The sequence below is a fragment of the Nonomuraea sp. NPDC000554 genome, from assembly GCF_040300065.1.
GTDB lineage: Bacteria > Actinomycetota > Actinomycetes > Streptosporangiales > Streptosporangiaceae > Nonomuraea.
Map to the genome: position 1 here is coordinate 168284 of NZ_JBEPDC010000011.1, position 57671 is coordinate 225954.

Below are 57671 nucleotides of genomic sequence, written 5' to 3' on the forward strand. Positions count from 1 at the left end.
GAGGCTCCGGTCGAGGTCGTCGCCGTAGGTACGCAGGGCCACCTCAAGGTGAGCGGCCATGGCGTCGCTCGCGGCCTCCGGGTCGCGGGCCTTGATCGCGTCGAGGATCTCCTGGTGGTACGGCACGCCCTCGCGGGAGACCGAAGGATCGCCCAGGCTGCGGAGCATGAGCTCGAAGGTGAGCGTGGCGATCGAGCCGAACATGGCCTCGATCACCGGGTTGCGCGACGCCGCCGCGACCGCGGCGTGGAAGGCGACGTCGGCTCTGGCTCGGGAGACCAGGTCGCGAGCCTCATCGAAGCGCAGCAGCATCTCCTCGATGACACGCAGGTCCTCGGGGGTCGCGTGCCGGGCGGCGAGTGCGGCGGTCTCGCGCTCAAGCATCATCCGGGCGCTGATCACGTCGCGTGAGGTCGGCTTGCGCTGCCGGTACAGCGTGTCGAGCGGGCGGACCGCGTCGGTGATCCGCACGTCGCGGACGAAGCTGCCCCGGCCCGGGACGACCTCGATGATGCCCTGATGCTCCAGCCCCCGGAGCACCTCCCTGATCATCGGGCGGCTCACGCCGAACCGCTGGGAGAGCACCCGTTCCGACTCCAGCTTCGATCCGGCCGGGTGCTGCCCGGACAGGAGTTCCAGCTCGAGCCGCCTGGCCACGGCCTCCTTGGACGGGGGGCGCCTGTCGCGCGCGGAGGCGTCTTCGCTTGCCATCATCCCTGCCACGCTACCTTCAAGATCGAGGACCGACGCCCTCCCGTGAAATCCGATCATCCCTGGTTGAACAATGAACAGCCACCGTCGGCCAGCAGCGTTGTGCCGGTGATGTAGTCGGAGTCCGGCGAACACAGGAACGCCGCCGCCTTGGCCACCTGCTGCGCGGTCTGCGGCACCCCGAGGGGGATCGCCGTGCTCGCCCGCGCGGCGTAGGCCGGCTCGTTCTCGAACTGCCACTTGGCCAGGCCCGCAGCTACGATCCCGGGTGCGAGGGCGTTGACCAGGATGCCGTGCGGCGCCAGCTCCTTGGCCATCGAACGGGCCAGCATCGCCACCCCCGCCTTGGACGCGCTGTAGGCCGCGATCTCCGGCCATGGGACCGTGCCCACCCAGGACCCGGTCAGGACGATGCGGCCCCCGCCGCCCTGGGTGACCATGCGCCGGGCGGCGGCCTGGGCGGTGTGGAAGGTGCCGGTGAGGTTGATGCCCAGGTGGCGCTCCCACTGCTCGGCAGTGATCTCCAGGAAGGGGGCGGATTCCACGATCCCCGCGTTGGCGATCGCGATGTCCAGCTTGCCGAGTCGCTCCAGCGCCGCCTCCAGAGCCGGCCGGTCCCGTACGTCGGCTCGCACGTAGCCCACCTCGCCGTACGCGGAGGCCGTGGTGATCCACTCCTGCGCCTCGTCCGGGGACTTGACGTCGAGCATGGTGACATGGGCGCCCCGGCGGGTCAGCTCGGCGGCCATGGCGGCGCCGATGTCGCCGGCACCGCCTGTGACCAGTGCGTTCTGTCCCTCCAGGTCCGGCATGGAGACCCCCTCAGGCATGGTTAGGCCGGTAAGACCAGTCTCACCATACTGTGCGGGCTTCGCCACTGCGACCCGAGTGGCCGTTGCCGATTCGAGACACGAGAAAGGGTTGACGAATCCCCCTTCGAGAAACAAACCTCGCTTGGCATAACCGGTCTTACCAGTCAAGCCAACCCACGGGTTCGGAAAGGAGAGAGCATGCCACTGTTCGAGGCCGTTGGCGTACGCAAACGCTTCGGCGGGGTCGAGGCCCTGCGCGGCGCCGACTTCAGCGTCGAACCCGGCGAGGTGGTCGGCCTCATGGGCGACAACGGCGCCGGCAAGTCGACGCTGATGAAGGTGATCTGCGGTGCGTACCGGCCCGACGAGGGAGAGATCCGGATGGCCGGCCGTCCGCAGGTCTTCCGCAGCCCCCGTGACGCCGCGGCCTGCGGCATCGCGGTCGTCTACCAGAACCTTGGTCTGGTCGACCAGCGTAGCGTCGCCGCCAACGTGTTCCTCGGGCAGGAGCCGCGCAGGTTCGGCCTGGTCGACACCCGCAGGATGCGGGCCGAGGCGCGAGAGGTGCTCACCACCCTGCGCATCCGCATCCCGTCCGTACGGATGCCCGTGGCCGGGCTGTCCGGAGGGCAGCGCCAGTGCATCGCCATCGCCAGAGCCGTGCACCAGGGCGGTGAGCTCGTCCTGCTGGACGAGCCGACCGCGGCGCTCGGACCCGAGCAGCAGCAGAACGTGCTCTCGCTGATCCGTGACCTGCGGGAACAGGGCAAGGCCGTCGTCGTCGTCTCGCACAACGTCGACCACGTCTTGGAGGTCGCCGACCGGGTCGTGGTGATGCGCGGCGGCCTGGTGTCGGGCGAGCGCGAGGTCGCGGCCACCACGGCGGCCGAGGTCGTCGGACTCATCCTCGGCAACGCGCCGGCGGCTGCTCACGACGGCGCCCCTCACACCTCCGGAGAACTCGCATGACCATAGAGCAGCAGATCGCGATCGCCTACCGGGTGGACGACTCCGGCGGAAGCCTGGTACGCAGGCTGCTCGGCGCCAGGGAGTTCGGCGTGCTGGCCGCCACCGTGGTGGTCTTCCTGGTCTGCGTCGTGGGAGCCGACGGCTTCCTCGCCGCCGACAACCTGCTGTCCGTCGCCCAGCAGATCGCCATCCTCGGCATCGTCGCCACCGGCATGACCTTCCTGATCGTCGTCGGCGAGATCGACCTGTCGGTGGGGTCGCTGCACGGATTCCTCGCGGTGGAGCTGGCCTGGCTGGTGACGAAGGTGGGCGTGCCCGTCGGGGCCGCGGCCCCGCTGGCCATCCTCACCGGCGTGACGATCGGTGTGATCAACGGTCTGATCACCACCCGGTTCAAGATTCCCTCGTTCGTGGTCACGCTGGCCGCGCTGGCGGCACTGCGCGGCGCCGCGTTGCTGCTGTCCGACGGCGTGCCGATCCGTGGCTCGCGCAACGAGGCGTTCACTCATCTGTTCGCGGGCAGCCCGCTGCCCAACCTCACCATGCAGACGCTGTGGATGGCCGCCGTGGTGGCCATCGGAGCCTTCGTCATGGCCAGGACCAAGTTCGGCTACGACGTCTACAGCGTGGGCGGCAACCCGTCCGCCGCCGCCGGGGCAGGCATCGCCAGCGACCGCGTCAAGGTCATGTGCTTCGCCCTCACCGGAGGGCTGACCGGCCTGGCCTCGGTCATCCTGGTCGGCTGGCTGGGCAGCGCCAACCCCCTCACCGGCAACGGCTTCGAGCTCGGCGTCATCGCCGCGGTCGTCGTGGGCGGCGCCGCTCTGGCCGGCGGTACGGGCAGCGTCCTCGGCACCTTCCTCGGTGCGGTGATCACAGGTGTGATCACCAACGCGCTCGTCCTCTTCGGCGTGGACGGCAATTGGCAGCAGGTCGCCACCGGCCTGCTGATCCTGGGGGCCGTCATGCTCAACCACCTCGTCGTCAGGCGTTCGGCGCCCGGTCTGAACGCCTGACCCCCCACCCGAACAGGAGAGAACATGGCAACGAACAGCCCGATGTCGCGCAGGGGCCTGCTGCTCAGCGGCTCCCTGGCCACCGCCGGCGTCCTGGCCGCCGGGTGCAGCAGCGAGAAGGAGCCGTCCGCCGCCGCCTCGTCCGGTGGCCGCGCCGGCGACGGCCCGCAGAAGGGCAAGAAGGTGATCTTCGTCGTGCACGACAAGAACCCCTTCTTCGCCCCGGTGCAGCGCGGCTTCGAGAACTTCGGCGCGATCATGGGATGGCAGACCCAGTTCATCGGCCCGCCCGCGCAGGACGCCCAGAAGACCGTCGAGCTCCAGGCGAGCGCGCTGAGCGCCAAGCCCGACGGTGTGATCTTCACCCGGATCGACGAGACCTCCTTCGACGCCAACATCAAGCGGGCGACCTCCTCCGGGGTGAAGGTGATCCTGTCCAACGTGGCCAGCGAGGGCTACGAGAAGCTCGGCGTCGGCTTCGTCGGCCAGAACTTCGTCAACGCGGGCGACGCGTGCGGCCGTGAGATCGCCAGGTACGCCAAGGAGCGCACCGGCAAGTCCGGTGGCGTCATCGTGTGTGGCAACTTCGGGCCCGGTAACGCCGCCCTCGAGCAGCGTATCCAGGGGATCAAGCAGGGGATCCAGGCGTACAACAAGGAGAACGGCACCTCCTTCACCGCCGAGGTCCTCATCACCAGCACCGATGAGTCCAAGGCCGTCGCCGCCATCGACGCCAAGTACGCCTCGAAGAAGGACGAGATCGTCGGCTGGGCGATGGCGGCCTTCGATCACCAGTACGTGTCCACCTGGGCGAAGAGCAAGAACCTCGTCGGCAAGTTCGCCGTCGGAGGCTTCGACCTGATCCAGCCGGTCTTGGACGGCATCAAGGACAAGTCGATCGACTTCTCCCTGGGTCAGAACCCGTACGCGCAGGGCTGGATCGCCGCGGCCCTGCTCGCCGAGGAGTTCGACCCCGGCTACCCGGCCAGGACGTACGACACCGGCGCGGAGGTCGTCAACGCCGCCAACATCGACGCGGTCGCCGCGCGTGAGGCCCGTTTCGCCTGACCCGTACGTCCGCGCGTCCCGTGTCCCCCGCAGTTCAGCGACTTTCGGAAGATCTGGATGAAGATCACTGCTCTTGAGACAATCCGTCCGGCCATTCAGCCCAACCTGCTGTTCGTCCGCCTGCACACCGATGCGGGACTGGTCGGCCTGGGCGAGGCGTTCTTCGGCGCCCGTACGGTGGAGGCCTACCTGCACGAAAGCGCCGCTCCCGTCCTGCTCGGGATGGCCGATCCCACGCCGGAGCGGGCCGCGCGAGCGCTGGCCACCTACGTCGGATTCCAGGGAGCAGGGGCCGAGACGCGCGGCAACGGCGCGATCGACATCGCCCTGTGGGATCTCCTGGGGCACGCCTCGGGGCTGCCGCTGGTCAACCTGCTCGGCGGAGCCGTACGTGACGCGATCGACATCTACAACACGTGCGCCGGACCCGGTTACGTCGGCACGTCCACCCGGCAGGAGTCCAGCAACTGGGGGGTGAGCGCCGCCGAGCGCTACGAGGACCTGCACGCCTTCCTCAACGAGCCCGCGCGGCTGGCCCGCGAGTTGTGGGACGAGGGCATCCGAGGCATGAAGATCTGGCCCTTCGACACCGCCGCCGAGCGGACCGGCGGCACCGACATCTCCCGGGCCGAACTGGACCGGGCTCTCTCGACGGTCGCCGCGGTCCGCGACGAGGTCGGCCTGGACATGAAACTGATGATCGAGCTGCACGGCCTGTGGAACAGGCCCGCCGCGGAAAAGATCATCTTGGCGCTCGCGCCGTATCAGCCGTACTGGGTGGAGGACCCGCTGCGCTCGGACGCGGCCGACGCGTTCGGCAACCTGGCCAAGGTCGACGGCGTGCTGATCGCCACGGGAGAGACCTGCGTGGGACGGCGCGGCTTCAAGCCGCTGCTCGACTCCGGCGGCGTCGACATCCTGACCCTGGACGTCCAGTGGACCGGCGGGCTGACCGAGGCGCGCAAGGTCGCCTCGCTGGCCGACGCCTACGGCGTGCCCGTCGCCCCGCACGACTGCACAGGCCCGGCCACCCTGGCGAGCTGCGTGCACTTCGCGTGCAGCCAGCCGAACGGGCTCATCCAGGAGACGGTCAGGGCGTTCCTGCGTACCTGGTACGACGAGCTGGTCACCGGCCTGCCGGAGATCCAGGACGGGCAGGTGCGGCCGGGCAGGGCTCCCGGGCACGGAGTCAGCCTGCGCGACGGGGTCGCCGAGGGGGACGACGTGGAACGGCGGGTGTCCCGGCTGTGAGAGCGGCCCGCTGGCACGCACGCCGGGACGTGCGCGTGGAGGAGGTGCCCGACCCCGTTCCCGCAGCCGGGGAGGTGCTGGTCCGCGTCGAGCTGTGCGGAATCTGCGGCACCGACGTGGAGGAGTACCGGGAGGGGCCGCTCGCCATCGACGTGGCGAGGCCCCACCCGCTGACCGGCACCCGGGCGCCGTTGGCACTCGGACACGAGGTGGTCGGCGTCATCGCCGGACACGGTCCGGGAACCGACGCGAGCCGGCTGCCCGTCGGCACCCGGGTCATCCCCGACGTCGTGCTCGGCTGCGGCACGTGTTGGTGGTGCCGCAGGCACCAGGAGGGGGTGTGCGCGCGGCAGGCGGTACGCGGCCTCAACCTCGACGGAGGACTGGCCGAGTACATGGTCGCCGACGCGGCCACCTGCGTCCCCGTCCCCGACCACGTCCCGCCGCGGATGGCGGTGCTCGCCGAGCCCGCCGCCGTCGCGGTACGCGCGCTGCGCAAGGCCGGTGACGTGACCGGCGGCACCGCGCTGGTGCTCGGCGCGGGCGCCATCGGACTGCTGCTGACCCGGGTGGCGGTGGCCGCCGGGATCCAGGTCGTGACGAGCGAGACCGCCGATTTCCGCCGGGCGGCGGCTCGCCACGCCGGAGCGGTGGCGGTCCGGCCGGAGGAGACGGCCGGCGCGATCGACCGTCTGACCGAGGGCAGGGGGGCGGATGTGGTGTTCGAGTGCACCGGCCTGCCCGCCCTGCTGCCGGAAGCGATCCGGCACTGCCGCGCCCGCGGCACCGTGGTGATCGTCGGGTTCTCCGGCCAGGACGCCGCGGTGCCGCTCGCCGACGTGGTGCTCAAGGAGAAGCGTCTGGTCGGTACGGCGGCGCACCTTTGGGACGAGGATGTCACCGCCGGAGTACGGCTGCTCGCGTCCGGGGTGATCGACCCGGCCCTCGTACCGGTGCGCGTGGCGTCGCTGGACGAGGTGCCCGCGCTGCTCGCCGTACCCGATCAGGATGTCGTGAAGGTCGCGATCGATCCGCGCGGCCAGGAGGAGGTCTGATGGTCAGCGAACTCGACGGCGAACTCGTGTTGCGGAGCAATGCGGACGTGGGGGAGGGGCCGGCCTGGGACGCGGCTCGACGGCGGCTCGTCTGGGTGGACGTCACCGGATGCGCGGTCCACACGTTCGACCCCGTCGGCGGCGTGGACCAGGTCGTGGACGTGGGCATGCACGTCGGCGCGGCGGTTCCCGCGGGCGACGACGGCCTGATTCTCGCGGTACGCGACGGGCTGGCGATGCTGTCACCCGCCGGCGACGTCCGCATGGTCGCCGAGGTGGAGGCCGACCGTCCGGGCAACCGGATGAACGACGCCAAATGCGACCCCTCCGGGCGGCTCTGGGCGGGCACCATGCCGTACGAGGCCGAACCTGGCGCCGCCGCCCTCTACCGGTACGACGGCCGGAGCGTCGTGCGCGTCCTGACCGGGGTCACGCTGTCCAACGGTCTGGGGTGGAGCCCCGACGGGACCGTGATGTACCACATCGACAGCGGAACCCAGCGGGTCGACGCCTACGACTTCGACCCCGCGACGGGCGAGTTGGGTTCGCGCCGCGTGGTCGTGACCGTCGACCCCGCCGAGGGGATGCCGGACGGCATGACGGTCGACGACGACGGCTGCCTGTGGGTGGCGCTGTGGGGCGGCGGAACGGTCCGCCGCTACACCCCCGGCGGCGTCCTGGACCGGATCGTCCGCCTCCCCGTCACTCAGGTGACCAGCTGCGCGTTCGGCGGCCCCGGCGGTGACGTGCTGTACGTGACCTCCGCCGCCTACCGGCTCACCCCCGGTGAGCTGGCCGCCCAGCCGCTGGCCGGGTCGATCTTCGCAGTCGACCCCGGAACCACCGGCCGTCCCGCCACACCCTTCCATGGAGCTGACCGATGACCCATATCGTGCGCTACGCAAGAGACGGCGAGATCCGGGCGGGGGTGCGGGCGGACGACGGCCTGGTCCATCCGCTGCCGCTGCCGCTGGCCGAGCTGTTGCGCCTGAGCCTGTCCGGCCTGCGTGAACTCGTCGAGCGGGCCATGAACGAACCCCCGGACGGCCCGGCCGAGCCGCTCGCGCCGGTCGAGGGCCGGATGGAGGTGTGGGCCGCCGGCGTCACCTACCGTCGCTCCCGCCAGGCGCGGATGGCCGAGAGCACCGCCGCCGCGGACGTCTACGAGCGGGTGTACGACGCGCCACGGCCCGAGCTGTTCTTCAAGTCCGCCGCCTGGCGGGTCGTCGGCGACGGCGGCACGGTCGCGGTGCGGTCCGACTCCACGATCGACGTGCCCGAGCCCGAGCTGGCCCTGGTGCTCAACACGCACGGCGAGATCGTCGGGTACACGGTGTGCGACGACATGAGCTCACGCACCATCGAGGGCGAGAACCCGCTGTACCTTCCCCAGGCCAAGATCTATCTCGGCGGCTGCGCGGTCGGCCCGGCCATCCGCCCGGTGTGGGAGGTCGCCGACCCCTACGCGCTGCCGATCCGCATGACGATCCGTCGCGATGGCGCCGTCGCCTGGTCCGGTGAGGCCGAGACCTCGCAGCTGCACCGGCGGCTCGATGACCTGGCCGGATATCTGTTCGCCGCCGACGTCTTCCCGGACGGCGCCGTGCTGGCGACCGGCACCTGCCTGGTGCCGAACCTTCCCTTCACGCTCGCCGGAGGAGACGTCGTGGAGATCGAGATCGGTGAGATCGGAACCCTGACCAACAGCGTGGTCCGCGGCCTGGCGCCCATGCTGGAGTCGCTCGAAGGAACGCTGCGATGAACCACGCCGCCCCAGAGGTCGTCTCCGTCGACCCACGCACCGGTGAGGCCGTCGAGGTGGTCGGCGCCGAGTCCACGCCGGCCGAGGTGGCGGCGTGCTGCGCGGCCGCCGACTCAGCCGTACCGGCGCTGGCCGCTCTGGGCGTCGCGGGCCGGGCGGCGCTGTTGCGCGACATGGCCGCCGAGTTGGAGAAGGACGGCGAGACGATCCTGGCGCTCGCCGACCGGGAGAGCGCGCTGGGCCTGCCACGGCTCACCGGGGAGCTCGCCCGCACCTGCGCCCAGCTCAGGTTCCTCGCCGACGTCGTCACCGAAGGAAGCCACCTCGGGGTCGTGATCGACCATCCCGACCCGGCTGCCGTACCGCCGCGCCCGGACCTGCGGCGGATGACGGTCCCGCGCGGCCCGATCGCCGTTTTCGGCGCCGGCAACTTCCCGCTCGCCTTCAGCGTTCCGGGCGGCGACACCGCCTCCGCGCTGGCGGCCGGCTGCCCCGTCGTGGTGAAGGCCCACCCGGCCCACCCGGCGACCTCGCTGGCGACCTACGGCGCGCTGCACAGGGCCGCCGCCCGCGCCGGGGTTCCCGACGCGGTGAGCCTGGTGCACGGGCAGGCCGCCGGAGTGGCGCTGGTCACCGACCAGCACATCGCGGCCGTCGCCTTCACCGGCTCGGTGCGCGGCGGGCGGGCCCTGTTCGACCTGGCCGCCGCCCGCCCGGAGCCCATCCCGTTCTTCGGAGAGCTCGGCAGCGTCAATCCGCTGGTCGTCACCCCGGCCGCGGCCGCGGAACGCGGTGCGTCGATCGCCGAAGGGCTGCTGGGCTCCTTCACACTCGGGATGGGCCAGTTCTGCACCAAACCGGGACTCGCGTTCGTTCCCGCCGGCGAGCACGGGACGGCACTGCAGGAGGCGCTCGCCGCACGCTGCGCCGACGCGCCGACCGGCACGCTGCTCACCAGGAACATCCTGGCGGCGTACGCCGAAGGCGTGCGGGAGCTCGCCGCGCAGCCGGGCGTACGGGTCCTGGCCGGAGCCGAGCCACGAGACCTCGCCGGCAGGGCGACGCCCACCGTCCTGAGGGTGCCTGGCGCGATGTTCAGCGAGGCGCTGACCGAGGAGTGCTTCGGCCCGGTGACCGTGCTGGTGGAGTACGCCACGGAAGAGGAACTCCTCGCCCTGCTCGACCGTCTCCCCGGAAGCCTCACCGCGACGCTGCACATGGGAGAGGGGGAGGAGGATCTCCCGCGTCGTGTGATCGACGTCGTCACCCGGCGCACCGGGCGGGTGGTGTGCGACGGTTATCCGACCGGGGTCGCGGTGAGCTGGGCGATGAACCATTCGGGACCGTACCCGGCGGCGACCGACTCCGCGCACACCTCGGTCGGCGCCGCCGCCGTACAGCGGTTCCTGCGCCCGATCGCCTACCAGGACACCCCGCAGCGTCTGCTCCCACCCGAGTTGCGCGACGACAACCCCCTCGGCGTTCCCCGCCGCGTGGACGGAGTCCTCGCCGGGACGGCGATCTCGCCTACCGGCTGAGCCGCGTAAGGCTCCGGTGCGGACGCCGTCCGCACCGGAGGCGCGGCCACCTGCCCGTGCACCGAGCGGGTCTGCCTGCGGGTGCGCCGGTGTCACGAGCTTCGCCGTCTCTCCGCGTGTGGCGCCTGATTCTGACTAGCATGAGCGGCTATGCCCCCGGAGATCAGGCCGCTGCCCGACCCGCGTCCTGCCGGGGCCGAAGGGATCGACGCCTTCCGCCATTGGAGTGCCTGAGCCGGTGAGCGAGTACCAGTACTACGAGTTCCTCGCGGTCGACCGGCCGCTGGACCAGGACGAGCAGGCCCAGGTGCGGGCCCTGTCCACCCGGGCCCAGATCACCGCCACCAGCTTTACCAACGAGTACGAGTGGGGTGACTTCCGCGGCGACCCCGTCCAGTTGATGGAGCGTTACTACGACGCCCACCTGTACCTGGCCAACTGGGGCACGCACCGGGTCATGCTCCGCCTGCCGCACAGCCTCCTCAGCCTGGACGTCGCCGAGCACTACTGCGTCGGCGAGCAGGTCACCGCCTGGACGTCCGGCGGGCACCTCGTCCTCGACCTGACCAGCGAGGCCGAGGACGAGGACGAGGACTTGGAGCACTCCCTGTCGCCGATCATCGGGGTGCGCGCCGAACTCGCCGCCGGCGATCTGCGGCCCCTCTACCTGGCCTGGCTGTCGCTTACGGAGCATGGGAACGCGACGAGGACGCCTTCGACTACGAGGACGAAGAGGAGCTCGAACCGCCCGTCCCGCACGGGCTCGGCTCTCTCACGGCGTCGCAGCGGGCGCTCGCCGACTTCCTGCGCCTGGACGCCGATCTGCTGGCGGTGGCGGCGGAGGCCAGCTCGCCGGCGCCCGCCGCACAGGACGACCCTGCCGCGCTCGCGGCCTGGATCGCCGCCCTTCCGGAGTCCGAGAAGGACGCGCTGCTCCTGCGCGTGGCCCAGAACCAGGCGGCCCAGGTGCGGACGGGCTTGTTACGCCGCTTCCGCCGGTCGCCGACGCTCGTGGAAGCGCCCCGCCGGACGGTCGCCGCCCTGCTGGACGCCGCCGCCGTACGCCGTCAGGAACGCTAGCGCCCGGTCGGCAACCGGCGGCCAGGGGAAGAAGCGGAAACGCTGACCACCCGGCCGTCAGCCGGCGAGTTCGTCCCCTTTGAGCAGGCCCCCCGGCGCCTGCCTGGGGAGGAGCGTGATCGTGCCCAGCAACCAGTCGGCCAGGCGATCACGTTCGACGACGAGTAACGGCTGGCGCGCGCTGAGCGCCTCCTCGCGAGCCTGACGGGTGAGACGGCCCGAGGTGACGAGGACCCCGGTGTGCCCGGCGAAGGTGTTGGCCAGCGCCCCGAGGAAGTTGCGGACTTCGGGCGCGCCGACGGACTTGCTGTATCGCTTGCACCGGACGGCGTACCGCACGCCGCCGGGCGCGACGGCGGTGATGTCGACGCCACCGTCGCCGCTGCGCCCTCTCTCCCGAACCTGGCGGAACCCGTCGCTGATCATCCGTACGGCGATCAGGTGCTCGAACTGCGTGCCGGTCATACGGTCGACCTTCTCCAGTTCGACGTTGGCCGCGAGGAACCGTAACCGGCGCGCCTGGACGACCCGGTACCGCAGGACGAGCCCGCCCGCGAAGGTCGCCAGCGCGAGGACGAGGATGGCCAGCGCCCATCCGGGGTACGCGCGGACGAACTCGGCCACCAGGGCGACCGCGATGGCGACGCCCACGAGACCGACGAGCCACAACTCGAAGCCACCGCCTGACTTCCGCCGACCCTTGCCGCGCCTGGATCGCCTCGCCATTCGCTCCTCCTGAAAGGCCGCTGTCAATGGTGAGTGTGAACCCGAGGTCCGACAGAATCCGCTGGGGAAGCGCTCCGACGCCGGCGCCGTCCGGCACCACGTCGTGACGAAAGGCTGATCAACATGATCGTTACGCCGGAGCACCAGTAAGATGCCACGGTCGAACACACATCCGGAGAGGGTTGCACGTGGCGCAGAAGGTAATACTGGTTGACGACCTCGACCACTCCGAGGGCGATGATGTGGCGCGACGGGAGTTCCCGCTGCTGAACCGGACCTTCGCCATCGACCTGTCCGACGCCAACGAGAAGCGGCTGAGCGACGCTCTCGCGTTCATCGAAGAGGTCCTGGAGAACTCCCGCGAGGTGAAGCAGGCGTCGCGGTCGAAGAAGGCCGCGGACACCTCCCCTCGGTTGCGCGGCTACACCCTCACCGACGTCCGCGAATGGGCGCGCGAGCAAGGGTTGGAGGCCCCTCGGGGGAAGGTCGCCGACGAGGTCATCGAGCAGTTCATCGCGGCCCATCCCGACGCCGACGCGACGGAGCCCGCCGCGGCGACGGAGCCCGCCGCGGACGCGTCGGCTCCCGCGGCGCCGGCCGCCGCGGAGGCGGACGCCGGCGCCTGAGCCGGACACGGGAAGCCGTCAGTCACGGGCCCGGCCTGACCGGGCCCGACGCGCCGGCCGCAACTCGGTATCGCGAGGCGTTCCCGGCCCGCCTCGGCAGATGTCACCGGTCCCTGGAATGGCACGCGTCCGGCGCACGATGACACAGGACGGGGAGTCTGTCCATCGCGTCCAGCACCACACGGTCGCCCAGCGGCTCGGTAAGCCTGATGACGTCCTGGCCGAGCTGGCCGGTGCCCGCGCACACGCCGGTGCTCCGATCGGGGACGTCGAGCGCCAAGACCACCACGTCCGGCTCCTCACGGACTCGTAGGCTGACGTCGAGCGCCTCGCCGCTGCAGGAGCCGTATCCGTAGCTCACCAGCAGCGTGCGATCGTGGAGCACGGTGAAGTCCGTGATCCCCTGGTCGCCCGAGGTGTGTTCGCCGACGGCGTCTTTGACGGTGCGGACCGCGTCCCGATCGACCGCGACGCGGTCAATCGGGCCCGGCAGGTTCGAGAAGGTCAGCCGCCACGCGGGCACGGTCGCCATGCCGCGTACGGTCATCAGCCGCATCGTCGTGAAGGTGGCGCCGGTCAGCTTGTACGCCTCGCCGTCGGGGAAGGTGTACTCCTCCGGCCAGGGCGACAGAGCCAGCAGTGCCTTTCGTGGCGGGATCACGGGGACGCGCATGGTGGACCCGTCGTCCCAGCGGACCTGCGCCTCGGCCGGCGGAGGGGGGAGCGGGCCGGCCACGACCCAGCCGTACTCTTCGTCGTGCTGGATCTGTTTGAGCACCTTTGGGGACATCGCGCTCAGGTCCCCGACCGGGACGAACCCGTTGCGCCAGATCTCCGCGGCACCGCTGGTCCGCCAGGTTCCGATGGCTTGTGCGGCGTGCTCTTCGAACGTGCGCGGTCCGATCGGGAGACGGTCGCCGCTGAGGAGCGGGACCACCACCACCAGAAGTGTCACGACTAATCGCAGCATCTGATGATCTTGACAGAGTGCACACCGGCCCGTCCCGCCGTGCGACCGCCCGCGAGGATGTGGTTGCGTGGGGAGAAAGATGTCAGGAGGCCGTGTCCATCTGGCCGGTGCCCGTTCGTGGTGATGGCGTACGGCGGGCCTGCCGTACGCCGACTCCATCGAAAAAGGGGAACACCGTGAAGTACATGATGCTGATCAACGCCGGCGCCGCCGACCAGGACGACCCGTGCACCGTCGAAGACTGGATGGCCTACGACAAGGCCGTGCGGGAGGCGGGCATCTGGGTGTCCGGCGAGTCGCTGGCCGATCTGGTGACCGCCACGACCGTGCGCGTCGGGAAGGACGGCGCGCGGACCGTGACCGACGGCCCGTACGCCGAGACCCGGGAGGTTCTGGGCGGTTTCTACGTGATCGACGTGCCGGACCTGGACGTGGCGCTCGACTGGGCCGCCCGCTGCCCGGGCGCGCGCGGCGGCGGATCGGTGGTGGTGCGTCCGGTCGCCGACTTCGATGCGTGACGTCGAAGCGGTCTTCCGTGAGGAGCGCGGCAGGCTGCTGGCCGCGCTGGTGCGCCGCTTCGGCGATCTCGACCTCGCCGAGGAGGTGACCTCGGACGCCATCGAGGCGGCGTTGAAGCACTGGCCGATCGAGGGCGTGCCGCCCAAGCCGGGCGCGTGGCTGATGACGACGGCGCGGCGCAAGGCGGTCGATCGGCTCAGGCGCGACCGGGCGTTGGCAGCGCGGTTGGCCGTCCTACAGGTGGAGGCGGAGCGGGCGGCGCACGCCCCGCCGGCCGACGCGGACGGCGATCTGCCGGACGAGCGGCTGCAGTTGTTCTTCACCTGCGCACACCCCGCGCTACCCGCCGAGGACCGCGGGGCACTGACGTTGCGCTGCCTGGCGGGGCTGACCACGCCGGAGGTGGCGCGCGCCTACCTGGTGCCGGTCCAGACGATGGCCAAGCGGATCGTCCGGGCGAAGAAGAAGATCCGCGAGGCCCGCATCCCGTTCCGCGTGCCCGGCGCGGACGAACTGCCGGAGCGGCTGCCCGGCGTCCTCCAGGTGGTCTACTCGATCTTCACCGAGGGGTACGCGGCCAGCTCCGGCCCCGACCTGCAGCGGCTGGACCTGACCGAGGAGGCGATCCGGCTGGCGAGGATCCTGCGCCGGCTGCTGCCCGCCGAGCGGGAGGTCGCCGGGCTGCTCGCGCTGTTGCTGCTGATCCACGCGCGCCGCGACGCCCGTACCGGTCCCGACGGCGAGCCGGTGCTGCTGGACGAGCAGGACCGCGGCCGCTGGGACCGGGCCATGATCGAGGAGGGCTCGGCGTTGGTGGTGGCCGCGCTGAGCGGCGGACCGCCCGGCGTGTACGGCGTGCAGGCCGCGATCGCCGCGCTCCACGACGAGGCGGCGGACCTGGCCACGACCGACTGGCCGCAGATCGTGGCCCTGTACGACGTGCTGCGCGCGCTCGACCCGTCCCCGGTGGTCGCGCTGAACCGGGCGGCGGCCGTGGCCATGCGCGACGGACCCGAGGCGGGCCTGGCGCTGCTGGACGAGCTGGGCGGCGAGCCGCTGCTGCGCGGCTACCATCCCTACCTGGTGGCGCGTGCCGACCTGCTGCACCGGCTCGGCCGCCTTCCCGAGGCGGCCACGGCCTATCGCGCGGCTCTCGAGGCGGCCGGGAGCGAGCCCGAGCGCGCCCACCTCCGCCGCCGCCTGGCCGCCGTCGAGGGGTCCTGAGGAATGTCGCGGGTGGCTCTGGGAACGCCGCAGGTCAGGGCCTTATGGGACGATCTCCATCTGCGCCATCATGCCGAGCGAGGAGTGCTCGAGGTAGTGGCAGTGGTAGACGTACTTGCCGAGGTAGTCGGGGAAGCTCGCCTGCACGCGCACCCTCGAGCGCGGCGGGACGCGCACGGTGTCCTTCAGCCCGGCGTCCTGCGGCAGGGGCGGCTTGCCGCCGTCGCGGTCCAGTACCCGGAAGTGCGTCATGTGCATGTGGAAGGTGTGGTCGATGTCGACGCCCTCCACGTTGTCGGCGTTGATGACGTTCCAGATCTCCGTGGTGCCGCGCTTGATCTGGAAGTCGACCCTGTTCGGGTCGTACGGCTTGCCGTTGACCAGACCGACCGGGCTGGAGCTCGACAGGTCGAAGCTCATCGCCACCTCCCGCTCGGCCGTGGCGGTGGGCAACGGGGGCAGCGGGCGCAGTGTGGCGGGCAGGCGGCTGAGGTCCAGGGCCTTGCGCACCACGTCGAACCGCAGGACGGGCTCGCTCCCATTGGAGAGCACCACCTTGGTGCCGACGGCGAATCGGGAGAAGTCGATCACGATCTCGGCCCGTTGCGCCGAGGCGAGCACCAGCTCCGTCAGGGGCACCGGCGCGGGCAGCAGGCCGATGTCGGAGGCGATCTGCACCATCTCCTGGCCGCCGAGGTTCAGCTGGAAAACGTGCTCGTTGGAGGCGTTGAGCAGGCGGATCCGGTACTTGCGCGCGGCCACGGGGAAGAACGGCTGGATCTTGCCGTTGGCCAGGATGGTGGTGCGGTTCGCCGGGTCGTCGAAGAAGATCAGGCCGCCGTCCTTGTCGAACTCCGCGTCGCGCAGCATGATCGGCACGTCGTACTGCCCGCTCGGCAGTCCGAGCCCCTGCTCGGCCTCGTCCTCGATGAGGTAGAAACCGTGCAGGCCGCGGTAGACGTGCTCGGCCTCGGTGTGGTGGCTGTGGTCGTGGTACCACAGGGTCGCGCCCTGCTGGAGGTTCGGGTAGTCGTACACCCGTGTCTGGCCGGGCTGGATGACGTCCATGGGGTGGCCGTCGCTGGCCGCGGGCACGTGGCCGCCGTGCAGGTGCACGTTCGCGGGCTGGTCCAGCTGGTTGGCGTACACCACCTTCACGGGACGGCCGGTCTTGGCGCGGATGGTCGGCCCTACGAACGATCCGGCGTAGGTCAGCACAGGCGTCTGCTTGCCGGGAATGAACTCGGCGGTCGAGGCCCGGATAGGGATCATGTAGATGTCCATGCCGCCGGCCGACTGCGCCGCCTGGACCGTCGGCGGCACGGGCATCTGCTCGGTGAACGCCGTCACGGCCGGCCGCACCCCGGTGCCGCTGGTCCTCTTGCCGAGGTGGTAGCCCTTGTGGATCGGCTCCGCTTCGTTGGCGTCCGCAGGGATCAGCTGTGAGAAGGGCAGCGCCGCCGCGCCGCCCACCGTGACGCCGAGCGCCAGGAACTGCCGTCGGTTCAACATGATTTCCCCAATCGATGACCGGCGGCGGCGGCCCCCTGAGATCCGCCGCGAGACCCTCCGTAAGCAAGACGTTCGTCACCAAGAACGTCGCACAGTGATCTTGTGATGTCTTCCTCAAAAATGCTCACCGATCGCGACCTTCGGCCTTCTTCGGCGCGCGGGCCTTCGTGCGACGGCAGGACGGACGCCCGTCGCGAGGGGTGGTGTGGTCACCGTGGGGATCGGCGTCGGCTGACAGCCTGGAGCACTCCCGCTCCGAGGCTGATGAGGGCCTTCAGGGCGTGTGGCGGGGAAGGACGTGGGCGAGCGCGCGACGGAGCACGGTTGCGAACGAGTCGGTGTTGCCGGGGGTGAGCCAGTATCGGCCCGCCGCCGCCGAGTAACGGGGTCAGGAGCAGCGGCGGGTCGTGACCTTGCCCGTCCTGACCGTCGTGCAGGTCCTGGCCGTCGGAACCGGGACCGTCGTTCGGGTGGACGGGCGCGTGGAGGGCCGTGTGGACGGCCGCGTGGACGGGCGTGCGGACGGACGATTGGAGGGCCGTGTGGAGGGCCGTGCGGTTGGGTGTGCGGTCGGGCGCCTGGAGGGCGTCTCGTCTGGATTTGTGGCGTCGTCCCGTGGGCGCAACGCGATGGTGCTGCCCTTGCCGCCGTCCGGCCGTCCCCTGAACGACTTGGACAAACGGGGCAGGCGGAAGGAGCCGCCCACGGCTTTCCCGTCCACGGCGGGGACGTGGCGGGAGAGCTGGAGGTAGTACCAGACGTGGTCGCCGCCGTCGTCGCAGCGGTCGTCCTGGACCCGGACGCGCGTGCGTTTCCGCACGCAGATCTCGATGCGGTCCTGGTCGTCGCGGAACGTGCCGCCGTCGCCGCGGGCCCGCAAGGGAGTGATGGCGGGCTCGACGAACGTGCCGTTCGCCACCCTCTTCCCGATGGCGGGCAGCTCCGAACTCAGCGGGACGTAGTACCACGTATAACCCGGCTCCGCGTCGTCGCACGGCTGGTATTGGGCCCTGACCAGGGTCGACTTCTTGACGCAGAACTCGACGTGGTCGCGGTCCTCCCGGTCGTCCGCCCGCGGCCGATACGAGGTGGGCTCGGCCTGGACGGGCTTGGGCACCGGGGGCGTGCCGGCGCATCCCGTGGCCGCGAGGAGTGCGGCCAGGCCGATCGAGACGACACGTAAGGCGGTTGCCGACAAAGGGCCTCGCTTTCCGGTATTTCGCCGTATTGCTGGACGAAATAACGACGAGGGCGGAAAGCGAGTTCCCAGGAACCAGCCCACCGGCGTCCGGATGCTACGGACATGGGGCGGTGGGCGCAGTCCTGCCGTCACGAGCTCCTGAGCGCTGGACGCGCGTCATGACAACTGGCAGGTCACCTCGAGCGCCCACGCGTTCGGAGGCTGCTCGGCGACCGCGTTGCGCCCCTGGTACTTCCACTGGCACACCGCAGTCGAGGTGATGGTCGTGGTCCCGTTGCTGCCAAAGCACGACATGGCGTTCCAGCTACCGTTGGCCATGTTGTAGCCCTGCGCCTTGCAGTATGCGTGGGCGTCATTCATGGTGATCGTGCCCTGGGAGGCCGCGGGCGGGTCGTCGCTCGGAGGTGGCGTGGTCTTGGTCGGCTTGCTCGCGAGCTTGTGGGTCGGCTTCGTGGTGGGCGCGTGGGTGGTGGGCTCAACTGGGGCTTTGGTGCGCGGCGGCTTGCGGGTCTGGCTCGGTGTGCTCAGCTTGATGGCGCTCGTGCTGGGCACGGCCTCGGCCGACAGTGACTGCTTGGTGGCTCCCGACGTGGGCGTGCGATGCGCGGTCGGCGTCCTAGGTGCGCTGGAGGAGGGCGAAGCGACCGGTAGCGACACCGGTAGTGACACCGCCGGCGTCGCCCCCGCCGCGTGGTTGCCGGAAGCGCGGGACGGGAAGGCGACGTAGCCGGTCACTACGGCGACGAGCAGGGCCGCCGCGCTCGCCGTCCCCATGATCAGGCCGCGCCGCCGACCGCCCGCCTTCTGAGTAGGTACGGGAGGGGCGCCCGGGCCGGCCGAAACTCCGGGCACATTCGGGAAGGCGGGGCCTCCCGAGCGGGCGACCGGACCGGTGCGCCAGGCGGGGCCGGGAAGAGCGCGCAGACGTTCGATCACCTGGGCGGCGGTGGGTCGCCGGGCTGGGTCCTTGGCCAGGCACTCCTCCAGCAGCGCCCGCAGTGCCCCCTCCAGTCCGCCGAGGTCCGGCTCGCCGTGCAGGATGATGTGCAAGGTGCCTGGGATCGAGTCGCCGGCGAAGGCCAGCCGCCCGGTGGCCGCGTAGACCATGGTCGCGCCCCAGGCGAACACGTCGGCCGCGGGCCCGATGTCGCCGCCGGCGATCTGCTCGGGCGCCATGTAGGCGGGGCTGCCGATGGCCTGGCTGCTGACGATCGACTGGCTGAGGTCGATCGCCCGGGCGATGCCGAAGTCAATGACGACCGGTCCGTCGGGGCCGAGCAGCACGTTGCCGGGCTTGAAGTCGCGGTGCACCACCCCTGCTTCGTGGATGGCCGCAAGGGCGGTCGCGGTGTTGACCGCCAGCCGCTGCAGGGCGGCCGCCGCGCGCGGCCCGCTGTCCCGCACGGCGTCCTGCAGCGACGGCCCGTCAACGAACTCGCTGACGTAGTACGGCCTGCCCCCGACGAACCCGAGGTCGAGCACCTGGGCGGTGCAGAAGGGCGCCACCTGCTTGGCGGTCTTCACCTCGCGCAGGAAGCGTTGCTGCTCCCGAGGGTCGGCTATCAGGTGCGGATGCAGCAGCTTGACCGCCACGAGCCCGCCGTCGCCGCCCCGCCCCATGTAGACGGTGCCTTGCCCGCCCACCCCGAGCCGCCCCTCCAGACGGTAGGGGCCGACCGTCCTGGGGTCCTCAGCTAACAGGGCCAGCACCTCGGCCACCAAGCCTCCAGCCAGTCAAGGGAGCCAAGATCGTATCAGAGCGGCGCCGCGGGCAGTTAAGAGATGAGTCAGAACGCTGAAGTGGCCTTAGTTGAGAGTCAACTCTATGGTCAGCGGCGGTAGTGGTAATGGGAGGCCGCTTTCACCGTGGCGTACGTCGCGAAGGCGGCTTCGCCGTCTTCGTAATCATGCCACGCGTCTTCCAGTCGCGGATCGACGACGTTGCATGTGCTGCTGCGAGAATGGCCACGCTTGATGGGGCCGACATAGATCGCGCCCTTTCCCACGTAGCGTCCGTTGACCGTGAGGCGGCACGTCCCGCCCACCCAGTCGATGTTGTACCGGCTGTTGTTCGTTACTCTGATGCGGATCTCGCAGGCCGTTTTGCACCACCCGAAGCCGAGCTTGAGTCGTACACCGCCCACCGCGGCGGCGGCAGGGGGTGCGACAAGCGAGCCGGCGAGCAGAGAACAACATAAAAAGGTGAAGAATCGCTTCACGTATACCTCTGAGTAATCTCGGCCTCACGGGGGCGACGGCAGGGCGGATGGGGATTCTCGGTGAAGCCCGGCTCGAACGGGTTGAACACGGGCCTCCTTCAACGGGTCGCGAGAGGCGCAGGGCTCAGCACGACCCCGGTCGCGGCGTGGAGCAGACGCCGATGCTGATCGTCCGCCTCGACGAGCGCAGGGTGATCGGCATTCGCGTCCAGCATGAGCCTGGCCGCGGGCATCGTGAGCGCGAGGTCCCGCCAAAGCCGGACCAGCGCGTCGCGGAGGTCCTGCGGCGGCTGCTCCAGCAGCGCGTCCAGCCGGGCGTTGAACGCCCGGTACCAGCGGCCCTGTACTTCCTGGAGAAACCCGCCAAAGTCGCCGAATTCGGCGTCGACCTCCGCGGCACGTTCGAACGGAACGGTGGTCAGCCCGGAGGCCAGCACGGCGTGGACCAGTCGATGGCGGCGATGAACCCGATCCCACGACATCCTGGATACCTACTCTGCGCCGGAAACATACACAGCGTATGTCTTATGCTTCGCGTATGCCACCTGTCAAGAGCCGCCGTGAGCAGTACTCGCAGGCGACCAAGGCCGCGCTGCTCGAAGCGGCGACGCATCGCTTCGCCGAGCACGGCTTCGCCGGCACGGCGCTCGAGGACGTCGCTGCCGACATCCAGGCCAGCCGGGGCGCGGTCTATCACCACTTCGCGAACAAGACCGCGCTGTTCGAAGCGGTGGTCGAAGTGCTGGAGACCAGGATGATCCAACAGGTGATCGAGTCGGCTGCGACCGCGACCGACACCTGGCAGGCGGCCATGACGGCCACGGAGACCTTCCTCGATCACTGCTGCGACCCGGTCTACGGGCGCGTGGTCTGGCAGGAGGGGCCCCTCGCGCTGGGCTGGCAGCGCTGGAAGGAGTGCGAGGAGAAGTACGCCTACGGCCTCATCGAGCAGCTCATCCGGACGCTCATGGACAGCGGGGAGTTGGCGCCGGTGCCGCTGGAGCCGATGGCCCGCATCACCTTCCACATTCTCGGTGCCGCAGGGATGGCGCTTGCCGAGGCGTCGGCGCAGGACAAGCTCCGGGTCAGGGATGAGTACTCCCTGGCGATCCGGCACCTGCTCAATGGGGCGCGCAGGCAAGCGGGCGGCCCGGCGTGACGGTGGCGCTTCGGACGGCGCCACTTTCCTGCTGGAGTCATCGGTAAGAGTTCGAACGCCGGAACATGCCCGGCGGACTGATCGGCGATCGACGCCGAGCCGCGTAGGCGCTCCAGATAAAGTGCAGCTCAAGGCTCATGTGACGAGTTTTGTGGGCAGCATGGATCTATGATCAGTGCTCTGCGTGGTGGATTTTTTTCGGAAAGGTCCACATTCTTCCTTTTCGGCTTACACTTATTTACAATCTTGCGTGACCGTAAATGTCATGAAACTTCTCGGTAGGCTGCCGCGTTCTCGCGGTTAGGAAATGCAGCCCTTGTGAGGTCTTGTGCGCATCACAACCTTCCTGGCATTCACCGCAGCGATATCCGTCGCCCTGGCGCCACAGCCGGCGGTCGCACGGACCGCGCCTCCCGCCTCCGAAGTCAAACCCGTCCGCGTCGTCATCCTGGTCGACGAGTCGGGCAGCCTCACCGAGGCCGACGTCGTGCGCGAACGCTCGGCCACACAGCTCATCGCGCTGAGCGAGCTCTCACCGCTGTCGCAGGTCGCCGCCGTGGGCTTCGGCAGCTCGAACAGGCGAGGCCAGTCCGCGGTCGACAACATCTGCCCACTCACCGGCGTGCAGACGGCCCAGGACCGCGAGTCCTTGGGCAGGTGCGTGGCCAAGCTGCAACGCCGTACCAAGGACAACGGCGACGACACCGACCACGCCGCCGCGCTGGAGCAGGCGCTGACCATCATGAACGAGCCCGATGACCAGCAGCGCGCGAAGATCGTGTTCCTCCTCACCGACGGCGTGCTCGACGTGCGCAACAGCCCGCAGTACGGCGCCGACCCTGCCTCGCGCAACAGGAACGCCCAACTGCAAATCGACGGAAGCTTAAAGGACGCGCAGGGAGCCAAGGTCCAGATCTGGCCGCTCGGGTTCGGCCGGGCGGACAAGGCCAGCCTCGACACCTTCGCCGCAGGCGGATATCGGCAGCCCTGCGGCGACCAGGAGTCGGCCACTCCCAAGGCCCGCGTCGTCAGCGGCTCGGCGGACGTAGAGCGCTCCCTGCTCGAAGCGTTCGCCTATGCCAGGTGCGCGGGCATCGACCCGCCCGTCACCGACTCGATCGACGGGGGCGCCACAGTCGACCTGTACGTCAACATTCCGATCATCGCGACCGACGGCTCGATCGTGGTCATCAAGCGGGACAAGCGGATCCAGGTGACGTACTTCGACCCCGAGGGCACCCAGGTCCTCAAGCAGGGCGAACAGAACCAGTCGACGTTCCAGGTGGCGGGAGAAGCGGGCCCCGTGGAGTCGCTGCGCATCCGCAACCCCCTGCCCGGCAAGTGGCGGGTGCAGCTCAAGTCACCGGCCGGAGCCGGGCGCCAGGACGTGAGCGCCACCGTGGTCTGGCAGGGCGCGGTACGCGCCTCGATCGGCCTGAGCAATCCGCGCCCCCGCCCGGGTGAGCAGGTCACGGTGCGGCTGCGCCTGCAGACCAGGACGGGGACGATCACCGACCCGGAGGCGTTGGCGGGACTGCGCTTCACCGCCCAGTTGTCCGGCGACGGCTTCCAGGCCCAGCCGATCGACCTGCGGGACACCGGCGACCGTCCGGACCGCGGCAAGGACGACGGCGAGTACTCCGGCCTCGTCACCATCCCGCAGACGGCGACCGGCCTGCTGTCCTTCCTCGGCCGGGTGACGGGTCCCGGCGTGGCCAGCGACGAGCGGCCGTACGAGACCCGCGTGGCCGGCCCGGCGGACCAGGTACGCGTCCAGGTGCAGCTCGACCCGGCGACACTCGAACCAGGTGACGAGGCCCAGGGCACGGTGCGCGTCACCAACGGCACGTCCGGCCCGGTACGGCTGGCGCTGCGCCTGGTCGATGTCAGGGACACCACGCTCAGCCCGCAGCAGCTCGACGTCCCCGGCGGCGTCCAGGAGCGGCGATTCACCCTGCGCGTGGCACCGGACGCCGCCAAGGGCCAGGTCGGCGGCCAGATCCAGGTCCTCGATCAGGCGGGCCAGGTGGTTGCGGAGGAGTTCACCGACCTGACCGTGGACCCCCCTATGCCGTTCTGGCTCAGGCTGCTGCTGGCCGCCCTGATCGTCGCATTGGTCCTGGTGCTGGGGAGCGCGTTCTTCCTCGCCCGGTGGCGTGCCCGTCTCAGGAGGGGCGACCCGAGCGAGCTCACCCTGTACCTGTACCGTGCGCCCGGCGAGCCGCCTATCAGCAGGCTGCAGGCGCCCATCGGCGAAGGTCCCGAGTTCGCCTTCACGATCGTGGACGAGCGTTCGCCCACCCCGAGGCTGGAGCGGCTCTACGGAGACGGGGGCTACACAGTGCGCAGAGGGCATGGCCAGACGGTGACCATCCGCCCGCCGTGGGGCGACGACCTCGATCCTCTGCGCCCCGGTCAGCCGATCAGGCTGCCCAACGGCCTGCTCCTCGGAGTGGATGACGCCCGCACCGGGCGCAAGGCGCCCGATCCCAACGAGCACGAGAGGTACCGGAGAGAGACCCTCCGCCCCATGCCCGGCGACGACCTGTTGTGAGGAACGAATGAGGATCTTCCAGCCAATGATGTTCGTGGGGCTCGGCGGAACCGGCTGCCGGGTCGGCGTGGAACTGGAGCGCCGGTTGCGCGACGAACTGTGCGGCCCCGACGGCATGGACCTCACCAAGCGGTTCCAAGGACAGAACTACCTGCCCTACCAGCTCCCCGCCTGCACGCAGTTCGTCTACGTCGACCTCAACGGGGCCGAGCTGACGCGAACCCGCCGGAGGGTCGTGCCGACGGAGAGGGAGTTTCCCGCGGCGGCCCGCACGGCCCATCTCGTCCATGACGTGGTGCCGAAGTTCGACTCCTATCCCGAGGTCGCCAGGAGCCTGCGCGCCGCCGCGGGAGACAGCGTCAAGGACTGGCTGCCGCCGCGCGAGCAGGAACCCCAGATCACCCCGCTGATGCGGGGAGCCGGCCAGTTGCCGACCGTGGCGAGGGCCGCGCTGTTCGAGCGGGTGCGCCACGAGCACGGCGTGCGGCCCGTCATCCAGGGCGTGGTGAACGCGATCAACGCGATCAGCAATTCGGGAGGCGAGCTGGCGGCACTCGGGGGCAGGCTGCGGCGTAGCTGTGACGTGTTCGTGGCCTTCTCGGTGGCGGGCGGCACGGGCAGCGGCATCTTCTACGACTACCTGCACCTGATCGGCGACGCCTGCGCCAGAAAGGGCTTCAGGGCCAGGATCTACCCGCTGGTCGTCATGCCGTCGGCGTTCAACGAGGGCCAGGGCGGCGGCCGGCGGGCCAGGCTGAACGCGGGATCGAGCCTGCTCGACCTGTTCAGGCTGATCGACGACCAGAACGCGCCGGCCGCGCGCACCCAGCTCGACGAGACGGGCGTCGTCGGCGAGCTCGGCGTGCGCTACCCGGTCGACGGCGAGGTACGGCTGCGCACGGGTTCCGTGCAGACCGGCTTCCTGTTCAGCATGCCGCCCGGCATCGAGCGTGACGACCTGCACCGTTCGATCGCCTCGCTCATCATCTCGCTGGCCGGCACCGAGCCCCGCGCGGGCGCCGACGCCGACGGCACCGGCGAGCGCGGGGACTCCTCCTTCGCCGACGACTTCATCAACCGCGCGGTGGAGCGGGAGGTGCCCGCCCCCTCCGGCATCGGCAACCGGGGTGTGTCGACCGCGTTCGTGTCCTCCATGACGGTCCCGGTCGAGGAGCTCGCCGACCTGATCAGTTCACGGCTGCTGGCCAGGGCGGTCACCCAGATGGAGGACGTGCCGCCGGGCTCGGCGGAGAGCAACGTGGACCAGATCAGGCGGCTGTTCACCACCACGAACCTGGAGCCGCTGTACACCCGCGAGCCGCTGCCGCCGCCCGAGGCGCGCCCGGCCACCGGGGCGTCGGCGATCCTGAGGTCCTTGGCCAACCGGCTGCGGGCGATGGAGGACAATCTCGCCTCGCTGGAGCAGCGGCTCACCAAGATCGTGCCCGCCCTGGCCCAGGAGATGGATGTGCGCAGGGGCGTGCACGAAGGGCTCAGCGATGTCGACCCGTTCCGCCTGCGGCGCGCCGTGGTCGGCCTGCCCGGCGAGGTGCCTCTGGCGGACAAGCTCGGCTTCGCGGGCATCCTGGACGACCGGCGGGCTCAGCCTCGCAAGCCGTTCGAGGCCATGAACGAGGCGCCGCCGCAGCCGAGACCCGTCCGCGACCGGCTGCTGAGAAAGGCGCAGTGGTCCGACCCCGCGGTCCAGGCGTCCATCCGCGACCAGGACGAGTGGTACCTCTGGCGCAGCCAGGGGCTGTGGCACAACGCCTGGGCGGATCAGATGCCTCGCTGGGAGCCGCGGCGCACCCAGCTCGTCCGCGAGCTGAGGGAGTTCTGCCAGATCTTCGTCAAGCACGCCGAGGACGACGAGGAGCGTTTCGCCCGCCGGGCGAGCGAGCTGTACGAGCGGCGGCAGGGCGTCTTCCACGTGCTGCCTCCCCAGGGCGCCGAGGCGTTCTACGACATGGTGGTACGACGGTTCGTCGACGACCTCGTCGCGCGGCGGCTCCTGCGGCCGACCGACACGGAGGCCGGGGTCGTCCGCCGGCTCATCGGCCCCGAGGGCTGGCAGCACGCCTACGCGTTGAGCTGGAAGGCGGGCAGGCACCAGGAGGCGCTGGCCTGGGTGCGCGACGAGCTGAAGCGCAAAGTCAAGGAGATGTTCCGCGACAGGGACGCGGCCGGCCGGCTCGGCGAGCAGCCGCTGCTGCCCTCGCTCAAGGAGATCCTGGCGCAGGCGGTGAACCGGCCTGACGGGCTGGACGGGCGCGACTCGCACGTGCGGCAGTTCAGGCACATGCTGGCCGACCTCGTTCCGGGCGGATTCTCCCCGCAGGGGTCGGGGCCGCTGAAGGTGCTGGTCTCCTACCCGGCCGACGCCAAGGATCCGATGCTGGAGGCGTTCCTCGAGGAGGAGATCAACCTGCCGCCCGAGGAGACCGTCGAGCCGGACTACCGCAACATCGACGCGGACTCGGTGGCCGTCGTGCAGATCCGCACCTCCATGAGCATCAGCGAGGTGCGCGAGCTGCGCGAGGTCCTGCACACCTGGTCGGACGCGTTGCGCGCGGAGCAGCCGCAGGACAACCTCAAATGGCGCCAGCGGCTGGGCTACGACTTCGGCTACCTGGCCACGACCGAGGAGCACCGGGTCCACATCCTGCACCGCATGCTGTCGCTCATGTGGAACGGCCGCATCCACGTGCTGGAGGGCGACCCCGCCTCCCCGCGCAAGATCCGCATCCAGCTCGACGGTGGCACGATGACGCTCCCGCTGGCCGGATACGGCCGGGCCTCGTCCTGGCCGACCCTGCTGGGCGCCTACGAGCAGTGGGTGCTCGGCGGGGACGAGCAGTTCCGCGGACAGCTCGCCGAGCAGGCCATGAAGGCGCAGCCGGACGATCTCGCGAACTCCCCGAGGTCGCCGCACGAGCTGTACAACCTGGTCGTCGACATGGCGGACGACCAGCTCGGCCTACTGGAGATCATGACGCCGCGGCTCCCTGAGGGCAGCCGCAACCGGGCCGACCAGCTCGTCGCGTTCTGGGCCCGGACCCTGCCCGCCGCCCTCGACCGGCGCTTCGTGGGCCTGGCGGCGCCGGTGGCGATCAACCTGCGCGACCTTCGCGACCTGCTGGACGGGCAGCCGTGAGCCGCGCGCCCGTAGTCCTGCTCGACCTTCGGCGGGACGAGCCCGGCAGTGTCGGCACCCGTGTCCTGGTCGTCGTGGACGCCGACGACCTGGCGCGCCGCCAGCCGGTCTTCGCCGAGCTGCTCAGCTCGCACCTGGTCAGGTCCGTGCTCTGCGTGGTGGTCGGCCAGGGAATGCGCCTGCCCCCCGCTCTGTACGGCGAGAGCCGCCGGGTCATCTGGGTGGGCGACCCGCACGGGATCGGCTGGGAGCTCGACACGGGAGAGGCGTTTCCCGGCCCCGAGTCGAGCGCCGAGGGCACGCTGGTCGACCTGCTCGGCCAGCCCGAGGTCTTCGACGAGGTGGTCGAGAGGCTCGGCGAGATCCCGTACGGCGTCGCCTCACCGGGCCTGCGGGTGGTGGCGGGCAGGATCGACCCCGAGGTGCTCGCCCAGGCCTACCGGGAGGTGGCGGACCGGTTCGACGAGCCCGTCACCCAGGAGGCCGGCGCGTTCACCGCGCCGCTGGCGACGGCGATTCCCGTCCTCGGCGGCCAGGTGGAGCTGCCCACGAGCCTGTCCGATCCGTTCGTGCCCGGCGGGCGGCTCGACGGCATGTTCCGCCGGGTCACCGATCACCTGTACCAGGCCGCCGACGGCGTTTCGAGCCTGCGCTACCTCCACCGGGAGAGCGCACGGCAGAGCGTCATGGCCGACGTCGTGGCAGCCGGACGCGCGCTCGCCGAGCTGCGTGACACCGTCTGCCGGCTGTTCGACGAGCTCGACCAGGGTGGCGAGTTCGACGAGGACGCGGCGGAGCGGATGGTCCGCTACGGCGTCAAGTTCGCGACCCCGCCCGGCATGGGGTCGGAGGAGATCGTCGCGGAGCTCCGGGCCGGCGTGGAGTCCGCGCTGGCCGAGGGCAGGAGCCTGGTAAGGCTGGCGGCCCGGCTGCGGGCGCTGGCCGACCGGAGCGCGCCGATCGGCAGCGCCGCCTTCGTCGGCGACGTCACCCGTGTCTGCCCCGACGCGTTGCTCCACGGCCTGCACGCCCCTCCGGAGTTCCCCCGCGGCCTGCGGCGCTTTCTCCTCTGGCACCACTCCCTCGGCCTCTGGCGCAACCAGCTCGCGCTGCCGGAGGCCGTCCGGGCGGTGGGCGAGCTGCGCACTCTGGTGGCGCGCGTGGCCGTCAGCGAATGGATGCTGGCTGAGCCGCGCAGGCACACCTCCAACGCGGCGCGCACGCTGGCCTCGGCGATCGGGGAGATCTGCGATCGCCTCGCCGCCACGCTGACCGACTGGAGCAAGGCCGAGGTCCAGGGCAAGGCCACGGGCACCGGCCTGGACGAGGAGGTCACGGTCCGGCTGCGCGACCGCGGCGGTCAGCTCCGCGAGGTGATCGCCGGCGACCTCTTCGACGCGGTCGACGGATGGCTACGACCCGCCTGGCCCCTGCTGGAGCAGGGCGCCTACCAGGACGTGCGCGTGGGCCTGGACGAACGGGTGAACGGCACGATGCGCCAGTACCGCTACCACCTGACCCACCTGGGCGTGCAGGAGAAGCCGGACTTCGCCACGAGGGACTCGGGCCGGCAGGGCCTGGTCGACGCCGTCTGGCGGCAGTCGCCCCAGGTCGAGGGGGCGCTGCGGGTCGGTCCCGGCGAACGGATGCTGCAACTGTGCGGTGACCGAGACCTGGCAGCGCTCGAACGGCGCGCCCATGTCGTACGGTTCGCGCCCCGGGCCGTGCGCTCGCCCGCGCATCCGGCGGGAGTCATCTGGACCGGCGCGGGCCAGTACGCCGGGACCCTGCGCCTGGTGCCGCTGCGATCGGGCGCCGTAGAGGAGGACTGGTGACGATGGAGCCGGAACCACTGGAGTTCACCAGCCCCGGCGGAGACCGGGTGACATGGGAGGTGGAGGTCAAGCCCGACACCGACCCCTGCGAACGGCACCTGACACTCGCCGCCCAGGGTGCCAGGATCCTGCAGCGGCTGGTGCCGAGGGCGGAGGGGCAGCGTCACCCGTACCTGTACGACCTGCTGGAGAACGAGGCCCGCACGGCCAGGAGGCTGCTCGACCGGCTGCCCGGCCCCTACCCGCCCGAGCTGCCCCGGCTGATCGGCTACAGCCTGGACATCGAGGAGCCGTTCATCCTGCTCTGGGCCTATCGCGGGGAACCGGCGAGCGCGTTCGCCGGCCACCTGCTGATCGACGAGCAGCGAGCCTTCGCCGCGAGCCTGTTCAGGGCGGTGCGGATGCTGTCGGCCTGTGACGTCGTGCACCGGCACATCACTCCGGACACGGTCCGCTGGGACGGCACCGGCGTCCAGCTCACCGACCTCAGCCTGGCCACGCCGCCCGGCGTCCCCCGGCGGCCCGTGGGCGAGGCGCCGTGGGCCGCGCCCGGCCAGCGCACGGGCAGCGGCACGGTGACCCACGGCGACGACATGTGGAGCGCCGGCATGGTCGTCTACCACACGGCCGTCGTCGGGGAGGCGGCCGACCCACCCGACCTGGCGAAGGTGCCCGCCCTCCAGGCCATGGCCGGCGTCTTCTCGAGCTCCCCGCCGTCGGCCGCCGACCTCCTGGCGCGGCTGCGCGCGGACGACCCGATGCGGCTCGCGCCCGTCCAGCACGACACCGCGCTCGAGGAGGGGCGGGCGGCCTTCGACCGGGCGCGGGCGGCCAAGCACAAGCTGGCGCCGGTCTCCGACCCGACCCCCGAGCCCCCGCCTCCGCCCCGCCCGCCCGTGACGCCGGTCCCCGGCCGCGGCATGTGGTGGGCCGCCGCCGCCGTTCTCGCGCTCCTCGTCCTGATCGTGGTGGTGATTTCGTGGTGAACACGGTCCTGTGCCCGATCTGCCTGCACGAGTTCGAGTGGAGCGAGGACGAGCTGTTCGAACGGACGTCCGCAGGGGAGTACCGTGCGCTCGACCTCGCCGACGAGACAGGCCCGCGTCGCGCCGATCTCCTGCGCGCCGCGCACGTGCGCTGCCCGGCCTCCGCCGGCCAGGCGACCGAGCACCACCTGCCCCACGCGTACGTACGACACGGCCAGCCGCTGGTGATCGGCCTCGTCGGCGGGCCGCAGACCGGCAAGACGCACCTGCTCGCCGCGATGATCTGGGCCATCGAGCGCAACGGGCTCAGCTCGTACGGACTGACCGCGAGCGCCGTCGACATCGAGCGGCACCAGAACTACCTCGACACCTACGTGCACCCCCTCATGATCGACAGAAAAGCGCTGTCGAGAACGCCGCAACAGGATCTGGCCGAGTTCGCCGACGCGCTGCTCATCAGCGACGGCGAGCACACCACCGCGGTGGCCTTCTTCGACATCGCGGGCGAGAGCCTGCGCAGCACCACCGCGGAGGCGACGCGCTTCCTGCCGGCGGTCGGCGGCCTGCTGTTCGTGGTCGACCCGTCGGAGGACCCCAACACGGTGGGCGACAGGTCCTTCGGCGCGGTCCTCGACCGGCTGCCCAGGTCGGGCGGGCGGCTTGAGGTACCCGCGGCCGTCGTCGTCACCAAATGTGACATGCTGCGCCTCCAGTCGCCCGTCGACGAGTGGCTGTACGCGTCCGGCGATGGGCTCGACCCGGCCGCCATCCTGGCCGAGAGCAGGGACGTCTACGCGTTCCTGCACAAGCGCAAGGCGCAGCCGTGGCTCAGCCCCTACGACAAGTGCCGCCGATGTACCCTGCACTTCGCCTCGGCCACCGGCGGCGCGGCGGCCTCTGACGGCAGGTTTCTCAGGGAGGTGCGGCCACGGCGTGTCCTGGAACCGCTGGCCGCGCTCCTGGCGATGACGAACGTGATGAGCGGCGGTCAGGAGGTGGGGATCTGATGGGCAGGTACTCCGAGATCGACTGGATCGTGTTCGAGTGGGACGACCGGCGGACCGGCGTCGGCCCCGTCCGCTCCTCGCTCGACGACGGCGCGACCATGGGCTGGTACGAAGGCCTCGGGCCCTGGCTCGATCCTGGGATGGAATCGGGGATCAGCCTCTGCCGGATCATGCTCAACGGGCGGGTCGCGGTGCTGAGCAGGGATCGGGCTCCGGGCGCCGACAGCAGGCGCACGCTGCGGGTCCACGCCTATCTCGGCGGCGCCGTGCACAATCCGTCTGCGATGCCGAACGTACGGCAGGCCCTTGCCCTCGCGCCCGGCTGGAGCCGGATGATCCCGGCCCACCGCGAGCCGCTCGACCTCGCTCACCTGCTGGAGAGCTACAGCGAGGCGAGCGCGGAGTTCGACCGCCGGGCGCGGTCGTGCGCCGGTGAGCTGGCACCGGTGCTGTCGGAGGCGATGCGCTACCCCGGCGAACCGCTGTCGGTCCTGTCGGAGGGCACCACCGCCTTCCAACTGTGGGGTTTGGCGGACGTCCTCGACCAGGTGCTCGGGACGCTGCCGCAGACGTTCTCGACGTACGAGAGCGACGATCTGCGGCCCGGCACCGACGTGGTCTTCCTGCGCCAGTGGCCGGGCGCGTCCTCCCGTGCCGCGAAGCGGCGGCGGATCGACCCACGGGTGCTCGAACCGGAGGACGACTACCATCGCATGGCCGAACTGGTCCTGGCCGCCTACGCGGACGACACGCTCGGCTCGCTGCTCACCTCGCTGAGGATCAAGGGAGACCTCGGGCTGGACGAACGCATCAGGCTTCTCCACGCGGGCCTCGATGCCTACACCTCGCCACCGCGCTTCACCGGACAAGCCTCCACCTCGCAACCCCCTTCGCAGGCTGCCGTCCCCGCGCAGGAGCCGCAGTCGGCCGCCATGCCGGCGTCAGCCGGAGCGTCCGCGTCAGCCGCTGTGCCGCGGCAGGCACCCGCGAGGCGGGCGCCCATGGAGGAGACCCTGCCACAGCCTGTTCCCGCTCGGCGATCCGTGCCGCCCTACATGTTCGACACGTGCGTGGACGACCTGCGCGCGGCCCAGTCGGAGGACGAGGTGTGGGCGATCCTGCGCGACCTCCACGAGTGGGCGACGACCCGTCCCCAGGGGGAACTCCGCGCACCCCTGCTGGCCCACCACCTGCTCGTGCCCGAGCTCCAACGCCATCTCGGACCAGGCCATGTGCATGCCGCGCTGATCGGATTGATGGACCTGGCGGCGTCCCCGCAGGATCCGCAGCCGCCCCGCGTGAGGAGGCCGGAGCGGCTTCACCTGCTGCTCGTCGCGCTCTCGATCGTCCAGGTGGCGCTCCTGCTGGCGATCCTGGTGCTCGTCCTGACGTAGACAGCGTCAGGAGAGCTGGGCGAGCAGCCAGGCGACGAGGGCACGAACCGCGCCGCTCACTGTCGCCACCAGTGCAGCCGTGACAAGAGTGAGGCGTTCGCGGCGGGTCAGGCGCTTGCGGGGCATCTCGATCTCCATTCGTGAGATGGGCTTACGGGAGAGAGAGTGCGATGGGACGGCCCCAAGAAGGGGAATCTGGGAAGATCTGGGAGAACGTCCCGGCATGAACTGCTCAGACGTGTCGGGGTGCGCGACCATCTGGGATTCGCGGACTTGACGGGATGCGGCATGGACGAGGACGACGAACTGCGCACGCAGCTCGCGAACGAACTACGCACGCGGTTCGCAGCCGAGCTCGAGGAAGTACGGCGCGCAGCGGGCGGGCCCAGCCCCGAAATGCTGGAGCGGCAGGACAAGCGGCGGAAGAGCAAGCTGTCCGCGAAGCGTGTGGTGCTCTCGAAGAGCCGGATCGACCGGGTGCTCAGAGCACAGCACAAGGAGGCTCCCGACCTGGACTTCGTCAGGGACTTTCTGGCCACCTGCGAGAGCTACGCGAAGGAGCGGAACCTCCCGCTGGATCAGCGGCTGCTCACCTGGGATCTGTGGCAGGCACGGCACAAGGCCCTGGTCGAAGCGCTGGAGACGCTCAGGACGAGCAGGCCGCGGAAGGCACCGGCCGCCTACCGGATCGAGCCCTATCCGTCCAAGGGGGCGCCGCCTGCCGAGGCGTGGCGGCACCAGCCCAGCCAGTTGCTGCTGGCGCGGCACCAGGTGGTGCCGTTCACCGGGCGCGCGGATGACCTGGCGCGGCTGGAACGCTGGCGGGACACGGATGAGCCGGTCGTGGCGGTGGGCATGCTCCACGGCCCCGGCGGACAGGGCAAAACCCGCCTGGTCGCCCAACTGGCCCAGGCCACAGGGCCGGAGTGGAAGGTGTGGCAGGCCGTACGGACCGGGGAGGCCGCGCCCGCGCCCGCGGCGCCGTCGCTGGGGACGCGGGCGCTCGTGGTCGTGGACTACGCCGACCGCTGGCCCGCGATGGACCTGCGGACTCTCCTGCAGAGGGTGGCGAGGCGGTCGGGGCAGAAGCTGCGAGTCCTGCTGGTCGCCCGTTCGGCGGGGGCGTGGTGGGCGAGCTGGCAGGAGGACCTGCGGCAGTGGGGCTACCTGCCCAGCACCTTCGAGCTGGGGCCTGCGCGGGACATCACCGAGCGGCGGCAGGCGTTTCTGGCGGCCCGCGACCGGTTCGCAGCAGCGCTGGGGCTGGGCGAGGTCGAGGACGTTCCCGTGCCCGTCAACCTCGCGGAGCCTGCCTTCGGGCTGTCGCTGAACATCCATATGGCGGCGTTGGTGGCCGTGGACGCCCGCCTACGCGGCGCCGAGCCGCCCCGCGACCCCCAGAACCTGTCGGCCTACCTGCTGGACCGCGAGCGTGCCCACTGGGCCCGACGTCATTCGCTCGCCCCGGACACGCTTTCGCCCGACACCATGGCCCAGGTGGTCTACACGGCCACGCTCACCCGCCCCCTCGTCTACGACACCGCCAGGGACGCCCTGGCCCGCGTCGAGGTCGAGTCCTCCGCACCCGTCGGCCAGCTTCTGAGGGAGCACCGCGCGTGCTACCCGCCTTCCGATCCGACCACCTGCCTGGAGCCCCTCTATCCTGACCGGCTCGGCGAGGACTTCATCGCCCTGACCACTCCCGGCCACCCGGCTGGCGCGCACCAGTCCACGCCGTGGGCGGACGGCGCCGTGGCCCGGCTGCTCAGCCCCGCCGCCCAGCAGCCGGGCCCGTGGACTCGTGACGTGCTGACCATCCTGATCAGCGCGGCAGAGCGCTGGCCCCATCTCACCCGTGGCCAGCTCACCCGGCTGCTCACCGAGCAGCCCGAGCTTGCTCCCCAGGCAGGCAGCGCCGCCCTTACGACGCTCGCGGGGATGCAGGACCTGGACATCTCCGTGTTGCGGGCCATCGAGCCGCACCTCGCCAAGCCTCACGCGCAGCCCGATCTCGATCCTGGGATCGCCGCGGTATGCGAGCGGGTCGCGGCCCACCGGCTCGCCGAAACGGACGACGCGGTCGAGCATGCTCGTGTGTATGACGTCCTCGCCAGACGTCAGTCGTGGGCTGGGCTGCACCAACGGGCGCTCACCTCGGCGAGGTACGCGGTGGCCATCCGTGAACAACTGGCGGAAATGGACCAGGAATCCCACGAGGATGATCTCGCCCAGTCATTGAGAGAGCTGGCAGCGAATCTGTCGGCTGTGGGGAGGTACGAGGAGGCGCTCGCTGCCACGAGCCGAGCGTTGGAGATCAATCAGCGACGGGCACCAGGGGAAGTGTCTCACGCGATCTCCCTGACCAACCTGGGCGTCTACCTCCTGGAGCTGGGTAGACGGGAGGAGACGTTGGAGGCGTCTCAGCAGGCCGTGGAGATGTGGCGGCTGCTGGCTCCAGGCGAGCCGGAGAACGCGTCGCACTACGCCGGAGCGCTGGGCAATCTCGGCGTCTGCCTGGCCGAGCTGGGGCGGACGAAGGAAGCGCTGGCCGTTCAGCAGGAGGCCCTGGACATCCAGGCTCGACTGGCCGTGGACGATCCAGCGGCCCATGAGCCTGCCCTGGTGCTGTCGTTGACCAATATCACCGCTCACCTGTCCAGGCTCGGCATGGGAGAACAAGCGTTGGGCTCGGCCGAGCAGGCCGTGGAGGTCTCACGGCGGCTGTCGGCCCTGAATCCGGCCCTGTTCGATGACAAGCTGGCCAAAGCACTCAACCACCTGAGCCACTGCCTCGCCGCAGGGGGCCGATCCGAAAGGGCGTTGGCGGCGGCGGAGGAGGCCGTGACCATCACGCAACGTCTGGCAGCGATCAATCCCGCCGCCCACGAGCCCGGCTACGCCCTGGCTCTCGACACCCTGGGCAATCGATGGGCGGGAGTGGGCGAGTTGGCGAAAGCCGTGCCGGTCACAGAGCTGGCCGTACTGATCATGCGACGCCTGGCGGAGGAGAACCGGGCAGCTCACGAACACCAGCTCGCCGAGTCGCTCCACAATCTCGGCGCGCGCCTGATCAGGAGAGGTCTCAAGGAAGAGGCTGTGGAGCCGTGCCGGGAGGCGGCGACGATTTTCAGGCGTCTGACCGAATCCAACCTCGCCGCCCACGGTCCACGGCTCGCGGCCACCCTGTCCAACCTCACCCATTGCGTGCCGTACACGGAAGGGCTGGCTCTGCTGGAGGAGAAGATAGCGCTGCGACGACGCCTGACCGAGACGGACTCGGCCGAGCACGAGCCTGAACTCGCCCGGCTGCTGGCGGAAACCGCGATCAAGTACTGCGCGGCGGGACACCGGGAAGGCACCAGGGACCAGGCGTGCACCGCGTTGCCCCTGGTGGAGGAGGCAGTGGAACGGCAACGGCGGCTGGCGAGCGTGGACTTCCCCGCTCACGCGCCTGACCTCGTCCACTCGCTCATCACCCTGACAGCAATCCGGAGCAGTGAGCTGAGTGACCACCACGGGGCACTGCCGGCCGCCAACGAAGCCGCCCAGCACGCCCAACTCCTCGTGGACAACGGACTGACGGAATTCCAGCAGTTCCTCGACAACGCCCGGGCGATACAGGCCACTGTCGCGGCCCGGGCAAAGGAAGCAGAGGTCTGAGTATCTGTGACCGTACGGGGTGCGGGAACGATGCTCGGTGGAGGCTCGGCCTTCTCATCGGGTCGTCGGGCTGGAAGGATGAGTACCGTGTCCGCCCTGGAACGGGTCTCGCGCCTGGCACGCGCCGCTGTCTTCGCGGCCGTGTGCGTTGTCATGTCCGCGGGCGGCCATGCTCTCGCGGGTGGCGCTCCGGTCACGGCGCCGACGTTGTTCGCCGGTGTGGTGGCGGCGTTCGTCCTGGCGTTCGTGCTCAGCGGGCGCGAGCGCGGGCCTGAGGTCATCATCGGGGTGACCGCGGGGGCTCAGATCCTGCTGCACGAGCTGTTCAGCAGGACCGCTCCCATCTCCGTCGCGTCCGCCGAGCACACGCACGGGGGTACGCCCGGCGTCGGCATGACGGTCGCGCACCTCGTGGTCGCGGTGCTGAGCGGATGGTGGCTGCATCGCGGCGAGAGCGCGTTCTGGCTGATGGTGCGGCTGTGGGGGATGGCTCCGCTGCCGAAGCTGCGCCGGCTGCTCGTTGGAGCGGTCGAGTCCTCGACGCCCCCTGTCCAGGTCGTGCTCGTAACCGAGGCGAAGGCGTACCGGGGCCCTGAGCTGGTCCGGGCGATCCGGCGGCGCGGACCGCCCATGCTGCTGAACGTTCGCTGACGACCGCCCCAAGCAGTTCTACCGGGGCGAACCCTCTTCTTGTCCGTCGTGTTCGTGGATGGAGCACGCCGGAATCCGCCGCCCTTCGCGACTCATCGCAGTGGCGCACGTCGGCATGACTCGTCTCCCTGGAATGACAGCCGGAGCTATGCCTGCTGGAGTGACGTTCCGCCTGCTTCGCACCACGGCCTTCGCCGTGGTGTGCTGTGGGCTGGGCGCGTTGGCCCACCTGCTCGGGGGCGGCAGCGTGTCCGCGCCGATGGCGGTGACGGCTCTGGCCGTCTCCTTCGCCGCCGCCGTTCCGGTGACCGGCCGGGAACGGGGGACGGAGACGATTCTTCCCCTGCTCGTCGGTGGGCAGGTGGCGTTGCACCTGCTGTTCTCCGCGGGGCCGTCGCTGCTTCTGCCGGGCGCGCCTGGCGGGCACGTGCATTCCGGCCTTGTCCCGTGCGCGGGGATGCTGGTCGCCCACGGTGCGGCGACCGTGGTGACGGCGTTGTGGTTGTCGCGGGGTGAGGTCGTTCTCTGGGCGCTGCTGCGTCGCCTCGGGGTGCGTCCGCGCTTGAGGCTGTGCGTGCCGCACCGGACGGCGTACTGGGCTGTGGCCGTGCGCTCCGTCGAGCCCGCACCTGTCCTGTCTGCCCTGCTGGAGCACTCGCTGAGCGGGCGTGCCCCGCCGGCCGGCTGACCTTCCTCGCCTGTTTCCTCTCTGCACCGGACGGATCCGCTCCGTCCGGTAGTCGTCGTGCGCCCGAAACGGAGTCGTTCATGCCCGAACCTGATGTCGCCGTGCCCGCGTCCTTACGCCTGTCCGAGGTGAGCTGCCGACACGGCAGGCTGCTCGCGGTCGATCGCGTGAGCCTCGAGCTCGGACCGGGCGAGCACCTCGCCATCACCGGCACCAACGGCTCCGGCAAGAGCACACTCCTGCGCGCCGTCCTCGGCCTGCACCGCGACACGACGGGGACGATCGACATCGATGGGCATCAGGCGCGCGGCGAGCGCGAGTGGGCGCGGCGCCGGTCCCAGGTCGCCTGGATTCCGCAGCGGCAGGCGAGCGGCCGGTTTCCGTTGCTCGTCCGCGAGTTGCTGGCCAGTGGTCACCACCCTGCCGAGGCGGAGCGGGCCGCCGCCGATCTCGGCATCAGCGTGCTGTTGGAGCGGCCGCTGTCCACCTTGTCCGGCGGCCAGCTCCAGCGGGCCTACTTGGCGCGCGCCCTCGGGCAGGTCGCGGCGGGAGCGGGCCTGCTGCTGGCCGACGAGCCCACGGCGGCGCTCGACTTCGCCGGTCAGGAACAGGTCGCCGCCGTGCTGAAAGGGCTGGCGGTGAGCATGGTCGTGGTGACGCACGACCGGGTGGTCGCCGAGGCCTGCGGACGGGTCGCCGAGATGGCCGCCGGCAGGTTGCGGGAGGTGCAGTGAACTCCCTCGACGTGCTGCTGGCCCTGCCGTCCGTCCGGCTGGCCGCGCTGGCGCTGCTGCTCGGCTCGATCGCGCTGCCGATCGTCGGCGTGTTCATCGTCGGGCTGGACATCATGCCGGTCCGCTTCGCGATGATGCACGTGGCGCTGCTCGGCATCGCGGTCGGCCTGCTGACCGGGATCGACCCGCTGCTGTGCGCGCTGGTGGCCTGCGCGCTCACCGGCGGCGCGCTCACCCCGCTGGCCCGCAGCCCGGCCGGGCTGTCCGGTGCCATGGGGCTGCTGATGACGCTGGCCATCGCCGCCGCGCTGCTGGTGCTGTCCATCTCGGGGGTGAACGCCAACGGCGCGTTCGAGTTGCTGTGGGGCTCGATTCTGGCGACGCGGCCGGGTGACGTGGCCGCGCTGGCGGCCCTCACGGTCGTCGTCCCGATGCTCTACCGGATCCGCCGCCGGGACCTGGCGCTGCTGTTACACGACCGCGAGCTCGCGCTGTGCTCGGGCGTCGCGGTGGACCGGCTCACGCTGATCCTGCTCGTCGTGGTCGCTGTGGCGATCGCCTCGGCCATCCGGCTCACCGGCGCGTTGCTGGTGGACGCCCTCACGCTGCTGCCCGCCCTGGCGGCCCGCCGTGTGGGGAGCTCGCTCGCGTCCATGATCCGCTACTCGGTGCTCTTCGGCCTGGCCTTCAACCTGGGCGGATTCCTGCTCGCCCTCCTCTTCGACTTCCCGCCCGGGCCGACGCTCGTCCTCGTCGGCGGCCTGTGCACGCTCCTGCTCCATGCCGTTCCCGCATTCCCGATCAGAAGGGCCTCCACACGATGAAGACGCTCAGGGCAATCGCGACCGCCGTCCTCGTCCTCGCCGCAGCCGCCTGCGCGGACGCGCGGCCCGCGGCGACCGGCCAAGGGCTCAAGGTCGTCGCCGCCTCCGCCTGGGAGGCCGGTTTCGCCAAGGCCGCCGGCGCCACCGACATCGCGGTGATCGTGCCGCCCGGGGTGCAGCACGCCCCCGACTACGACCCCAAGCCCTCGGACCTGGCCAAGGTGGCCGAGGCCGACGTGGTCCTGTACGCGGCGTTCGAAGGCTTCGCCGGCAAGCTGAAGGAGGCGGCCGGATCGGACGCCAAGCTGATCGAAGTCGGCCTGGACAACGCGCCCGCCAAGGTCAAGGCGGAGGTCACCCGGCTGGCCGGCGAGTTCGGCACCGCGGAGGCCGCCAAGACCTGGACCGCCGGCTTCGACGCCGAGTACGCCAAGCTCAAGCAGCAGGTCACCGGCGCCACGGGCGGCACCCCGCCGGTGGTCGTCGCGCAGGCGTTCGTGGCCTGGGCCGCCGACCTCGCGGGCGCGCAGCCCGCCGGCGTGTACGGGCCGCAGCCGCCGACCGCCGGGCAGGTGGCCGAGCTGGTGGCGAAGAAGCCGCGGCTGGTGCTCGACAACTCCGCGATGCCCGGTGGTGACGCCCTCGCCGACGTGCAGGCCAAGCGCGTAGTGATCAACAACTTCCCGGGCCAGGGCTTCGATCTGCTGGCCATGTACAAGGCCAACGCCGACGCTCTCCTCGCCGCCCTCGCCTGATGGGGAATTCCGTGGACGTTCCCGTTCTCATCGTCGGCGGCGGGCCGGTCGGCCTGTGCGCCTCGATCGCCCTGTCACGGTGCGGTGTGCCGTCGCTGCTGGTCGAGCGGCATCCGGACACGTCGGACTTCCCCAAGGGCCGGGCGCTCAGCATCCGAACCATGGAGGTGCTGCGCCGCTACGGCCTGGAGGAGCGCGTACTGGCGGCCGGTGTGCCGCGCGAGGAGAGCCTGCACTTCTTCTTCGGCACGTCGCTCACCGCACCCGACCACACGCGCAACGGCAACCTGCCCGATCCCGAACGGGCCGCCTTCAGTCCGACCTTCACCGCCGTCTGCTCCCAGGACGTGCTGGAGCCCCTGCTTCGCCGACGTGCCGAGTCGGTGATCGGCTTGGTGCGCTTCGGCCAGGAGGTGATCGGTCTGGAGCAGGACGCCGACGGCGTCACCGCCAGGCTGCGCGGCGGGGCCACGATCCGGGCCGCGTACGTGATCGCCGCCGACGGCGCCGGCAGTTTCGTGCGGGACGCGCTCGGCATCGGCCTGTCAGGGGACGCGGTGCTCAGCCGCAATCTCAACATCCTGTTCGAGGCCGACCTGCGCCCGCACGTCGCCGACCGGCTCAGCCTGATCTACACGATCGCGAACCCCGCGCTGACCGGCGTCTTCATGACGGTGGACAACGACCGCAGGTGGCTGTTCAACCTGGTGCACGATCCGGCGCGCCGTGCGGTGGACGGGCTCTCGGCGCGTGACTGCGCCGAGGTGGTCAGGCAGGCGGCCGGGGTGCCGGACCTCGACGTGCGCGTGGTCGCCATGCGCGAGTGGACGGCGTCCGCGCTGCTCGCCGACCGCTATCGGGCCGGTCGCGTCTTCCTGGCCGGGGACGCGGCCCACCCGATGACGCCGTACGGCGGGTTCGGCATGAACTGCGGCATCCAGGACGCCGACAACCTCGCCTGGAAACTCGCCGCCGTCGTCCAGGGCTGGGCCGGCGACGGCCTCCTGGACTCCTACGAGAGCGAACGTCGTCCGGTGGGAGCCGACTCGGTGGCCGAGAGCCGCCGCAGCCTGCTCGCGACCCTGGACGACACCGCGATCATCCCGGGCCGATCCGGGCCCCGGCCGCGCGGGCGACCCAGCGACGGGCTCGTTCTCGGTTACGCCTACGACCGGCCGGGGGCGGCCATCGTCCCCGACGGCACGCAGCCACCGGCCGTCCCGGACCTGGTGGCCACGTACCGGCCGGTGGCCAGGCCCGGGCACCGCCTGCCGCACGCGTGGCTGGACGGCGGCACGACCTCCACGCTGGACCTGGTGGGCACCCGTCTGGTGCTGCTCACGGGGCCGGCGGGCGCCTCCTGGGAGAAGGCCGCGGAGGTGGCCGTTCACCGGGTGGACGAGCGGGTGGCAGCGCTCCTGGGCATCGAGGACGACGGCGCGGTCCTGGCCCGCCCGGACGATCATGTCGCCTGGCGCTGCCGCAGCCTCCCCGACGATCCGGTCGCCGCTCTTGGCGAGGCCCTCGACACGATCCTCAGCAGGCGAAGGGGTCGATGACGCCGATGAGCATCGCGAGGGCGAGAGCCAGGAAGAAGTCACCCCAGACCAGCTCATGGCGGGTGGCGACGCCATGAGCGAGGTCGTAGCAACCATCGAGCAGCCGGCCGTGCCGCACGTGATCGGTGACGAGCACGCGCAGCACCTCGACCGCGCGATCACGCAGACGACCGTCGCCGGTGAGAGCGGCCAGCTTCAGCGCGGCGACGGCCTCGATGGCGGAGGCGGAGGTGTCCAGAGGCCCTTGCCGTCGAAGCGCCGAGGCAGCGGGTACGGAGGGTGCTCCCTCGGTGAACCTCGCCGCGAAGCCGGACCAGCCGCGCAGGCGAGGCAGCAGCGTCCGTCCGGCCGCGGTCATGTGCGCGTGGTCGGCGACGGCGAGCGCCAGCCAGGCCGCAGTACGGCTCCAGCCGCGCTCCGGCTCCGGATGCGGCGACCAGCCGCGCCCCGGCACGGCGATCCACGCGGGATGCCCGCTGGACGAGATCGTGAGGTCGAGTTGCAGAGCGAGGTGCCTGCCGGCCACCGACGCCGGGAGCAGCCGCACCAGGCCCGGCAGGGCATCCACCCTGGTCAGCAGGGGCGGGCCGCCGAACGCCGATCCCCATGGCACCAGGCCCAGCTCGGGCTCGTGAGCGGCGAGGCAGGCCAGGGCCGCTCGTTCCCGAAGGTCCTCGGCGTCGGCGAGCGCGGTGCCGTACCAGAAGATCATGCCGCGGGTCGCGGTGTCGGCCTCGACCCATGGCGCGAGCGCCTCGGTACGCCCGCGAGCCACCGCCTGATCATGCGGATCGCCGCTCACGATGGCCCGCAGCCACAGCAGGCCCGCCCAGAAACCGCCGGTCCATGATCCGCGACCGGTGGTGGTCCAGCGAGCCGAGTCCGCGTCCGCGTACAGCGGCCACCGGCCTGCGCACTGATCCTCCGTCTCCCTCACGCGACGCAGGATCTCCTCCAGCGCCCGCGAGGCCCAGCGGCTCATCGGCTTCCTCGCACGGTCGCGACCACGGCGGCGGCGGCGAACTCGACCGCCACCAGCGCCCATCCAGGCACATATCCGGCGGCTTCCACCAAGAGCCCAAAGAGGGGAGGACCAACCGCGAAGCCCGCGAAGAACCCCGCGGAGACGAGCGCGGAGTCTCGGCCGGCCGCACGCGCGTCCGCCCGTTTGAGTACCGCCAGCATGCTGACCGCGTTGCCGGCGACCGCGAACACGCCGATCGCCGCGGCTCCCGCCCACACCAGGGCCGGAACCCAGGAGGCGGCCATGAGCAGCCCGGTGGCGGCGCACGCCCCGGCGGCCAGGAGGCCGAGCAGCGACTCCGGCCGCTCCAGCCGTCCCGCCCGCCGCGACCAGCCGACCCGACCGGCGATCCCGGTCACTCCCAGCACGGCGACCAGCCAGGCCGCCACCACGGGCGACAGGCCCACCTGCTGGGTGCCGAAGAGCGCCGCATAGGTGTTGACCGCGGCGATCCCGGAGCCCAGCAGGAAGGAGAAGCCCGCCAGCCTCCCGACCCGCGCCGGTGGCAGACCGGATGCGGCCTGGTGAGCTGCCGGGACAGGGTCGGGCGGCAGCGCGCGGATCGCCCAGAGGGCCGCCAGCAGCGCGATCGCCGCCGCCGTCCACACCGCACCTCGCCAGCCCGTCCACACGGCGAGCGTGGCCAGCGGCAGACCGGCCACGAACGCGCCGAACTGGACGCCGGACTGCTTCCAGCCGACGACGGGCCCGCGTCGCGCCGGTTCCACGGCGGCCAGGATCACCTTGTTCGTGGCCGGGTTGGCCAGCGCCTGAGGCAGTCCGCCCAGCGCCACCACCGCGAGCAGCATCACCGTTCCGGAGGAGGCGCCGATCAGGACCAGGGCCGCCGCGGTAAGAGCCAGGGCGGCCACCACGCAGCGGCGCGCACCCAGCCGGTCCACCCACCGCCCCGCACTCAGCGACAGAACCGCCGCCACGCCGAATCCGGCAGTCGTGGTCCAGCCCAACACCGAGCGCGGGATGCCCGCCTCGGCCACCAGCCGCGGCCCGAGGGCGCCGATCAGGAACAGCTGCAGCATCGAGAACGCCATGACCGCGGTGAGCAGGGATGTCACCTGCCAGTGCCCGGTCCGCGCCGATCGTGCCAGCCGCATCACAAGGTCCTTTCCTCTGCTCCAGACCGCTCTGTCACCAGACGCAGGGAGTGATCGACATGAATTCTGTTGTCAGCGACGAACGCGCCGCCGACGACCGGCGCCTGACCTCGCTCGCGCTCGCCGCCCGCGACGGCGCCCCTGACGACGTGGAGGCGTTCGCCCGGGAGGTGTACGCCGACCTGCGCCGTTTCCTGACCTACCTGACGGACGTGCAGTCGGCCGACGACCTCACTCAGGAGACGTTCGTCCGGGTCCTGCGCAGTCTTCCCCGGTTCGCCGGGAGGTCGTCGGCCAGGGCTTGGCTGTTGTCCATCGCGCGCCGGGTGGTCGTCGACCGGTTCCGGGCCGCGCGAGCGCGGCCGGTGGTGGCGGACCTGGCCGACTGGCAGGCCGCCGTGGAACGGTGCCAGCCACGTGACCTGCCCGGTTCGCACGACGCGGTGGAACTGGCCGAACTGCTGGCCGAGGTGCCGCCCGAGAGGCGCCGCGCCTTCATGCTGACCCAGGTCCTGGGCCTGCAGTACGCCGAGGCCGCCGAAGTGCTCGGCTGCCCGGTGGGCACGGTGCGCTCCAGGGTGGCCCGCGCCCGGCACCAACTGTCATCGTCCTGGCTCGCCGCCTGACCACCCGCGGTGGGGCCGGAACGCGTGGCTCCGGCCCCACCGGGTCAGCCGGTCATGAGCCGTTTCCGTAGCGCGTCGCGGTCGGGCTTGCCCGCCGGAGTGAGCGGGAAGGCCTCGACCACCAGCAGCCGCTCGGGGTGTTTGCCCTTCTCCAGCCCGCGCGCGAGCAGGTGAGCGCACAGGTCGGCCAGCTCCACCGGCGGGCCCGGCCGGGCCACCACGCAGGCCGCCAGCCGCTCGCCGAGCACGGGGTCGGGCACGTCGAGGCAGACCACGTCCCGTACCTGCGGGTGGCTGACCAGGGCGTGCTCGACCTCGGCCAGGCTGATGTTGGCGCCGCCGCGGATGACCACCTGTTTGAGGCGTCCCACCAGGCGCAGCCGCCCGTGTTCGTCGATCACGCCCAGGTCTCCGGTGCGCACCCAGCCTTCCGCCGTACGGTAGCGCTGGTTCAGCTCCGGAGCCCCGACGTAACACATCGGCGTCATCGGGCCGCGCGCGATGATCTCGCCGAACTCCGCCTCCTGCTCGGCCGGCGCGATTCTGATCTCGGCCACGCGGGGATCGGGCAGGCCGACGACCACGCCCGGTCCGGCGTCGGCGGCCGGGGGAGGGTTCAGGCCGCTGTGGCAGTTGACGCCGTCCGCCGAGCCGTAGAGGTTGACGACCGGGCAGCCGAACACCCGGCCCGCCTCCTCGGCCGTGGCCGCGTCCAGCTCCGCCCCGCCGAGCACCAGCGCGGTCATGGCCGGGAATGACTCGGGGCGCGGCTGGTCCAGCATCATCCGGATCATCGTCGGCACGGCGAGCACGTGCGTCGGACGGTGGTCGCGGATGGCGGCGAGCGCGGCGGGCGGGGAGAAGTGGTCCAGTACCACCAGGCTGCCGCCGTGCCGGGCGAGCGTGACGGCGGTGCCGTTGCTGCCGAAGGCGGAGGCCAGCGGCACCAGGAACAGGCAGCGCGGCGGCTCGTCGCCGGGGATCAGGGTGGCCATGAAGTTGCCGCGGCCGCCCGCCAGCGCGTTGTGCGAGTAGGCGACCATCTTGGGCTCCGCCTCCGAGCCCGAGGACACCAGGATGCGCGCCGCCCCGTCCGGATCCGGGCGAGCCGGGACGAAGACGCGGCCCTCGATGCGCAGCAGGTCGGCCCACCGCGTGCTGCCGGGCGGAGACTCTCCCGGGCCGGTGGCGATCACGGCGCGCAGGCCCGGCAGGCGGTCGGCCGCGGCCAGCAGGTCCCCGGCAGGTGAGCCGCCCTTGTGCTCGACGGCGGCGATGACAGCGCGGGCACCGGAACGGCCCAGCAGTGAGACCGCCTCGGCCACCCCGCGCCCCACGGGGAACGGTAACGCCACAGCGCCGAGCGCGGCCAGCGCCAGATCGGCGATCACGGCGTCCCTGCCGCTGGGAAGCTGGACGCCGACGACGTCTCCCTCGCACACGCCGAGGCCCCGCAGCCCCGCAGCCGCCGAGCGGGCCAGCCCGTCCAGCTCGGCGTACGTGAGCGTGCCCGCCTCATCGATGACCGCGGCCCGGCCGGGCGCCGCCAGCCGATGGGCGCGGAAGAGCGCGTACAGGTCGAGATCGGGGCAGGTGCCGTCGGCCGCCCACGTACGGCGCAGCTCGGCGGGAACGAGGTCGACCAGGGCCAGACTCATGCGAACCTCCAAGGTACGGGGACGGCGAGCGCGCCGTGCTCGTCACGGGTGAGCGCGGCGGCGAAACGAGGGTCGGCGGGCAAGGCGTTCAATGAGGTCGTGACCGCGGTCGCGGGTATCCCCTGGCGGCGCAGGTGCGCGACGGCCTCGGCGGTACCCAGGTCGCGGACCTTGTCCGCGTGCGCGGCCGGTTCGTCGCCCGCCGCCACCCAGCCGTCGGCGGTGCGCAGCGGCTGCCGGAATCCGGGCGGCCTGCGGTAGGTTTCGCCTCTCGCGGCGTGGCCCAGCGCGGGTTCGGTGAGCAGTTCGGCCGCGCCGAGCAGCGAGGAGTCCACGCGGACACCCCGTCCCTCGCGTTCGCGCAGCAGCAGCCCGGCCAGCACGGCCTCGGCCCCGAGCAGCCCGCCGAGCACGTCCAGCAGGGTCATCAGCGAAGGTGCGGAGGGCTCGCCCTCGGGACGTACCACGTCGCCGACGCCGGTACGGGCCTGGACCATGAAGTCGGTGCCGAGCGGGGCATCCGGCAGCCGCCCGGCCCAGCCGCTGGTGTAGGCGTAGACCAGGCGGGGATTGGTCACCGCCAGATCCCCGCTGTCCAAGCCGAGGCGTTCGGCCGTGCCCGGTGCCCAGTTCTGCACGAACACGTCGGCATCCGCGACCAGGGCGCCCAGTTCGGCGCGTCCGGCGGCGGACTTGATGTCGATCTCGACCGCCGCCTTGCCCCGGTTCAGGGCGAGCCACCGGGCGGACACTCCGCCGCAGGTAGGAGGCATCCCGCGCAGCGGGTCGCCGCCCGGTGGCTCGATTCGGATCACCCGCGCGCCGAGCAGGCCCAGCAGGTGAGAGGTGAGCGGAGCCTGGATGCGTCGTCCCGCCTCCAGGACCGTGAAGCCGTCCAGCGGCCGGGATGCGTCCCCCGGTGCGGGACGGCCGGGCGATGGCCGCGCTTCCATGGGCCACAGCTGCCAGGGCATGTCCGCGCGGGGCTCCGCGGCGCGCTGGGGCAGGGACCGCAGCGCGCAGACTGAGGCGCCGTGCTCCTTGGCGGCTCGCCGTACCTCGTGCCACGAACTGGCGGACGCACGCTCGTGCAGCTCCGCAGGCAGAGGAGAGCAGGCCGTGGCGTACCTGAACTGGAAGGACCGCCATCCCGCCGACGCCACCCGGACCGGTACGCCGAGCGTGCTCCAGAACGCCACCCACACGTCCGCGTCCAGCGTCTCCACCTCGTAGGTGACCCCGTCCGCCGAGGTGAAAGGGGGGCCGCCGGGAGTCAGCGGCACCGCTTCGTCCTCCTCGGCCGTGGCGGCGGCGAGGTACTGGCTCACCGCGAGCAGCCCGGCCAGATCGACGCCCGTCTGAACGCTCGCGACGGCCGCGCCGCGTGCGCGGCCGATGAGCGCCGCCAGGAGCCCTTGACCGGTCAGCACCGAGCACGCGATGCCCAGGTAGTCCGCCGCCAGCCCGCGCGGCTCGCCGCTGCGGCGGCCGTGCACGTGCATCACTCCCGTCGCGGCCTGCGCCGTCGCCTCGTCGCGGACGTCGTGCGCCGAGGCGGCGCGCGACCAGGCCGCCTCGGCGACGAGCGGTTCCTGTCCCGGCACGGATAGCGTCAGCGCGCCGGGAGCGGTCGAGGAGTCGGAGAAGTAGGGGACGACGCCCAGCGCGGTGAGATGCCGGACGGCGGGGGCGGTGAGTACCAGGGGCCCGTCAGCGCGCATGACGACGTCGTGCAGCGGTCGTGCCGCTCCCAGCGTGGCGGGATGTGCCATGGCTCTCCTCTCCGCGGCGGTCGCCGCGACGTGCGTGACACGGGTGGAACCAGAGGACGCCCTCAGGCGACCTGTTCCACGGAAGGAGTCGTCCGGCCATTTCCGCCGGTTCCCGACATGTCTGGAGTGAGTGATGGCACAACGCGACGTCTGGGGAGCGCCCAGCTGTCCGGCGGGCGTGGCCGAGTTGCGTGACCGGGTGACGGAATTCATCGACAAGCGCGTGATACCGGGCGAGCCCGTGCTGGACGCGGGCGGGTCGCCGGCACGGGACCTGGTCGAGCGGCTGAGAGGCGAGGCCAGCGCGCAAGGACTCTGGGGCCTGGGGTTGCCGGAGGAACTGGGCGGTGGCGGGTTGCCGCTGGCGGACTACGCGCACGTGGTGGAAGCGGAAGGAGCCAGCGATCACGCGCCGTCGATCCTGGGCTCGCTCGCGCTGCTGGACGTGCGGACGCTCGCCGGATGGGACGAGCACGTGCGCGGGATCGCCTCGGGCCGGGTGAGCGTGTGCAACGCGATGACGGAGCCGGGAGTACCCGGGTCGGATCCCGCGCTCACGACGACCCGGGCCGAGCGCGGGACTGACGGCTCGTGGACCGTCCACGGCCGCAAGTGGTTCGTCAGCGGCGCCGGTACGGCCGAGCTGGCGCTGGTGCTCGCCCGGACCTCGGGTGCTCCGCCGTCACCGGAGGGGCTGTCCGTCCTGCTCGTCCCCACCTCCTCGCCCGGCTTTCGGGTGGTGCGCGAGCTGCCCGTGCTCGGCGTCGGCGGGCAGTGGGAGATCGCGCTGGACGGCGTCACCGTCCCCGCGGACCATCTCATCGGCGAGGAAGGGCGAGGGCTGCGCGTGGTGGGGGAGCGGGTGCGCTTGGGCCGGTTGCTGCGCTGCCTGCGCTGGCTCGGCCAGACACAGCGCGCCTTCACGGCCATGCGGGAACGAGCCCGCACACGGGCGACCTCCGCCGGGCGGCTGGCCGATCTCCAGCTCGTCCAGCAGCTCGTCTTCGAATCGCTGCTGGCCATCAGGACCACCCGGCCGCTGGTGTTCGAGGCGGTGGCGCTGGCGGCGGCGGGCCGGGACGCGCGTACCGAGACCGGGCTGGCGAAGGTGGCTGCCGCACGCATGCTGCAACAGGTCGCCGACGCCGCCATCCAGGTGCACGGGGCGGAAGGGCTGGGGCCGGACACGGCGTTGCCCGCGCTGTTCCGGGCCGGGCGGATGGCGCGTGTCCTGGACGGGCCCGACGAACTCCACATCGCCACCGTCGCCCGGCGAGTCCTGCGGTGAACGGCTTTGATCACGACACAACAAGGAACCTCATGACACCTCCTACGACAGAACAGGCGCCCGTCCAGCTCGTCATCGGCGGGATGACCTGCGCCTCCTGCGCGGCGCGGGTGGAGCGCAAGCTCAACCGCATGGACGGGGTGAAGGCCAGCGTCAACTACGCGACCGAGAAGGCCACCGTCCAGGCCGACGGCGTCACGGTCGAGGAGCTGATCCGGGAGGTCGAACGCACCGGCTACAGCGCTGAACCGTACACGCCGCAGACCTCCGAAGCGCCGGACGACGCCGACGACCGGCGCGTGCGGATGCTGGGACGGCGCATGATCGTCGCCATCGGGCTGGCCGTCGTGCTGATGGACCTGTCCATGGGGATGGCGTTCGTGCCGGCCTGGCGCTTCGCCGGATGGGAGTGGGTGCTCATCGGCCTGACCCTGCCGATGGTGACGTGGTGCGCGTGGCCGTTCCACCGCAACGCGTTCAGGGCCGCCAGGCACGGCACCACCTCCATGGACACTCTGATCTCGACCGGTGTCATCACGTCCACCTGCTGGTCGGTGTACGTCATCCTGTTCCCGATCGACGTCGCCCCGGCGGGGTCGGGCGTGTGGGCGTTGCTGTCCGCACCGAACAGCGCGCTCTACCTCGACGTCGCCGGCGGAGTGACCATGTTCGCGTTGACCGGGCGGTTTCTGGAGGCCCGGGCGCGGCGCTCGTCCGGGGCGGTGCTGCGCCGCCTGGCCGAGCTGGGCGCCAAGGACGTCAGCGTGCTGCGCGCCGACGGCAACGAGTACCGCATCGACGTGGCCGATCTGCGGGTGGGCGACCTGTTCGTGGTCCGCCCGGGGGAGAGCATCGCCGCCGACGGCCGGATCGAGTCCGGTCAGAGCACGATCGACACCAGCGCCATGACCGGCGAGCCGGTACCCGCCGAGGTGGGTGAGGGCGACCTGGTGACCGGCGCGACCGTCAACCTCGGCGGACGGCTCGTCGTGCGGGCCGCCCGGGTGGGTGCCGACACCCAGCTCGCCGCACTGATCCGCCTCGTCGAGCACGCCCAGGCCGACAAGGCCGCCATCCAGCGGCTCGCGGACCGGATCTGCGGCTGGTTCGTGCCGGCCGTGTTCGTCCTGTCAGCGTTGACCCTGGCAGGGTGGCTGATCGCGGGAGGCGAGGTGCACGAGGCGGTCACCGCCGCGCTGGCCGTCCTCATCATCGCCTGCCCGTGCGCGCTCGGCCTGGCCATCCCCACCGCCCTCCAGGTCGCCTCCGGCACCGGAGCCAAGCTCGGCGTCTTCATCAAGAGCCACCAGGCGATGGAGTCCGCACGGGCCATCGACACCGTCGTGCTGGACAAGACCGGCACCCTCACCCAGGGCCGCATGGGCGTCGTGGACCTGGTCACCGCCGACAGCGTGCCGCCGGGCGAGGTGCTGCGTTACGCCGGAGCCGTGGAAGACGCCTCTGAGCACGCCATCGCGGTGGCCATCGCCGCCCACGCCCGCACCGAGCTCGGCGACCTTCCCGACGTGAGCGGATTCACCGCCCTGGCCGGGCTGGGCGCCCAAGGGACGGTCGAGGGCCGGCGCGTCCTCATCGGCTCGGCCCGGCTGCTGGCCCAGCAGGACGTCGCCGTCTCTGCCGCACTCGACGAGGCGCGGGCAGGCTGGGAGGGCGAGGGCCGAACCGTCGTCCTAGTCGCGGCCGAGGGCACGGCCGTCGGGGCGCTCGCGCTCGCCGACGCCGTCAAGCCCTCGGCCGTCGGGGCCATCGACCGGCTGCACGCCATGGGGCTGCGCACGCTGCTGCTCACCGGAGACAACACCGCCACCGCGCGAGCCGTGGCCGCCCAGGTCGGCATCGACGAGGTCATCGCCGAAGTGCTGCCCGCCGACAAGGAGGCCACCATCGCCCGCCTCCAGGCCGAGGGCCACCGGGTGGCCATGGTCGGCGACGGCGTCAACGACGCCCCGGCGCTCGCCCGCGCCGACCTCGGACTGGCCGTAGTGGAGGGTACCGACGTCGCGCTGGCAGCGGCCGACCTCATCTTGATCCGCGACGACCTGGACGTCGTCCCCACCGCGCTCACCCTGGCCCGCGCCACCCTGGCCACCATCCGTGGCAACCTCGTCTGGGCCTTCGGCTACAACGTCGCCGCCCTCCCGCTGGCCGCCGCCGGCCTGCTCAACCCGCTCATCGCCGGCGCCGCCATGGCCCTGTCGTCGGTGTTCGTGGTCACCAACAGCCTGCGCCTACGCCGCTTCGCACCGGCGCCCGCGAACGGCGACTTCCTCACCGAGCAGCTGGACGACGTGGACGAAGAGAGCTGGTCGTACATGGTTGAACGGCAGGGCCGCACACGCTAGCCCCGCTTTCCGCACGCTGAGGTGAGTGAACGCTTCCGCTGACCGCGCGATCTTCCTGCTGCCCTGGATGGCGACCATCGCAGAAGGGTCACCCCAAGGAGACGGCGGCGACTCTGCGGGCCAGGAGGCGGGCCGGGTCCACCACGGGTACGGGCACCCGGCTGCTGTCCAGTGCCAGGACGATCTCGGTGCAGGCCGCCACCACCTGCTCGGCGCCGCGCTCGGTGAGGGCCTGCGCGACCTCGGCCAGGGTGTGGCGGTGCGCGGCCGTGACGGCACCGGCCTTCACCGCCGCGATCACCGCCGACACCTGCCGCTGCTCGTCGGCGGACGGCTCGACCGCCTCGATCTCCCGCTTGCGCAGCGCGTCGGCGTACAGCCCGGAGTGCAGGGTGCCCGAGGTGGCCAGCAGCCCGGCGGCTGTGACGCCCGCCGAGGCGAGCGCGTCCGCGGTGACCTCCACGATGCTCACCAGTTCGAGGCCCGCCTCGTCGGCCAGGCGCGGGACGAAGGCGTGCGCGGTGTTGCACGGCACCGCCAGCACCTCGCACCCGGCGCGCTTGAGTGCCTGCATGCCGTGCTGTAGCTGCGGGGTCGGGTCCTCGCCGAGGCCGAGCAGGTTCAGCGACCTGTCAGGGATGCGCGGGTCGGCCCAGATGACGACCGGCACGTGGCTCTGGTCGCCGGTGGCGGGCGTCTCCTCGATGAGCTTGCTGTAGAAGTCGGCAGTGGCGGCGGGGCCCATGCCGCCCAGGACGCCGACCAGGCGCGGCGGGCAGCCGTGCCGGTCGTCGAACCACGTCACGGGATGCGTCCTCTCCTTCGCGGCCGACGGACAGCCGCAGGCAACAGGATCGCCGGATAAGGTGACCTCGCCCGTTAAATGCCGTAATCAGGCATCAAAGGAGAGGAAATGCAGGATTCCGGCACCGAGCCTCCGCGGTTGCTGTCGGAGGCCGAGCTGGAGCTCATCGACGCCCTCCAGATCAACCCGCGGGCGAGCTGGGTGGACATCGGACTGGCCACCGGCTCGGACCCGGCCACGGCTGCGCGGCGCTGGCAGCGGCTGACCGGCTCGGGCGAGGCGTGGACCACCGTCGCCCTCGGCAAGCGGCAGATGCACGAGATGAGCATGGCGTTCCTGGAGATCGACTGCGAGGCAGGCGCCGCCGTCGTGGTCGCGGCGAAGCTGGCGGAGGCCAGGCACCTGATCACCGTGCAGCACGTCGCCGCGGGGCACGACCTGTTCGTGATCGCCGCGTCCGCCTCGATGCCGGAGCTGGCCGACTACCTGCTCACCGATCTGCCGACGGTGCCCGGCGTCGCGAAGGTGCGCACCCACCTCGCGACCCGCGTCTTCGAGGCGTCGTGCCGCTGGCGGCTGCGGGTGCTCCCGCAGTCGGCGGCGGCCGGGCTGGCCAGGCGGAGCGGACCGCCCGAGTCCACCAGGCAGATGGACGCGATCGACAGGCTGCTCTTCCACGCCCTGCTGGCCGACGGCAGGGCCGGGTACGCCGATCTGGCCGCGATCGTGGGCACCTCTGAGCGGACCGTGCAGCGCAGGCTCTCCAGGCTCGTCGCGACCGAGGACATCGACTTCCGCTGCGACCTGGCCCGCTCGCACGCCGGCTGGCGTTCCTCCGCCGTGCTGTGGCTGCGCATGCCCGACCGCCTGCTGGAGGAGACGGGCACGGCGCTGCTCGGCTGGCCGGAGACCCGCACCTGCGCCGCCCTCGCGGGGACCAACAACATGCTGCTCACCGTCGGCCTGCACACCGTCACCGACCTGCACCCGCTGGTGATGCGGCTGGAGAAGAGGTTCCCGCACCTCACCGTCTCCGACCGCCAGATAGTCCTGCGCCAGACCAAGCTGTACGGCAGGCTGCTCGACCCCGTCGGCCGCTGCACCGGCGTCGTGCCCGTCGATCCGTGGAGCCTGACGCCGCGCCGCTGACCGATCCGGCTCAGCGCGGCTGCGGGATCGCTTCGCCACGCGCCTCCCACGCCAGTCCCGCGCGCAGCACCGCCGACTCGTCCCGCCCGACCAGTTGCAGGTCGCCGATCGCCAGCGCGGGCAGGCCGAGCGCGGACACCACCGAGGTGATCCTGCCGACCTCGCCCCGGACGGCGGCCTCGTCGCAGCCCACCCTGGGCGCGGGCCCGCCGAGCGTGGGCATGATCAGCAGGTCGAGCCCGGTCATCAGGCTCGCGAACGCCGCTCGCGCGGCGGCCAGCCCCGCGACGGCCGCCGCGTAGTCCGCGTGGCCGATCCCGCCGGCGTTGTCGAGCTTGCGCCGTACGCCCTCGCTGTAGTCTGCGGCGTTCCTCGGGTAGGTCGCCTCGTGCGTGCGCCGCGCCTGTGCGCCGACGATGGTCCAGTAGGGGCCGAGGATGCCGTACGGCAGAGCGATCTCGTGCAGCTCCGCCCCCAGCTCGGCGAAGGAGGCCGCCCACGCGCACCCTTCGGCGACGCCGACCGCCCATCCGGCCAGCGAGTCGGCGGGGTCGATCGGAGCGCCGGAGAGCACCTCCCACACCCGGGTGAGGTCGGCGACCGAGGTGGCCATCGGGCCGACCACGTCGAACATCGGCGCCAGCGGCGCGACGCCCGCACCAGGCACCGCGCCCGCGCTCGGGCGCAGCCCGACCACGCCGCAGCAGGACGCCGGGATCCGCACCGAGCCGCCGGTGTCGGTGCCGAGGCCGAACCTGGCGATGCCGGCGGCCAGCGCTGCCGCGGTGCCGCCGCTGGAGCCGCCGGGGGCGAGGTGGTCGTGGCGCGGGTTGCGCACGTCGCCCCAGTGCGGGTTCTCGCTGGTGATGCCCCAGGCGAACTCGTGCTGGTTGGCCTTGCCGACCAGCAGCGCACCTGCCTGCTCCAGCACGTCGACGCAGGGCGCGGTGGTCAGCGCCTCCTGCGTGCCGTACAGCGCCGAGCCCCTGGTCGTGGGCAGGCCGGTGACGTCGATCATGTCCTTGGCCACGAACGTCCAGCCGTCGAGCGGTCCGCCGGGCGGCTGCTCGGCGAGCGTGGCGAGCCTGTCGATGACGGGGGTCCGGCCGGCCTCGATGAGGATGTTGTGGTCGCTGTGCCGCCTGATGGCCTCGGCCGATCTGGCGATCGCCGCCGCGCGTTCCATGGGGAGGATCTCCTGTCGAAGGTGCTGGTGCGGACGGGATAGTGGCAGATCCCCGGTCGTGGCGTCGAGTGGTCAGATCTCCAGGGCGTCCAGGAGCGCCTGCAGCCTGGCGGTCTCGCGGTCCGGCCTGACCAGGGCGAAGATACTGCGGCTGGTGTTCAGCCAGGGTACGTCGGCGACCACCACGCCGGGTCCGTACCCGGCCAGGGCCAGGTCGGTGACGAAGGCCGCGCCCACGCCGGCCTCGACCAGCGTCATCGTGATCTTGAAGTCGTCGGAGTGGCAGGCTACGCGGGGGTGGAGGGCCCAGCGGGCGAACACGCTCTCGAAGAAGGAGGCGTCGCTGCTGGCCGGGTGGTGCACGATCCACGGCAGGTCGACGAGCTGCTCGGCCCGGTAGGGCGACAGGTCCGGCCAGCTCGCGGGCAGCACCAGCTTGTAGCGGTCCTCGGCGATCCACCGTCTGCTCAGTGCCGACGGCCAGGACAGCCCCGAGTTGCCCACCTGGTAGACGATCGCGGCGTCCATCTCGCCGCCCGCGCCCAGGTGCGGGATGAGCTGGGAGGATTCGGCGACCGAGATCCGCACCCCGGCGCGGTCGGCCGGCTCCATCTGCCGCAGCACGCCGGCCAGCCGGTCGACGAGGCTGGGAAACACCCCGAGCCTGATCTGCCGCTCGCTGCCGCGGTGTACGGCCTGCACCGAGGCGATCATGCGCTCGATGTCGACCAGGACGATCTCGGCATGCCGGGCCAGCACCTCCGCCGCGCTGGTCGGCAGCACGCTGTGCGCCGAGCGCTCGAACAGCCGCACACCGATCTTCTTCTCCAGCGCGGCCATCTGCTGGGAGACGGCCGATGAGGTGTATCCGAGCCGATTGGCCGCGGCGGCGAAGGAGCCCAGTTGGATCACCTCACGCAGAGTACGTAGGTGTTCCGGCTTCAGCATTAGAGTTCCTTGCTCTCAGGGTTGTTAAATGTCGTGTTTATAGCGCTTCCGCGTTCTTTTAGCTACTCCTACAGTGATGCCCACCGTCACTCCAGCACCCTTGAGAGTCACTTTGAGCATCCGTGTGTACCGCAACGCCGCCATCCATACCGGAGTGGACGGCCGTCCTCCGGCCCAGGCCATGGCCGTGGACGGCGAGCACCTTGTGGCCGTCGGCTCCGACGCTGAGGTCCGCGAGGCCGCGGGCCACGGCGCCGAACTCGTCGACCTGGAGGGCGCCGCGGTCCTGCCAGGCCTCTACGACGCGCACATCCACACCGCGCAGTACGCCCACAGCCTCGGCGCGATCGACCTGCGCGACGTGCGCTCACTGGCCGAGGCGCTGACCATGATCGGCGAGCACGTCGCCAGGCTGCGCCCCGGCGGCTGGTTGTTCGGCGGCCGATGGAACAGCAACACCTGGGACCCGCCGGCCCAGCCGGACAGGTACGCGCTCGACTCCGTCAGCGGCGGCCTGCCGATCGCCCTGCCGAACATCGACGGCCACACCGTGTGGGCCAACTCCGCGGCCCTGCGCCTGGCCGGCATCGACGCCTCGACCCCCGACCCGGTGGGCGGCGAGATCGTCAGGGACGCCGACGGCGAGCCCACCGGCATCCTGCGGGAGTCGGCCTCCTACCCGCTGCGCGCCCTCATGGTCTCGGGCGACCTGAGCGACAAACTGCGCCTGGCCCAGGACGAGCTGCTCTCCCTCGGTCTCACCAGCGTCCACGACATCGACGGTGAGGACTGCAGGGACGCCTACCTGCGGCTGCGCGACGCAGGCGAGCTCAAGATCCGCGTGCACAAGGCGATCCCGACCGTCCACCTGGAGGCGGCCATCGCCGAGGGCCGCCGCACCGGGCAGGGCGACGACTGGATCCGCACCGGACCGGTGAAGATCTTCAGCGACGGCGCACTCGGCTCGCACACCTGCCACATGGGCGAGGCGTTCGCCGGTGACCCCGGCAACCTCGGCATCGCGGTCACGCCGTACGACGATCTGGTCAAGCTGTTCAGGACCGCGGCGGACGCCGGCATCGCGATCGCCACGCACGCCATCGGCGACCAGGCCAACCACCTGGTGCTGGACGCCTACGAGGCGATCGGCCGCACCCCTGGGCTGCGCCACCGCATCGAGCACGCCCAGCACCTGCGCCAGGCCGACCTGACCAGGATGGCCAGGCTCGGCGTCGTCGCCTCCATGCAGCCCGTCCACTGCACCAGCGACATCGACCTGGTCGACTCCCTGCTCGCCGGGCAGGACCTGGCCTCCTACGCCTGGCGCGGCATGCTGAACGCCGGCGTCGCGCTGGCCTTCGGCTCGGACGCGCCCGTCGAGCACCCCGACCCGTTCGCCGCGCTGTACGCCGCGGTGACCCGAGCCCGCCAGGACGGCACCCCCGTCGGCGGGTGGCAGCCGGAACAGCGGCTGAGCATGGCCGAAGCGATCACCGCGCACACCCTCGGCGCGGCCTACGCGGCAGGGGAGCAGGACCGTAAGGGCCTCCTCGCCCCCGGCATGCTCGCCGATTTCATCGCGGTGGACACCGACCCCTACCTGGAGTCGCCAGACGCGGTGCTGCGCACCAAGGTCATGACCACCGTTGTCGGCGGCGAAGTCCGCTGGCAGCGATCCTGAAGGAGCACCCCCTTGAACACCCGTGTCCCCACCGTCCTCATCACCGGCGCCCTGCTGGCCGCCACCACCGCCTGCGGCGCCCGGTCCCTCGACTCCGGCGCGAGCGGCGCGCCGGCCGCGGCCGAGGTCGTCCTCGACCAGGCTCCCGCCGAGGAGAAGGCGGCCGACGTCATCAACGCCATCACCCCCGACAAGGACCTCGCGGCCAAGGTGCCCGCGAGCGTCAAGTCCGGCGGCCTGAAGGTCGTCTCCTCGATCGGCTACCCGCCCATGGAGTTGTGGGCGAGCGACGGCAAGACGGCGATCGGCTTCGACCCCGCGCTGGCCAGGGCCATCGCCAGGAAGCTCGGCGTGAAGTACACGCTCACCGACGAGGAGTTCAACTCCCAGATCCCTGGCGTGCTCACCGGCCGCTACGACTTCGTGATCTCCTCCATGACCGACAACCCCGAGCGCCAGGCGAAGATCAGCTTCGTCGACTACGTACAGGCGGGCTCCGGCATGCTGGTCAAGAAGGGCAACCCGGCCGGCATCGCGGGCCCTGCCGACCTGTGCGGCAAGACCGTCTCCGTCGTGGACAACGGCTCGTCGATGGAGCTCGCGGAGAAGTACGACGCCGACTGCAAGTCCGGCGGCAAACAGGCGCTGACCATCCTGAAATTCGCCGGCGACACCGAGGCGATGCTCCAGGTGAGCAACGGCCGCGCCCAGGCCACCATCACCGACTACGTCGTGGCCGCGTACAAGGCCGCCGACCCCAAGGTCGGCGTCGATGCCGTCACCCTCGAAGGCACCGAGAGCCCCTGGGGCATCGGCATGAAGCCCGACAACACCGCG

At 71.3% G+C, this 57671-nt stretch carries 48 protein-coding genes (2 of these 48 running past the window's edge); 32 read left to right on the top strand and 16 right to left on the bottom strand.

The window, feature by feature from the left end; all coding sequences use genetic code 11:
* Positions 1–714, bottom strand: the 5' portion of a protein-coding gene (locus ABT294_RS22095) for a FadR/GntR family transcriptional regulator (RefSeq protein ID WP_350808061.1). Its footprint begins 54 nt before the window's first position; only the first 714 of its 768 coding nucleotides appear in the window; its start codon is at positions 712–714; the stop codon falls past the left edge of the window.
* A gap of 53 nt (positions 715–767) precedes the next feature.
* On the bottom strand, positions 768–1541 hold the full coding sequence (locus ABT294_RS22100) for an SDR family NAD(P)-dependent oxidoreductase (protein WP_350808062.1): 774 nt from the start codon (positions 1539–1541) through the stop codon (positions 768–770).
* Positions 1542–1721: 180 nt separating this feature from the next.
* Between ABT294_RS22100 and ABT294_RS22105 the strand changes: the two genes are divergently transcribed.
* The 9 genes from ABT294_RS22105 to ABT294_RS22145 all read left to right on the top strand — a co-directional run bounded on the left by ABT294_RS22105 (position 1722) and on the right by ABT294_RS22145 (position 11308).
* The gene (locus tag ABT294_RS22105; RefSeq protein ID WP_350808063.1) at positions 1722–2492 is read left to right on the top strand and encodes an ATP-binding cassette domain-containing protein; all 771 of its coding nucleotides are present in this window, start codon (positions 1722–1724) and stop codon (positions 2490–2492) included.
* Positions 2489–3508 (top strand): ABC transporter permease, encoded by a 1020-nt coding sequence (locus tag ABT294_RS22110; protein WP_350808064.1) that lies wholly within the window; start codon positions 2489–2491, stop codon positions 3506–3508. The genes ABT294_RS22105 and ABT294_RS22110 overlap by 4 nt, the downstream gene beginning before the upstream one ends.
* A 24-nt stretch (positions 3509–3532) precedes the next feature.
* Positions 3533–4576 (top strand): substrate-binding domain-containing protein, encoded by a 1044-nt coding sequence (locus tag ABT294_RS22115; protein WP_350808065.1) that lies wholly within the window; start codon positions 3533–3535, stop codon positions 4574–4576.
* Positions 4577–4633: 57 nt separating this feature from the next.
* Positions 4634–5827, top strand: a complete 1194-nt coding sequence (locus tag ABT294_RS22120; protein WP_350808066.1) for a mandelate racemase/muconate lactonizing enzyme family protein — start codon at positions 4634–4636, stop codon at positions 5825–5827.
* A complete protein-coding gene (locus tag ABT294_RS22125; protein WP_350808067.1) occupies positions 5824–6882 on the top strand; it encodes an alcohol dehydrogenase catalytic domain-containing protein in 1059 nt (352 codons plus the stop codon). The genes ABT294_RS22120 and ABT294_RS22125 overlap by 4 nt, the downstream gene beginning before the upstream one ends.
* Positions 6882–7766, top strand: a complete 885-nt coding sequence (locus ABT294_RS22130) for an SMP-30/gluconolactonase/LRE family protein (RefSeq protein WP_350808068.1) — start codon at positions 6882–6884, stop codon at positions 7764–7766. The genes ABT294_RS22125 and ABT294_RS22130 overlap by 1 nt, the downstream gene beginning before the upstream one ends.
* A complete protein-coding gene (locus ABT294_RS22135; RefSeq protein ID WP_350808069.1) occupies positions 7763–8644 on the top strand; it encodes a fumarylacetoacetate hydrolase family protein in 882 nt (293 codons plus the stop codon). The genes ABT294_RS22130 and ABT294_RS22135 overlap by 4 nt, the downstream gene beginning before the upstream one ends.
* Positions 8641–10182, top strand: coding sequence for an aldehyde dehydrogenase (NADP(+)) (locus tag ABT294_RS22140; protein ID WP_350808071.1), 1542 nt, complete (start codon positions 8641–8643; stop codon positions 10180–10182). The genes ABT294_RS22135 and ABT294_RS22140 overlap by 4 nt, the downstream gene beginning before the upstream one ends.
* A 238-nt stretch (positions 10183–10420) precedes the next feature.
* Positions 10421–11308, top strand: a complete 888-nt coding sequence (locus tag ABT294_RS22145) for a hypothetical protein (protein ID WP_350808072.1) — start codon at positions 10421–10423, stop codon at positions 11306–11308.
* Positions 11309–11319: 11 nt separating this feature from the next.
* Here the strand turns inward: ABT294_RS22145 and ABT294_RS22150 are convergent, their stop codons facing one another.
* On the bottom strand, positions 11320–11988 hold the full coding sequence (locus tag ABT294_RS22150; RefSeq protein ID WP_350808073.1) for a restriction endonuclease: 669 nt from the start codon (positions 11986–11988) through the stop codon (positions 11320–11322).
* Positions 11989–12176: 188 nt separating this feature from the next.
* Here ABT294_RS22150 and ABT294_RS22155 point away from each other — a divergent pair, with 188 nt between their 5' ends.
* Positions 12177–12614 (top strand): histone-like nucleoid-structuring protein Lsr2, encoded by a 438-nt coding sequence (locus ABT294_RS22155; protein WP_350808074.1) that lies wholly within the window; start codon positions 12177–12179, stop codon positions 12612–12614.
* A gap of 103 nt (positions 12615–12717) precedes the next feature.
* On the opposite strand, the gene ABT294_RS22160 is transcribed toward ABT294_RS22155, so the two are convergent.
* Entirely contained in the window at positions 12718–13584 is an 867-nt protein-coding gene (locus ABT294_RS22160; RefSeq protein ID WP_350808075.1) for a hypothetical protein, read from the bottom strand.
* A gap of 185 nt (positions 13585–13769) precedes the next feature.
* Here ABT294_RS22160 and ABT294_RS22165 point away from each other — a divergent pair, with 185 nt between their 5' ends.
* Together ABT294_RS22165 and ABT294_RS22170 are read left to right on the top strand one after the other, a co-directional pair.
* Positions 13770–14102, top strand: a complete 333-nt coding sequence (locus tag ABT294_RS22165; RefSeq protein WP_502912101.1) for a YciI family protein — start codon at positions 13770–13772, stop codon at positions 14100–14102.
* On the top strand, positions 14095–15327 hold the full coding sequence (locus ABT294_RS22170; protein ID WP_350808077.1) for an RNA polymerase sigma factor: 1233 nt from the start codon (positions 14095–14097) through the stop codon (positions 15325–15327). Before ABT294_RS22165 ends, ABT294_RS22170 begins: the two co-directional genes overlap by 8 nt.
* Before the next feature lie 42 nt (positions 15328–15369).
* Here the strand turns inward: ABT294_RS22170 and ABT294_RS22175 are convergent, their stop codons facing one another.
* From ABT294_RS22175 to ABT294_RS22195, 5 genes are all read right to left on the bottom strand, one after another.
* Positions 15370–16839, bottom strand: coding sequence for a multicopper oxidase family protein (locus ABT294_RS22175; RefSeq protein WP_350808079.1), 1470 nt, complete (start codon positions 16837–16839; stop codon positions 15370–15372).
* A 388-nt stretch (positions 16840–17227) separates the two neighbouring features.
* Positions 17228–18037 (bottom strand): hypothetical protein, encoded by an 810-nt coding sequence (locus ABT294_RS22180; protein WP_350808080.1) that lies wholly within the window; start codon positions 18035–18037, stop codon positions 17228–17230.
* 159 nt (positions 18038–18196) lie between these two features.
* On the bottom strand, positions 18197–19759 hold the full coding sequence (locus ABT294_RS22185) for a serine/threonine protein kinase (RefSeq protein WP_350808081.1): 1563 nt from the start codon (positions 19757–19759) through the stop codon (positions 18197–18199).
* Positions 19760–19869: 110 nt separating this feature from the next.
* Positions 19870–20259: a hypothetical protein gene (locus tag ABT294_RS22190; protein WP_350808083.1), complete on the bottom strand. Its 390-nt coding sequence runs from the start codon at positions 20257–20259 to the stop codon at positions 19870–19872.
* 98 nt (positions 20260–20357) lie between these two features.
* On the bottom strand, positions 20358–20741 hold the full coding sequence (locus tag ABT294_RS22195) for a hypothetical protein (protein ID WP_350808085.1): 384 nt from the start codon (positions 20739–20741) through the stop codon (positions 20358–20360).
* A gap of 56 nt (positions 20742–20797) precedes the next feature.
* On the opposite strand from ABT294_RS22195, the gene ABT294_RS22200 reads away from it, so the two are divergent.
* The 14 genes from ABT294_RS22200 to ABT294_RS22265 all read left to right on the top strand — a co-directional run bounded on the left by ABT294_RS22200 (position 20798) and on the right by ABT294_RS22265 (position 41219).
* Positions 20798–21418 (top strand): TetR/AcrR family transcriptional regulator, encoded by a 621-nt coding sequence (locus tag ABT294_RS22200; RefSeq protein ID WP_350808086.1) that lies wholly within the window; start codon positions 20798–20800, stop codon positions 21416–21418.
* A 328-nt stretch (positions 21419–21746) separates the two neighbouring features.
* A complete protein-coding gene (locus ABT294_RS22205) occupies positions 21747–23972 on the top strand; it encodes a vWA domain-containing protein (protein WP_350808088.1) in 2226 nt (741 codons plus the stop codon).
* 25 nt (positions 23973–23997) lie between these two features.
* Complete coding sequence (locus ABT294_RS22210) at positions 23998–27126, top strand: tubulin-like doman-containing protein (RefSeq protein ID WP_350808089.1); 3129 nt, start codon at positions 23998–24000, stop codon at positions 27124–27126.
* Positions 27123–28961: a hypothetical protein gene (locus tag ABT294_RS22215; protein ID WP_350808091.1), complete on the top strand. Its 1839-nt coding sequence runs from the start codon at positions 27123–27125 to the stop codon at positions 28959–28961. Before ABT294_RS22210 ends, ABT294_RS22215 begins: the two co-directional genes overlap by 4 nt.
* On the top strand, positions 28958–29947 hold the full coding sequence (locus ABT294_RS22220; RefSeq protein ID WP_350808092.1) for a protein kinase family protein: 990 nt from the start codon (positions 28958–28960) through the stop codon (positions 29945–29947). Before ABT294_RS22215 ends, ABT294_RS22220 begins: the two co-directional genes overlap by 4 nt.
* Positions 29941–30954 carry a TRAFAC clade GTPase domain-containing protein gene (locus ABT294_RS22225; RefSeq protein WP_350808094.1) on the top strand — a complete coding sequence of 338 codons (1014 nt, stop codon included), beginning with the start codon at positions 29941–29943 and terminating at the stop codon, positions 30952–30954. Before ABT294_RS22220 ends, ABT294_RS22225 begins: the two co-directional genes overlap by 7 nt.
* Entirely contained in the window at positions 30954–32348 is a 1395-nt protein-coding gene (locus ABT294_RS22230) for a hypothetical protein (protein ID WP_350808096.1), read from the top strand. The genes ABT294_RS22225 and ABT294_RS22230 overlap by 1 nt, the downstream gene beginning before the upstream one ends.
* 288 nt (positions 32349–32636) lie before the next feature.
* Positions 32637–36008 (top strand): tetratricopeptide repeat protein, encoded by a 3372-nt coding sequence (locus ABT294_RS22235; RefSeq protein WP_350808098.1) that lies wholly within the window; start codon positions 32637–32639, stop codon positions 36006–36008.
* An 87-nt stretch (positions 36009–36095) separates the two neighbouring features.
* Positions 36096–36659 carry a hypothetical protein gene (locus tag ABT294_RS22240; protein ID WP_350808100.1) on the top strand — a complete coding sequence of 188 codons (564 nt, stop codon included), beginning with the start codon at positions 36096–36098 and terminating at the stop codon, positions 36657–36659.
* 160 nt (positions 36660–36819) lie between these two features.
* The gene (locus tag ABT294_RS22245; RefSeq protein WP_350808102.1) at positions 36820–37347 is read left to right on the top strand and encodes an MFS transporter; all 528 of its coding nucleotides are present in this window, start codon (positions 36820–36822) and stop codon (positions 37345–37347) included.
* Positions 37348–37427: 80 nt separating this feature from the next.
* Complete coding sequence (locus tag ABT294_RS22250) at positions 37428–38081, top strand: metal ABC transporter ATP-binding protein (protein ID WP_350808104.1); 654 nt, start codon at positions 37428–37430, stop codon at positions 38079–38081.
* Positions 38078–38905 carry a metal ABC transporter permease gene (locus ABT294_RS22255; RefSeq protein WP_350808106.1) on the top strand — a complete coding sequence of 276 codons (828 nt, stop codon included), beginning with the start codon at positions 38078–38080 and terminating at the stop codon, positions 38903–38905. Before ABT294_RS22250 ends, ABT294_RS22255 begins: the two co-directional genes overlap by 4 nt.
* The gene (locus ABT294_RS22260) at positions 38902–39660 is read left to right on the top strand and encodes a metal ABC transporter solute-binding protein, Zn/Mn family (RefSeq protein WP_350808107.1); all 759 of its coding nucleotides are present in this window, start codon (positions 38902–38904) and stop codon (positions 39658–39660) included. Before ABT294_RS22255 ends, ABT294_RS22260 begins: the two co-directional genes overlap by 4 nt.
* A gap of 11 nt (positions 39661–39671) precedes the next feature.
* Complete coding sequence (locus ABT294_RS22265; RefSeq protein WP_350808109.1) at positions 39672–41219, top strand: FAD-dependent monooxygenase; 1548 nt, start codon at positions 39672–39674, stop codon at positions 41217–41219.
* On the opposite strand, the gene ABT294_RS22270 is transcribed toward ABT294_RS22265, so the two are convergent.
* A complete protein-coding gene (locus ABT294_RS22270; RefSeq protein ID WP_350808110.1) occupies positions 41197–42201 on the bottom strand; it encodes a hypothetical protein in 1005 nt (334 codons plus the stop codon). The genes ABT294_RS22265 and ABT294_RS22270 overlap by 23 nt on opposite strands.
* The gene (locus tag ABT294_RS22275) at positions 42198–43358 is read right to left on the bottom strand and encodes an MFS transporter (RefSeq protein ID WP_350808111.1); all 1161 of its coding nucleotides are present in this window, start codon (positions 43356–43358) and stop codon (positions 42198–42200) included. Before ABT294_RS22275 ends, ABT294_RS22270 begins: the two co-directional genes overlap by 4 nt.
* A gap of 59 nt (positions 43359–43417) precedes the next feature.
* On the opposite strand from ABT294_RS22275, the gene ABT294_RS22280 reads away from it, so the two are divergent.
* A complete protein-coding gene (locus ABT294_RS22280; RefSeq protein WP_350808112.1) occupies positions 43418–43984 on the top strand; it encodes a sigma-70 family RNA polymerase sigma factor in 567 nt (188 codons plus the stop codon).
* A 44-nt stretch (positions 43985–44028) separates the two neighbouring features.
* Here ABT294_RS22280 and ABT294_RS22285 read toward each other — a convergent pair whose 3' ends face one another.
* Both ABT294_RS22285 and ABT294_RS22290 read right to left on the bottom strand, forming a co-directional pair.
* Positions 44029–45642: a class I adenylate-forming enzyme family protein gene (locus tag ABT294_RS22285; RefSeq protein WP_350808114.1), complete on the bottom strand. Its 1614-nt coding sequence runs from the start codon at positions 45640–45642 to the stop codon at positions 44029–44031.
* Positions 45639–47414, bottom strand: a complete 1776-nt coding sequence (locus tag ABT294_RS22290; protein WP_350808116.1) for a CoA transferase — start codon at positions 47412–47414, stop codon at positions 45639–45641. Before ABT294_RS22290 ends, ABT294_RS22285 begins: the two co-directional genes overlap by 4 nt.
* 133 nt (positions 47415–47547) lie before the next feature.
* Between ABT294_RS22290 and ABT294_RS22295 the strand changes: the two genes are divergently transcribed.
* On the top strand, positions 47548–48702 hold the full coding sequence (locus ABT294_RS22295; protein ID WP_350808118.1) for an acyl-CoA dehydrogenase family protein: 1155 nt from the start codon (positions 47548–47550) through the stop codon (positions 48700–48702).
* A 32-nt stretch (positions 48703–48734) separates the two neighbouring features.
* Positions 48735–51065, top strand: coding sequence for a heavy metal translocating P-type ATPase (locus tag ABT294_RS22300; RefSeq protein WP_350808119.1), 2331 nt, complete (start codon positions 48735–48737; stop codon positions 51063–51065).
* A gap of 88 nt (positions 51066–51153) precedes the next feature.
* Here ABT294_RS22300 and cuyB read toward each other — a convergent pair whose 3' ends face one another.
* Positions 51154–51870, bottom strand: a complete 717-nt coding sequence (gene cuyB / locus ABT294_RS22305; protein WP_350808121.1) for a cysteate racemase — start codon at positions 51868–51870, stop codon at positions 51154–51156.
* A 108-nt stretch (positions 51871–51978) separates the two neighbouring features.
* Here cuyB and ABT294_RS22310 point away from each other — a divergent pair, with 108 nt between their 5' ends.
* Positions 51979–53019, top strand: coding sequence for an Lrp/AsnC family transcriptional regulator (locus tag ABT294_RS22310; protein WP_350808123.1), 1041 nt, complete (start codon positions 51979–51981; stop codon positions 53017–53019).
* Positions 53020–53029: 10 nt separating this feature from the next.
* Here the strand turns inward: ABT294_RS22310 and ABT294_RS22315 are convergent, their stop codons facing one another.
* Entirely contained in the window at positions 53030–54205 is a 1176-nt protein-coding gene (locus ABT294_RS22315) for an amidase (RefSeq protein ID WP_350808125.1), read from the bottom strand.
* Between the two features lie 72 nt (positions 54206–54277).
* On the bottom strand, positions 54278–55153 hold the full coding sequence (locus tag ABT294_RS22320) for a LysR family transcriptional regulator (RefSeq protein ID WP_350808126.1): 876 nt from the start codon (positions 55151–55153) through the stop codon (positions 54278–54280).
* A 112-nt stretch (positions 55154–55265) separates the two neighbouring features.
* On the opposite strand from ABT294_RS22320, the gene ABT294_RS22325 reads away from it, so the two are divergent.
* Positions 55266–56834 carry an amidohydrolase gene (locus ABT294_RS22325; protein ID WP_350808127.1) on the top strand — a complete coding sequence of 523 codons (1569 nt, stop codon included), beginning with the start codon at positions 55266–55268 and terminating at the stop codon, positions 56832–56834.
* A 12-nt stretch (positions 56835–56846) separates the two neighbouring features.
* On the top strand, positions 56847–57671 hold the 5' portion of the coding sequence (locus ABT294_RS22330) for an ABC transporter substrate-binding protein (protein ID WP_350808128.1). The gene runs 126 nt beyond the window's last position; the window shows 825 of its 951 coding nt (coding positions 1–825); the start codon lies at positions 56847–56849; its stop codon lies off the right edge, out of view.

What these genes read in the sequence shown, in the direction of transcription:
- ABT294_RS22100 (WP_350808062.1), bottom strand. Translation starts at nt 1,541, where the DNA reads ATGCCTGAGGGGGTCTCCATGCCGGACCTGGAGGGACAGAACGCACTG.
- ABT294_RS22105 (WP_350808063.1), top strand. Translation starts at nt 1,722, where the DNA reads ATGCCACTGTTCGAGGCCGTTGGCGTACGCAAACGCTTCGGCGGGGTC.
- ABT294_RS22110 (WP_350808064.1), top strand. Translation starts at nt 2,489, where the DNA reads ATGACCATAGAGCAGCAGATCGCGATCGCCTACCGGGTGGACGACTCC.
- ABT294_RS22115 (WP_350808065.1), top strand. Translation starts at nt 3,533, where the DNA reads ATGGCAACGAACAGCCCGATGTCGCGCAGGGGCCTGCTGCTCAGCGGC.
- ABT294_RS22120 (WP_350808066.1), top strand. Translation starts at nt 4,634, where the DNA reads ATGAAGATCACTGCTCTTGAGACAATCCGTCCGGCCATTCAGCCCAAC.
- ABT294_RS22130 (WP_350808068.1), top strand. Translation starts at nt 6,882, where the DNA reads ATGGTCAGCGAACTCGACGGCGAACTCGTGTTGCGGAGCAATGCGGAC.
- ABT294_RS22135 (WP_350808069.1), top strand. Translation starts at nt 7,763, where the DNA reads ATGACCCATATCGTGCGCTACGCAAGAGACGGCGAGATCCGGGCGGGG.
- ABT294_RS22140 (WP_350808071.1), top strand. Translation starts at nt 8,641, where the DNA reads ATGAACCACGCCGCCCCAGAGGTCGTCTCCGTCGACCCACGCACCGGT.
- ABT294_RS22150 (WP_350808073.1), bottom strand. Translation starts at nt 11,988, where the DNA reads ATGGCGAGGCGATCCAGGCGCGGCAAGGGTCGGCGGAAGTCAGGCGGT.
- ABT294_RS22160 (WP_350808075.1), bottom strand. Translation starts at nt 13,584, where the DNA reads ATGCTGCGATTAGTCGTGACACTTCTGGTGGTGGTGGTCCCGCTCCTC.
- ABT294_RS22165 (WP_502912101.1), top strand. Translation starts at nt 13,770, where the DNA reads ATGATGCTGATCAACGCCGGCGCCGCCGACCAGGACGACCCGTGCACC.
- ABT294_RS22170 (WP_350808077.1), top strand. Translation starts at nt 14,095, where the DNA reads ATGCGTGACGTCGAAGCGGTCTTCCGTGAGGAGCGCGGCAGGCTGCTG.
- ABT294_RS22175 (WP_350808079.1), bottom strand. Translation starts at nt 16,839, where the DNA reads ATGTTGAACCGACGGCAGTTCCTGGCGCTCGGCGTCACGGTGGGCGGC.
- ABT294_RS22195 (WP_350808085.1), bottom strand. Translation starts at nt 20,741, where the DNA reads ATGTCGTGGGATCGGGTTCATCGCCGCCATCGACTGGTCCACGCCGTG.
- ABT294_RS22200 (WP_350808086.1), top strand. Translation starts at nt 20,798, where the DNA reads ATGCCACCTGTCAAGAGCCGCCGTGAGCAGTACTCGCAGGCGACCAAG.
- ABT294_RS22210 (WP_350808089.1), top strand. Translation starts at nt 23,998, where the DNA reads ATGATGTTCGTGGGGCTCGGCGGAACCGGCTGCCGGGTCGGCGTGGAA.
- ABT294_RS22230 (WP_350808096.1), top strand. Translation starts at nt 30,954, where the DNA reads ATGGGCAGGTACTCCGAGATCGACTGGATCGTGTTCGAGTGGGACGAC.
- ABT294_RS22235 (WP_350808098.1), top strand. Translation starts at nt 32,637, where the DNA reads ATGGACGAGGACGACGAACTGCGCACGCAGCTCGCGAACGAACTACGC.
- ABT294_RS22250 (WP_350808104.1), top strand. Translation starts at nt 37,428, where the DNA reads ATGCCCGAACCTGATGTCGCCGTGCCCGCGTCCTTACGCCTGTCCGAG.
- ABT294_RS22260 (WP_350808107.1), top strand. Translation starts at nt 38,902, where the DNA reads ATGAAGACGCTCAGGGCAATCGCGACCGCCGTCCTCGTCCTCGCCGCA.
- ABT294_RS22270 (WP_350808110.1), bottom strand. Translation starts at nt 42,201, where the DNA reads ATGAGCCGCTGGGCCTCGCGGGCGCTGGAGGAGATCCTGCGTCGCGTG.
- ABT294_RS22275 (WP_350808111.1), bottom strand. Translation starts at nt 43,358, where the DNA reads ATGCGGCTGGCACGATCGGCGCGGACCGGGCACTGGCAGGTGACATCC.
- ABT294_RS22280 (WP_350808112.1), top strand. Translation starts at nt 43,418, where the DNA reads ATGAATTCTGTTGTCAGCGACGAACGCGCCGCCGACGACCGGCGCCTG.
- ABT294_RS22285 (WP_350808114.1), bottom strand. Translation starts at nt 45,642, where the DNA reads ATGAGTCTGGCCCTGGTCGACCTCGTTCCCGCCGAGCTGCGCCGTACG.
- ABT294_RS22290 (WP_350808116.1), bottom strand. Translation starts at nt 47,414, where the DNA reads ATGGCACATCCCGCCACGCTGGGAGCGGCACGACCGCTGCACGACGTC.
- ABT294_RS22295 (WP_350808118.1), top strand. Translation starts at nt 47,548, where the DNA reads ATGGCACAACGCGACGTCTGGGGAGCGCCCAGCTGTCCGGCGGGCGTG.
- ABT294_RS22300 (WP_350808119.1), top strand. Translation starts at nt 48,735, where the DNA reads ATGACACCTCCTACGACAGAACAGGCGCCCGTCCAGCTCGTCATCGGC.
- ABT294_RS22310 (WP_350808123.1), top strand. Translation starts at nt 51,979, where the DNA reads ATGCAGGATTCCGGCACCGAGCCTCCGCGGTTGCTGTCGGAGGCCGAG.
- ABT294_RS22315 (WP_350808125.1), bottom strand. Translation starts at nt 54,205, where the DNA reads ATGGAACGCGCGGCGGCGATCGCCAGATCGGCCGAGGCCATCAGGCGG.
- ABT294_RS22320 (WP_350808126.1), bottom strand. Translation starts at nt 55,153, where the DNA reads ATGCTGAAGCCGGAACACCTACGTACTCTGCGTGAGGTGATCCAACTG.